Origin of the sequence: Candidatus Chlorohelix sp., from assembly GCF_037138995.1 — a bacterium.
Classification (GTDB): domain Bacteria; phylum Chloroflexota; class Chloroflexia; order Chloroheliales; family Chloroheliaceae; genus Chlorohelix.
In genome coordinates, this window is sequence record NZ_JBAXHI010000003.1 from 1 (window position 1) to 57,671 (window position 57,671).

Sequence of the window (57,671 nt, forward strand, 5' to 3'; positions counted from 1 at the left end):
GGCTTCAACAGGCTTAGGCGGCGCGACAGTCTCAACGACAGTGGGCTTGGCTTCAACAGGCTTAGGCGGCGCGACAGTCTCAACGACAGTGGGCTTGGCTTCAGCAGGCTTAGGCGGTGCGACAGTCTCGACGACAGTGGGCTTAGCTTCAACAGGCTTAGGCGGCGCGACAGTCTCTTTTGCTACAATTTTTTGCTCAATATTGGCTGTTTTTGGTTCAGCCGCAAACGGTAAAGGCAGCGCAAATGTGGAAGTTGTTTCCTGACGAGCGGGTGTTTCAACCGCTTTAGCATGTATTTCCTCATCAGACATAGGCACTACCGCTTTAGCTCCTTCAAAAAGGCGAGTTTTGAAGCTATGGTGGTCATATACAACCGGTCCGGCAGCAGGCGCAATCCCTAATTTAGTAGTTTTGAATATAACCTGCCCTTCTTCGTTTTCTTCTCGCAAGAAAACGGCAGCATTAGCAGATAAGGCTTTGTCAATTATTGGGGCTAACGCATCAATGTTGTCAAACCCTTTATATTTTTGTTCGGCAAAGAACTGAGCCAGATTCTCTAGAGACTGGCGAATATTGGCGCGGGCGGACATAGTCACACCTTGCATTCGCATCAGCGCAAAAACTTCCTGAGCAAGGCTCTGTTCTTCGGGAGTACCTGCGAGATCCAATTTGGGCGGCTGATATAGCTGTGCCATTTCTTAAAAACACCTCTCCTTAATCTGCGCTATTTTACGCCAGCGGATTCCTTTAAAAGCTCGATATACCGCCTAGTCAGAGATTTCAAACTTTGTGGTCTGTTAGATTTACGCAACCATTCTACTAGGCGTTCGAGTTGAGCAGCATCAATTTTGTAATTTGTTTCTACTTTTGAAAGATTATTTTGCATTATTTTCTCTTTGGCTTATTTCTTAGAAAGGCACACCAAACCTAATACCCCTCGTTGGGAGTTTATGAGGGTATCATACACCATGTTGCCGTAATATTCAATTCTGGATGTTATTCGTTGAATCCTAGACCTTTTTCGCGCATGCTTATAAAACGCTGATGTCCAATAACAAGATGGTCTAACAATTCTATATCCATTAATTTACCGGCTTTCTGCACGTCTCCTGTAACACGCACATCATCCGCGCTAGGGGTTGGGTCGCCGCTTGGATGGTTATGAGCCAAAATAATCGAGGTAGCGTTTTGCCTTATAGCTTCACGAAAAAGCTCTGCTACTCGCACATTACTGCTCATTAGTGTACCACGATATACCTCGCTTATGCGAATTATCTGGTTCTTGGTGTTCAGTAATACTACTTTCAGCACTTCTTGTTCAAGCTGGTTCATCTCCAACATCAGCATACCAACTACGTCATTAGGGGTACGAACTGTGGAGCGGGTTTCAGGGTTTGCCACCAGCAAGCGTCGCCCCATCTCTAACGCTGCTTTTAATTGGCTGGCTTTAGCTTCACCCAACCCGCGCACTTGGCACAATTCATCAAAGGGGATTCGACTCAAGCCTGTAAGCCCACCATAATCATGCAACAAACGCCGACTTAATTCTAGCACGCTTTCACCGGATACGCCTACTCGAAGCAAGATAGCCAATAATTCGTCATCGGCTAAATTCATTACACCTTTTTGTTGCAATTTCTCACGGGGCGGTAATTGGTCGGGATAATCCCTTTTGAAGCGGTGCTGCGGGGATTTAGGTTCAGGACTTTGTGCGGAGTCAATCATAAATGCCACCTCTTAAAGTACATATCCCTTTTGCTGGTTGGTACAACATTACTTCGATTGGTATAGCTCCAGAATAGCATCGAGAATACTTTGCGGGTCAGGGGGAGAACCTGCCAGATAAGCATCAATTTTCCTGCCTGTCGGTAACTTTAAGTCTGTATCCTTAACCGATTCTGAGGGTTGGATTGGACCTGCAACTCCATAGCATCCGGCAAATGGCGCACCGCTAATGGTATCAGAACCCAATACCACCAATTTTATATCAGGCGAGAGACTTTCCACTAACCGCATCGCGTGTTCAGCTATTTTTACTGTGCCTGTTCCGGTAATAACAATTAGGTCGCACTGTTTGGGGCTGGAAGTTAAATAAATACCGAAATGTCCGGCATTGTAGGGCGGCACAAAAATAGACTCAAACTCCAGCTTTGTGGCGTTGGAACCTCCAATATTAAGCGGGAAAACCGCAACGGATAGCCTGTTTTTTTTCATGCTGCCTTCAACGCGCTTCCCAACCAATCCAACGGTAGCGATGACCAAATACCAAAAAATATCATTACTCCAATCAGCAGCAAGATTATTGCACTTGTACCAATAGGCTCGGCTTTTGTTTTTAATCCGGGTACATCTCGTCCCATAAACTGATTATGGAAGAACCGCAAGTAAGCAAGTAACCACATAGTGATGGCAAGTCCACCGAGTAAAGCCCAGCCGATTCCCTCTTGTGCGGCGCTTTGCAGGATTAGATATTTGCCTGGAAACCCGCTGATTAGGGGTACCCCTGCCAACGCCAGCATCCCGAAGCTCAATCCTACAGTTGCAACCGGCATGCGCCTTCCCAACCCGCTAAGCCCTGTCACCACTCGTTCGTAATTGCAATAGTATATTACTGCTAACGAGGTGAAAATGAGCAATTGCGCTAAAGCAAAATTTGCCGCTTCAAAGACCGCTCCGTGTAATCCGGTAGTGTGGGGCGTTGCCAGTCCAAATAGTAGCAAGCTCAAGTTTCCGCTGCCTGTATAAGCTAGCATTTTACCGAAACTGCTTTGCGCCATCCCAAATAGCCCTGATAAAACTGCTCCTGCCATGCCAAGTGCCATGACCGGCAAAGTTTGGCTAGTATTATTTAGCAAAAGGGTTGGGTTTTGTTGCAAAAAATCTACTAAGAATATAACTGCTGCGCCGTTTATAAGTCCTAGCACCAGCCAACTTGCCAGCGCGGGAGCATCTTCAAGTATCTGTGGTAGCCAAAGGTTAAAGGGGAAAACGCCAAAACGTAAGGCGAAACCTGTAATCGCGAGCGCAACAATTACTTTAATCAGCCCGATTTGCTGTGGGTCTAGGCGTACTCGTTCTAGAAAAACCTGTGCCACAAACAAGAGCAAGCCGAATAGCACCGTGACTATCAGGTAGCGTACTGCGCTTTTAACCACCCGTACAAAGCGTTCTTCGTCTTCTGCGCCTACATCCACAACCGAGATAATGCTAAAAAATTCGGCGGCTACAAAGCAGAGGGTTACTACAAATACGTTATTAATATAAAGCGCAGCATTAATTGTGCCGCAAACGGTGAGTGTTACCGGAGCATAACGTCCACTTTTCAAGTTATCGGTAAAAAATGCTACCACTAAACTGATGCTTGCTAGGATAAAAAGGAATGTTAAAAATAGCTGGGCTAGGGGAGTGAAGAAGAAAGCGGTATCGGCGTTAGTCGGGTTTTCAACCCACACCATTATAATACTTGCCGCCAATCCGACTACCGCTATAGTTACTGCTACTTTATAGCTCCAACGATATTTTGCAGCCGGAAATAATGCTTCTATCAGCACAAGAAACAGCGTAGCTGCAAAAGGTAGTACGATAACCGTAAAAGGCACTTATTTGACCGCCTTTCTACCGGCTGTGAAAGCATCACTCAAGTTCAGAGTTTTAAGCTTATTGTAGAAAAGTATGGCAAGATATGAAATCAGGAGCGCCAGAAAAATGGTGATTGCTGCGCTAAAGCCTAAGACCAACGGATTATCACCGCTACGTAATAGTGAATAGAGTAGGTCTGCACCGTTTAAGGCGGTTAACAAGCCAATACCCAATTTGAGAATGTCGCTGCCCACTACCATAATGGTAACGCCAATCGAGAATGTCCAGTAAAAGGCGAAATCTCCTAGAAAGTTGCCAGAGAAAGGCAACAGCGTTGCAAACGCATAGGTAGCAACTGCTGCAATAATGCTTGTACCTATTGGCAGCATATAATCAATATAGCGGAAACGAGTGAGTTGCTCTTTCTCTTGGCGGCGAAAAAAGCGTCGCAACCCGCCGGTACCTGCTGCTTCTTCTTCAGCTTCTTGTTGTTTCAACCTGCGCCGCTCAAATATAATTGCATAACCGGTTAGAAATATTATAAGCGCGGCAATAACTCCAGACATAGTTTTGAGAAAAACTGCTAGTGGAATTGAGCCGAGCATTACCCGCTGGGCAGTTCCATTCTGGTCGTTAGCTACTACCGCTACCACAAAGTATTGAAAGACCAGCGCGGGGGTTAAAATCAGCCAGTCTTTGTACACTGCCAACGCTACACAGGCTGCTACCAGCAGCCCTATATAGAAACTATAATTATCGGCGGTTAATGTCAGAAAATCCACGAAATCACCTTGTCAGCAGGAAGATAAAAAATATTACTGCCAAAGCCGCCAGCGCCGCGTAAAATTTTTCAGTCATCCATTCCAGCAACCACACAATAAAACCCAAAATTTTAAGACCGATTCCACCGAACCAACCTCCCAAAAAGCCGGTATCGAATATGCGTATTATATAGCGGGCAGTATGCTGGAAAGAGCTAAAATAATCATTAATGCTTAGGCGAAGTGGGATTTCACCACGCGGGGCGGTAGGTTTGATGGCTTCCGTGCCGATTTTGAAAAAGTCGTCATCAAAACCAGCGGGAATACTTTCTTTGTAAATTTTCAGGCTCTTTTTCTTGCTCTCGCGCCTACGTTGCGCTTCTTCTTCTTCCGCTCCAAAAAGCAAGCCACCTTGATAGGCAGGTGAGGCATTTACACTGCCAAACTTGAGGTAAATTCCAAATAATACCAGTGCGCCTATTACTACTACTAGCCCCAACCACCCGGTTGAAATAAAATTAGCGTTTGCTGTGGCTGTTGTTTCTGCGCTCATCTTGGTTGGAAGTTGCTCTACCCAACCAGAAGCTAGAGATGGGGAAAAACCGCTTATTATAGCGCAGAGTCCGAGAACGCCCGCCATTCCCGGTGGTATCCATGCTATGAGATTGCGCCCATCCACCGTCTGTCTTTCTACGGTCAAGAAGGTTATTAGCCCATTTGAAAGCCCAATTGCTAATATCATCAAACCAACCAGCGCAACTACTAAGTAAAAGCCATAGCCTTGTGTTGCTAGATTTTCCAGAGTGGTATAGCGCGAAATATAAGCAGGGGTGAGCGGTAAACCCACCGCCACTGCCATTCCAAGCAAATAAAGTGCTATCAACGCGCCTCGATAATGGGGTGAACGTTCTAACGGTTTGGGAGTTTCTCGTCCTTTCTTCAATAGTGGCGTATTTTCAATTTGAAGCAAATCTCCGCATAAAAACAGGATTGGAACCGATAAGCTAAGGGCGAAAAATTGCCATGCCGCGGCGTTAAACTGTTTTAGACCTAGCGCAATTATTACAAAACCAAACTGAGCGGAAGCGGCATAAGTTGCCTTGCCTATTAGGTCAGCTTCTTTGGCTACCATCCATCCGCAAGCCAATACAGAAATAGCTCCTACGGGTAATAATAACGGTGAGGCTGCTTTAAATAAGTCTAATCTGTCACCGGCAATGCTATTCAACCGTGTTGGTAAATAGAGTGCGACAGGCAATATGCCACCCGCCATTAATAGCGCAAATGCGCCCCCCGGCAAGTTTTTAAGGGAGCCAGACCAAGCATGGAAGGGGAATTGCGCGGTTTTAATCATCGCTCCGACCCATATCAGCACAAAGAAAAGCGTTTCGATGGAGGAAGGCGAGATTGCAGCATATTGGGTTATGCCGCCGTTGCGTGAAACTATCACCAATAAAGGGGCAAGAATGATGAACCCCCCCGCTACACTAACAACATAGGCATAGAAACTGGAACGCGATGCGCTTGCTCCTCGCAAACCGGGACCTGCCAGCAAATAAAGCCATAAACCTAAAGCTTCTATCCAACCGTATAACCAAATGAGGTCAGCCGAATAGAAAGCTGCTAAGGCTGAACCTTCTACCAGAAACAGGAGACCATATAGCCTGCCGCCCGTTATTGCATCGCCTTCTTCGGCAGAAGGTTGCCTTGCTACCAAATAGATGATAACCAAGAAGCTTAATATTGCCAGTGGAAGGGTGAAGAAGTAGGAAAGTGTATCGGCTCGAAAGGCAACTTGTACATTTGCTTCCGGTAAGGGAGACCAACTAAACAAGGTTGCGGAGGTATTGCCGGAAGCGACTCCAAATCCAAGCACTATTTGCCCTGCCAGCGTAACAATGCTAACCAATACCGCGAGAGAGGCAAGCGCGGCTTGTTCTGTTTCAAAAAGCCAGCCGAAGAAGAAAAAAGCAACGCCTACTATGAGCGGCAAAATAATGCTTATAGGTAACAAAATGTCAAAAGGATTCAAGTGTTACCTTTCTCCACATGCCATGCAATAGTCTAGCGATACAAGTAATGCTCCCGCGTCCTCAACGTCCTGTCCGAGCAACGAGAAGGGCAAAGCAGGCAGATTACACATTGTAGGGGGGCGCAACTTTAGCCTTGCTATGCAACCTTTCTCATCCGAAGCAACATAACAAAAAAGCGCCCCTCTCGGTGATTCTACCAGAGAATATACTTCTTTGTCGGGCGGAAAAGCTGAGGGTAGAAGCTGTTCATCTTTCAGCTTGCCTTCAGGCATTTTGAGAAGAGCTTGTCCTGCTAGGTTAAGACTCTCCAGCGCTTCTAACAAGCGTACTACCAACCGCGCATAAAGACTACCACTATTCTGAGTTACTACCCGGAAATCAAGCTCCCCGTAAGCGGCGTAAGGTTCTGAGCGACGGATGTCATCGGGAATATCGCTGGCACGTGCTACAGTTCCCACCAACCCGTATTCGTCAGCGAGTTCCGCCGATATTACCCCGATATGTTCGGTGCGGTGTTCTAGTTGGCGGTTGTCCAGCAATTGGCTAACCGATTCATAAACATTCTTACGCAAACGCTCCACGGCTACCTGAAATTCCATCGGTAAAGCAAGGGTACGCATAATTCCGCCCGGAATACTGAAAGTATCGTGTATTCGGTTGCCAGAAGCCGCCAATAACTGGCGTACCCCTTCGGCTTCTTCCTCAAGACGGCTGGCAATCAGGCGTTTTCCAAGCATTCGGAGGGTGCGTGCAGAGTTGGCAAGATGACTGGCGGCGCGTTCGAGTTCTGCCATTACGGTGCGGATATAATTGGCGCGAAGTGGCGGGTTAAGACCGGAGAGTTTTTCAAGGGCTAATGTTACTGCCAACGTATTGGCATAAGAGCATTTTCCGCAAATTTGAGCAACCACGCCGGGCAATTGATGTGGCAAAAGTTGAGTCAATAAACCCTCAACCCCACGATGGTTAAAGCCAAGCTCAATTTCGACCTTTTCTATTTTAGTTCCGTGTATTTCCAGCTTGTAACAAACAGGTTCATCTAGCGCCGGATGCCACGGACCAATAGGTAACAGGTAGGGCATGGGTTATTCCTCAAGTCGCAATAGTAGCAGCTTGAAATTACCCCGTCAAGTTAATATAAATTCAACTGTATCAATCCTGATACGGGCGTAAATAAAAGGCTCGCCCTCTAAAAAGGCGAGCCTTATTTTGTATCAGCAAAGAAAGGAACCTCGTGATTTTAAAAAGAAAAGGACTTTTAGTTATTTATTACAAAGCCAATTGTATGAAATTTGTATAAACAAGTAAAGGTACATTAGAACCGAATAAGAATGGAATTAATTTAGGCATATTGCACAAAGACTTGACTTATTGCACAAAACCGCTTTATCAGAGATAGCTTTTCGGCTCATTCAAGATTCCTTTGGTAAAGTGATAAAGGTTAAAAAATTAGTTTTGACACTTGCCGATTTTGATATTACACTAAATCTATAGAAACCTAATGTCACTAAAAAAATGATGTGATTGGTCATTGGAAAGGAGCGATTTGAGCTATGAGCCAGCCTCAACAACCCCCTCAACCGCAACAACAACCTTCGGTACCCGGAATGCCCCCGCGTACAGCCCCTGTTCAGCCACCGCCGGGTATGTATCAAGCGAGGCAGCCTCGCAAAATGATAACGAACGAAGCAGAAAAACGAGAGCAAGCCCGTACTCTGATTTATAGCCTTGTTTTTATTGTGGTGGTATTAATAGTTGGTTTTGTTGCCGGTGTAATTGATCAGGCTTTACAATCCGTCCCCTCCGACCCCACCCAAAGTAAGCAGAATTATTTTTTGCTAAATGCAAAAGATATTTTACTGATAATTGCCAGTATGGCTCCTTGGGCAGTTCTATTCTTCCTGATTTGCGTGGCGTGGACTTATATTACTAACCGCTTGTTTACAAAGTGGAATAGCGCGTTGGCAGATGATGAGAATGACGAAGCTTATGGCAAGGGGCTTGTTTACGAGATAGTCCATGATAATAATGCTGCTGCCGCATTAGTGTTAATTATGCCTATGTTAGTAATCGCGGTTGCTCTTATCTTTATTGTGATTCTTATAAAACCGTGACACTTTCAGACAATTTGGCAGATTTGGAGAAGCGGCTTGGGTTGGAATTCAGCAACAAAGCCCTTCTTCAATTAGCTTTAGTGCATCGCTCTTACTTGAATGAGAAGGGTGGTACGCTTGAGTCTAATGAGCGTCTGGAGTTTTTGGGGGACGCAATACTGGGCGCAATAGTTGCCGAGCATCTTTATCTGACTTTCCCGGAACAATCGGAGGGTGGTCTGACAGATTTGCGTAGTGCGTTAGTTCGCCGCGAAACCCTTGCGAAATGGGCTGCCAGTTTTGAAATTGGCGAGTTTTTGTTGCTTGGCAAAGGTGAAGCCAATACGGGGGGGCGTAGCAGACCGGCTATTCTCTCGGCAACCTTTGAAACGATTTTGGGGGCAATGTATCTTGATAAAGGAATTAATTATGTAACAGCTTGGTTGTTGCCGTTGGTAAGCGCAGAATTGCAAGTGATTTTGCAGGAAAACCGTCATCTGAACTATAAAACCCGCTTGCAAGTAGAGATGCAGCGCCTACATCATATTGCCCCGGTTTATGAGTTACTCGAGACCAGTGGACCAGAACATCAACCCAATTTTGTGATTGAAGTAAAGATAGGGGAGCAGGTTTTAGGGCGAGGGAGCGGTACTACCAAGCAACAAGCTCAGCAGGAAGCCGCACGCACCGCCCTTGAGTTTTTGGGGAAAGCCTAGTCCACTGTTCGCAATTCGCGCTTCAGGATTTTCCCTGTGGCGTTCTTGGGTAATTGTTCACGCCGGACTTCAATATAGCGCGGGTACTTATAAGCGGCAATCCGCTCTCTGCAATATTCGCGCAATTCATCTTCTGAAGCTGAAAAATTATCTTTTAGCACCACTACCGCTTTAATTTCTTCCCCATGTACTAAATCCGGGACACCGACAACCGCACATTCCGCAACCGCCGGGTGCGAGTATAGCAATTCCTCGATTTCACGCGGGTACACGTTAAAGCCGCCCCTTATTATCATGTCTTTCACACGGTCAACGATAAAGAAATAGCCATCTTCGTCCACTTTGCCGATGTCTCCGGTGTAGAACCAGCCATTGCCGCGAATACTTTCGGCGGTAGCTTCCGGTTTGCGGTAGTAGCCTTTCATTAAGTTATGCCCACGAATGGCGATTTCGCCGATTTCTCCGGGGAGGAGTTTTTCGCCCTTCTCGTTCATGATTGCCATTTCTACGCCCCAGATTGGAATGCCTACCGACCCGGCTTTAGGCTCTTTGAAGGTTACGTTAAAGGAGGCTACCGGAGAAGTTTCGGATAAGCCATAACCTTCGAGTATATCAAAACCGAACTCTCGTTTCCAGAGGCTCAAGATCTCAACGGGGATTGCCGCGCCACCGCTAGAACACATTGTGAGGCTGGAGAGGTCGTGGTTTTTGCGGTCTGGATGATTGAGCAGGTAGAAATACATTGTAGGAACGCCTGCAAATTTTGTGACGTGGTCGCGCTCGATAATCTCATAGGCTTTCACCGGGTCGAAGCGAGCCATTAAACTCAGTGTGCCTCCTACACTAATTATCGCATTCATCATGCAGGTCTGTCCGAAGGAGTGAAAGAGCGGCAAGGCTGCCAGTCCTATATCTTCATTTGACCATGTGACTCCCAGTTCGCGAGTTATCGAACGCACGTTCATGAAGATATTAAAGTGGGATAATTCAGCGCCTTTTGGTTTGCCAGTAGTACCACTGGTATAGAGAATAACCGCAGTATCATCGGAGTTGGTCTGCACAATATCGAAAGCAGGAGAAGCCCCCGCCATCAGTTCGTTGAAACTATAGATAGCGGTTTCTTCCGGTTTAGCGTTACTGCCCGGCGCGTTGATTACCACCAGTTTATGACAGGTTTCCGCCTGACGGAATCCGGACAAGGCTTCAGCCAAAAAGCTTTCCCACACAAATAGAACTACTGATTCGCTATCTTCAAGGTGATAGGCAACTTCGTTTGTTTTGAATAGAACGTTCAAAGGTACAACTACACCCCCGGCTTTGAGTATTCCGTAGTAGCAGATAAGAAATTGTGGGATGTTGGGCAACATTAACGCCACCTTTTGCCCTTGCTCCAAGCCCATGTCGGTGAGTATATTGGCAATCTTGTTAGAAGCGCCATGCAATTCGGCATAACTCATTTTAAAGGCATCAAACAGGATTGCATTTCGCGTGGCGTTGTTTCGCACGCTCTCAGTTAGCAGCATTGCCATATTGAGACTCATCGTAGTTTACTCCTCTCATTCTCTCAAAATTTTCGTATAATTTTTGAATATAAAAACTTGGTTACTGCTCTATGGAATTTGGTTGGGATATTGTACCTTATTTATGAGGGTTAGCAAATTCTAATACACTGTTGATTTTTTACACAAACTGAAGAAAAGCATGGGAAACCGAACTAAATGAGCAAAGCTATAATTTAGTCGCTGAAGACGCGGGAAACGGGTAGGGTAGTGGGAGTAGTAACGCTGCTTGGCAAAGTTACAATAAAGCTGCTGCCTTTTCCCAATTCGCTTTCGACACTAATAGATCCGAGCATCATCCGTATCAGTTTCAGGCAGATGGTCAAACCCATACCAGCGCCGCCAAAAGTGCGGGTAGTGCTACCGTCCACCTGACGGAAACTCTCAAAGATACTTTCGTAATCTTCGCTTGAAATTCCGATGCCAGTATCGGTGATTTTGATACTATAGCCGGGACCGCCACTCGGCGCAATTGCGGGTGCAACTTCGACTGTGATTCTGCCGTTATGAGTAAATTTAATGGCATTGGCGAGCAGATTAGTCAAAATCTGCACCAATCTTTTCTGGTCATTTTCGACAATTTTGGGGCAATCTTTTTCAACAATGCATTTGAATTCTAGCCCCTTACCCTGTGCTTGCTCATTGAAAGGCTCGCAATTGAAGCGTATTACTTCTTCTAGCCAAAATTGTTCTACCATTAAAGTTTCGCGCCCTGCTTCCAGTTTTGCGAGGTCAAGCATGTCGTTAATCATACTGTGTAAGCGGCGGCTATTACGTACAACTCGTTCGAGCGGGTCATTGAAAGTGCTGGGGACTTCTCCATAGAATTGCGACTGTATCATGTCAATGTAGCCCATGATTGAATTCAGGGGTGTACGCAATTCATGGCTGACGTTTGCCAGTAACTCATTTTTCAAACGGTTGGCTTCTTCGAGGGCTTTATTTGCTCTTGCGAGTTCTTCTTTTTGCTGTTTTATATCTTCAAATCGAATGGCATTTGAAAGGGCAATAGTGATTTGGTCTGCTAACGTTTTCAGCAAGATAACCTCATCATCATCGAAGGCATAAACACGGTCGCTTTGTACTTCCAGAACTCCCAAAATATTGGTGGTTTCTCGTAAAGGAATAACAATTTCGGCGCAGGTATCAGGCGTAAGCTCGGATTCCTTGTAGCGTTCATCTTGGGTAACATCTTGAACTAAAACCAATTCTCCATGCCTATAGGCGTAAGTGATAAGGCAATCTTTGCTCAAGGCTACTTCAAAATCATATTTTATCGGTAAAGGGTTTTCACCTACTCCAACGGTGAAAAACAAGGAATTTTCTTTTACTAAACCGAGGTTCACACTGTAATAACCTAGCTTTTTGCGAACTGTGCCGGTGATATGGGTGCAAATATCAGCCACGTCCAGCATAGAAACTAATTCGCGACCGATTTTATTTAGAGCGGCAAGTTGGTCTGCGCGTCTGAGTTCGCTAAGATAAAGGCGATTTTGTTCAATTGCTAAAGTTAAATGATCGGCGGCGGCTTGGCAAAGTCGTAGATCATGTTCGTCAAGTGGTACTCCGGTTGATTCAACACAAAGAACACCTACAATCTCGTTACCTGTGCGAATAAGCGGCACAACGATTTGATAGTGGTTATCCAACTTTGCATCACGGTTATCCGACTCAGAGGTTGTTTCAGTTAATAGTGTGGCAGTGCCGGATTTAAGCACCTGTCCAAAAACACTGTCAGCAATATTGATTTCAGGCTTTAGATTTTGGTAGCCTTGCTGTGCTGCCAATTGCAGGGTGTTTTGCTCAAGCAAATAGAGGCAAATCATGGAGTAGCCAAATGTGGTGGCTACTGTATCAACTATGTAGTGAAGGGCGTTTTCTGAGTCAAAATTGGAAATCAAGGCACTACGAATTTGATGGAGTAGCTCAAGCTCACGTGCCTGTCTTTGCACCAATTCGCTATTATTTAGGTGAGCAACATCAATAGCCCTAGAAGGGTTACTGTCAGAATTTATTTCAGATTCAACATTTACCTGCAAGTTAGTACCTTCAGGTGTTGGTTCAGAACCGGATTCCAGCATATGAAGCTCATTATCGCTAGAAGCAATATCCGCTATAGTTAAATCCTAATCCACGTTACATGCACTTTGTTATACTAAATCAAGCTCAAACGTATATTACCCTATTAATATATATTAAGTATAACATCAGAACATAACAAAATTGATTACGAAATTTTCAGGATGTTTTTAATATATCCTCGTAAATAGTCATAATTCTATTCAGTAGCATTTCTGCGCTAAATTCTACCAATGCTCTTTCTCTACCTTGCGCCCCTAATCTTTGACGAAGAATCGGATTAGTTAGCAAATAGTTACAAGCTCCTGCCAGTGCGGTTGCATCAGCGGGAGGAACTACTAGCCCGGTAATACCATCCTGATTTACATAACTCGTGCCAGTACCAAGTTCAGCGCTAATTACCGCTTTACCGGATGCCATTGCCTCTACCAGCACCAGCCCAAAAGCTTCGCTTCTTTCAGCAGATGGTAAAACGAAAATATCACATGCATTATAATAAGCGGGTAAATCGGCATCGGATATATCCGGCAGGAATGTAACCCGCGAATCCAACCCTAAATCGCGGCATTGCGTGTGTAACGCATTTTCTACGCCATCTCGCCCAATAATGAGTAGATGCGCTGGAGGAGGCACTTCCAGCATGCTTTGTATCAGGTAATTTAAGCCCTTGTAATAACGCAAACGCCCTACAAACAATATTAATGGGGTATTATAACGCGCTTTTATCTGCGCTACTTGCGCGGGGTCGGAATGATGATAAGGTTCGTTGTAAATTCCCAATGGTATAACCCGGCATTTAGGCTCAAATGGTTTGAGAAATGCTGATGTCTGTATATAGTTCGGACTGGTGGCAATGATTACATCCGCGCTCTTTAATACCCGGCGCATTATTGGGGCGTAAAAGCGCATAATGTTCTTTTGCTTTACCACATCGCTTTGATAGGTGATTACACAGCGGGTTTTGGATTTAAAAATAGAAGCGACAAGCCAACTAACTTCACTTAGCGGGTAGGGCATTTGCAAATGAATTATATCTGGGGGTGAGGAAAGCAAGCGCCGGTACAGGTGTAAGGGATAAAGAGGAGTTAAGGGGGTGGATGCGAAATGCGCCCAACGCCCGATTTTAGTAACTTTAACGCCATTCAGCATTTGCTGTTGGGATTTAAAGCTTGAGTTTGTAACCAGTATTTCAACCTCATGTCCTCTTGCAACTTGCCCTTCTGCCAGCAATCGCACATGGTTTTCGATTCCGCCGATTACAGGGTAGTAATCCTTATAAAGGTGCAGTATCTTCATAATTACTAAAATTACACTTCGTTGTAAATTTTGAGAGTCGCTTCTGCTGCTTTTTTCAAGCTAAATTCGGCAATTCGAGCTAATCCAAGCTCACGCATTTGCAACATTAACACGGTGTCATTTAGCATTAGTTCAATTTTATTTACAATGTCAAGCGGGTTATAAGGGTCAAATAATGGTACATGTTCTCCGGCGGCTTCCGCTAGGCTACCACGATTTGAGCATATTACCGGCAGACCGCAAGCCTGCGCTTCAAGTATCGGTAGCCCGAAACCCTCGTATAAGGAAGGCTGGATATAGAGTGTAGCGCAATTATACAGTGTGACCAATTGTGTGTCAGATATGTTTCCCATAAAAACCACGCGCCCTGTTAGACCTAATTTTCCAACTTTAGCCCTGATTTCGGGCGAATAGCGGGGGTCTTCCCGTCCTGCCAGCACAAGTTGGATTGACGACTCTGGGTGGCGCTGCAAATATAGCGTAAAAGCTTCTAGGAGGCGATTCAGGTTCTTGTGGGGCTTGTTAGTACCGATGAACAGTACATACTGCTCTGGTAACTGCATTTGATGTCTCAGACGTGCTGCTTCGTTTTTATTTAGCGGCTGAAATTTCGGCTCAATACCGGGCGCAATTACTCTGAGTTTTTCAGGGTTAACTTTGTAAAGTCTGGTTATATCCTCGGCGGCTGAGTGCGACAGGGTGATTATTCGTTGCGAACTACGGAAGGCAAGGCGCGTGGTGAGTTCAAAGGCTAGTCGCGCTTTTTTTCCGGGTAACGCTCCCTGCACTATTTTTCCGATTAGGTCATAAGCGGTGAGAATAACCGGGCAAGGCATTAGATAGGGGCGGATATAGTAAGGTGCATGCCAGAGGGTAAAGCGGTGGCGTTTTGCCAGCAGCGGTAACTGCCATTGTTCTGTCGGGGAAAACGGCTTTATCTTTGTAGATATAATCTCGATGTGCTTTCCAGAGGATGCCACTAACTTGGCAAAGTCGTAAGAGGTATTGCTGGCGTTATAAATGAGGCTCAGCTGAAATGAGGGTTCGGTTAGTTCTGTAAATCCTGCTGCAAGGTTATAGACATAGCGACCAATGCCGGGAAAGTGTGATTGGGCATAGCGACAATCAAGCGCTATGTGAATTTGCTTCCTGTCCGGCATTTCGTGGCTTTAGCGCGGAACTATCTGGTGGCGGCGGCAACGGGCTTCGTAGTTTTCGGTTGCTCCTACCAGAATAATCGGGTCATTGTAACTGGCGGGTTGCCCATTGATGAGGCGTTGGGTGCGGCTGGCGGGTGCGCCACATACTAGGCAAATGGCGTGCAACTTATCAACCTGTTCCGCTTCTGCCATGAGGTATGGCATAGGTCCGAATGGTTCACCTCTGAAATCGAGGTCAAGCCCGGCTACTATAACGCGCTTTCCGGCGTTTGCCACTTCGCGGCAAAAGGCTACGAGGTCACTATCGAAGAATTGAGCTTCATCAACGCCGATTACATCTGCTTCAAGATTGAGGAGTTGTCGCATTTGGGCAACATTGCTAACCGGAATGGCATTGAAAAATGACCCAGCATGCGATGCTACTTGTTCTTGAGAGTAACGATTATCCAGCGCTGGTTTGAAGACTTGTACTTGCTGGCGGGCGATGGTGGCACGTTTGATACGGCGAATTAACTCTTCAGTTTTGCCGCTGAACATGCTACCGCAAATAACTTCTATCCACCCGCCACTTTCCTGACGTTGGACATGGAGGCGCTGCAAATTTGGATTATCTCCGTACAATGGCTGCAATCTCCTTGTGTAGTTAAGACAAAAAAAGGGCTGCCGCTTTATATACACGTCAACCCTTCGTTTTCACATGACCCGCTGGGTCAGAGAATGGCTTTATTTCTTCGCCTTGGTATCCTGCCGTTGTTGGCTAAGGCGCTTCATAAAGCGATCAACTTGACCGGCGGTATCAACAATACGTTGCTCACCAGTATAGAACGGATGGCAATGAGCGCAAAGTTCAACTTTCAATATTCCCTGCCGAGTGCTGCGAGTTTGCCACTGAGTGTTACATGTGATACATGTGATGGTGGTTTCCTCATAGCGGGGATGGATGCTCTTTTTCACGTGCTACCCCTTTTCCTATATTGATTATTTACTACTGGGCAGCGACTTCAAGCGGATAAACGCTTACGCGCTTGCGATCCTTGCTGTCCCACTCAAATTTGACTTGCCCTTGCACGGTAGCAAAAATGGTGTGGTCTCGACCAAGTCCAGTATTCAATCCGGCTTTAATACGGGTACCACGTTGGCGAACTATAATGTTGCCACTTAGTACCACTTCGCCATCAAATTTCTTTACGCCCAGATATTTAGGTTTGCTGTCGCGCCCGTTTCTAGAGCTACCTACACCCTTTTTATGAGCCATCTAAAAGATCCTTCCTGTATAACGGCGAGACAATTAATTGCCCGTCACAATTTCTTCTATTTTTAGAGTGGTCAGGGAGGAGCGGAACCCGGTTTTACGGCGATAACGCTTCTTGGATTTATACTTGAAGATGTATAACTTTTCGCCTTTATCATGGCTAACTATAGTAGCACGCACCGCTGCACCTGTAATTACAGGCGTTCCAACGGTTACTCCCCCATCAGCAGAGATAAGTAGAACTTTCTCTAACTGGACTTCCGCGTTTTCATCGCCTAGCAAGCGGTCAACTTGGATAGTTTGACCTGCTTCGACTTTGTACTGTTTGCTTCCCGATTCAACAACCGCGAACACGGCATTTCCTCCTACCGCCACAAAACGCCGATATAGCGCGAGCGGATCGTCTTTTTAGCTTCTTAAAAATGGGGCGAACTTGTTCGTTCCCCTAATTCAGGCAGACAATTTCATCCTAGTTTTTGGCTGCGAGTGAGTATTATAAGCATTTGACCCCTCTCTGTCAAGTCATTTTGATTCTCACATGTCTTTGCACATTCTTCACCCAAAGTATTGTGTTCAAACCTATGGGGCTATTATAATAACACTCGATGATTTGTATAAGTTGCCAAAAAGAAATACCCGAACAATCCCGTTTTTGTAATTTTTGCGGTTTCGATCAAACATCTCTTGTGTCTGAAGTAACGCCGGATGGTCACAAACCCAAGTTGCCTAAATTTAAGGAATTTGATTGGTTAGAACGAGAGGCAGCATTAGACCCTACACTGGATTTTGAAGCACAGCGACAATTTGGCGGCGCTACTGGGGTGGCTTTTACTTGTTTGGGTTATATCGGTATCTTTTTTGTAGGGCTGCTGGGGCTTATTCCGGGAGTACCTATTATGGCAATCGCCGGAATACCTTTTGCATTGTTATTGGGTATCCTGACCTACTTTAATTATGCTCACTTGCAAGAGAAGTGGCGTAAAATCCCCCTTATAAAAAATTTGCCCGGTCTAAACGGGGCAAAATTGTTGCAGTCTTTCCTTGTAACATTCTATCTGGTGATATTATCTCTACTATGTCTTGGCTTGATGGTAGTTACGCAGCGACGCTAGAAGCTCTATCCGATAGTTTCTAGCGCGGCGACCAATTTATCAGGGTAATTGGTGATTATAATATCCACCCCTAGTTTTGCCAGACGTGTCATATCTTCCGGGTCATTAACAGTCCATGTGTTGACCTTTAACCCCAAACTGCGGGCGCGTCCCATATAAGCCTCGTCAATGACCTTATAATGCGGATGTAGCGCGATTGCCCCGGTTATTTCGGCGAGTTGAAAAAAATCAAAAGTAGGCGGATACTCTTCCGCTTTGCTGGTATAGAGCGCACCGAGCGGTATTGTGGGATTATAGGCGTGTAAACGTGCAAGTCTGGTTGGATCAAAGCTACTGACAATAACTCGATTCACCAGATTGTGTTGTACTATCGCATCTGCTACCATTTTCTCAATACCGTTGTCTGCTTCAAAATTGGGCTTGCTCTTAATTTCTATGTTAAGCTCCAATTTTTGCCCGAATTCTTCTAGCAACTCATCTAAAGTAGGGATACGTTCTCCGGCAAATTCTGAGCCGAACCATTCGCCGGCATCGAGTTCTTTCAATTCCGAAAGGGCAAGTTCGGTTGGACGGCGTGCGCCTCCCTTATCGCTGGTTCGCGCAAGTGTATCATCATGCAGAATTATGGGTACGCCCTCTGCGCTCAATTGCACATCGAATTCAACCCATTCCGCGCCCTGTTCAAGCGCCTTGTGAAAGGCAGCAAAGGTGTTTTCTGGGGCATAACCACACGCGCCCCGATGTCCACATACTTTTGATTTAAATAATCCTGTACTCATCTTCATTCTTTCTAAAAATATTTGGAAGAAAAACTCGAATCTGATTATAGCCGAACTATAATTTCGTGAGCAAACTGCGTAAAGGGCTTTACCACACTTGAAATACTAGGCTATAATATGGGGAATTCATTATTTCTTAAGGCAATATAATTAAAAGCGGTGAACTTAGCATGAATGGGTTTGCAGATAGCAAGCCAGGAAATCCGGTTTTATTGGATGGCACTTCCCTGGCAGATAAAATCCGTGAAGAAATGCAGTATGAAGTTCAGGAATTTGAGAGCGAATTCGGGCGGCCTCCCGGATTGGCAATGCTGGTATTGGGCGCAGACCGCCGGGCTATTGAATATGCCGATCGGGCAAAAAATGAGGCTTATAAAATAGGTATGCAGTTTGGCGCATATCTGTGGCCTTCCGATACAGGTGATCGCGAATTGCAGTTCCTGATTCGAGAATTAAATAGCCATATCCAGTATGATGGAATCTCAGTTCAATCTCCACTTCCTCCCCATCTAAACTTTGAAGAGATGGTGGTTATGATTGACCCGGCTAAGGATGTGGAAGGGCAGCATCCTCTTAACGTGGGTAGGTTATTCTCGAATTTAGATGCGATGGTCCCGCCTCCTGCCGCAGGAGGTTTGGAGTTGTTGCTGCGCTATAATGTGCCACTGACCGGAAAGCATGCGGTTGTGGTAGGTAGAAGTCGCATAATCGGTAAGCCAATTGCAGATTTGCTGACGCTGGCAGATGCTACCGTGACAGTTTGCCATAGCCAAACTCAAGATTTAAAGCATTATCTTCAGGATGCTGATATCGTAATCGCCTGTGCAGGTGTACCCGGTTTGATTCAGGGTGATATGCTTAAACCCGGCGCGGCAGTGCTGGATTTTGGCTTGAATCAAGATGATGAAAATAGGATGGTAGGTGATGTGGATTGGGTCACCGCCTATCCACTCGTACGCGCAATTTCACCTACACCCGGCGGTACAGACCCAATGACAATTATGGCGCTTCTTGCCAATACTATAAAAGCGGCGCGTCGCTTGAATCTTAATTAAAGCTTTAGATTCTGATTTTTCTCCCTCGACATTCTTTCTAACTCCGCTTTATAATCCAACATTTTCTGGAGTAGTAGCGGGTCACTGGTAGCTAGTATTTGCACCGCCAGTAGCCCTGCGTTTTTTCCTGCGCCGATTGCGACGGTTGCCACAGGAACACCGGGAGGCATCTGTACTATGGATAGCAGCGAATCGAAGCCTCGTAATGTCTCGCTGAGAACCGGAACACCGATAACCGGTACAGGCGTATGCGCCGCTACCATGCCCGGTAAATGGGCTGCGCCACCTGCACCAGCAATAATTACTTTAATGCCACGCTGGTGGGCGGTCAGGGCATATTCTGCCATATCTAGCGGGGTGCGGTGCGCCGATACCACCCGAATTTCATATGCTACCCCGAATTGGGCGCAAATTTCGGCGGCGGGTTTAAGGGTAGGTAAATCGCTATCGCTGCCCATTATTATTCCAACGAGAGTCTTAGAGTCCATAAAAATATCCTTAATATGCTGATTATAAATCTGTTATTGAGTTAGCTTATTCTACCAACGTTGGTAGCAAAGGTAAAATATGCGGGACGTAGAGAAAATGAAACAAAAAAGGAGCGTACCAAGTACGCCCCCTTATTTTTTGCCCTAGATAAAAAATCCTAGTTCAAATTAATCTGTGGGACTGAACCGCCTACCGAAAGATTAAATTTTTTCTTATCGGTCACGATTGAAGCCATTTGGCGGTCTTTTTCTTCAACTTCGTCCCAATGACCACGCAGTTTCTGCCCGAACTCTTCGAGGTGCTTGTTGGCGAAGCGGAAGAAGTTGAACTGGGGCAGGTGAGCAAGCCGCTTGTCAATGTAATCAGGTCCATAGACTTTCTCATGGATGTGGAGGAAGCCCTGTTTCAAATCATCGTTGGACATGCCCTTCATGTTAATAACCAGATTATGCGCATCATAACGCGCCCAATTCCGGTTAAAGATACGCCCCTGACTGTTCAGGTGATTGTAGAAACTGGTGCCGGGATAGGGCGTTAGAATAAAGAATACCGGCATCTCGATATGGTTTTCGATAATGAAGTCGGCGGTTTTGTCGAAGCCGTCCGGTTTATCATGGTCAAACCCGAACATGAAATAGCCCTGAATCCCGATATTGTGATCGTGAATCATTTGGATAGTTTCGGCGAATTGGTCAACTTGGTTAATTTTCTTGTTAACTTCAAGTAGGCTCTCTTGGTTGATGCTTTCAAGACCAATACCGAATAACTGGCAGCCACTTTCTTTAGCCAATGATAGAAATTCAGGGTCACGCAATGAAACTATCGAAGCCTGTGCGCTCCACTCAACATCTAGTTTGGTAAGAGCTTCTAGCATTTCACGGGTATGTTTACGTTTGGGCCAAATATTATCGTCCACAAAGGAGATGTGCAACTTGCGTTTGGGTGCGCCGGGCATATCTGGGACTTCGTTGAACCACATCTCTTTGAACATGGAGATTTCTTCTAGCAGTTGGCTTACCGAGCGTTCACGATAACTCTTGCCGTACAGGTCAGGTACGCTGCAATAGCTACAGGTATGAGGGCAACCGCGGGATGATTCGATTTGAATCATGGCGGAGTAGTTCTTGCCTTTTACTAAATCGTAACGAGGTATAGGGTGATTACCCAGAGCCGGTAAGCCATCCGATTTGTAATAGCGTTTTAGTTGTCCGGCTTCAAAATCTTTGATAACTTCTGCCCAAACCGGTTCAGCCTCACCTATTACAATTGCATCGGCTTTCATTGAGGCTTCGCTTGGCAATACCGAAACGTGGGGACCACCCATCACCACTTTTACACCGCGTTTGCGATATTCCGCCGCAATCTGATAAGCGCGAGGGGCTAACAAAGTGCGAACCGCGATACCAACTAAATCTACTTGTTCATCGAAATCGATTTTTTCCCCAATACGCTCATCAATTATTTTTATATCCCAATTATCGGGAGTTAAAGCAGCTAATAATGTTAAGCTTACCGGATAGGTTGTAAGGTTGCGAGGCTGTAACTGCCACACCAGCGACTCGGATTCAGGCCATATAAGATTTAGCCGCATATCGATTTCCTCTCCCGGCGGGAAGCCCGCCCCCTGATGCTAACTTTTAAATTACTATTTATTTCCCATCAGGTATAATCAAGAATTATTGTCAGGCAGCTCTACAATCCGATAAATCGCTGTAATCGAAATGTGCATAGGAAAACAGAGTTAACGGATTTATGCCTGATAGCGTTAATTCAAATTATTGCGGAAAGGGGGGAAATAGCAGTAGTTTCAACTACAGAATACGACTTAAGAATACTTCTATCTCGTTTAGTTCTTCGAGACTTATCTGGTGGTAGCCGGGAAACTCGAAATAGGTCACCGGTACTCCGGCATGCTTCAAGGTAGCTTCGCTGGCACGCCCGGCTTGCACCGGTATTACCTGATCATAAGTGCCATGCGCTATCAGAATCGGCATTTCCGATTGTGCCACTTCTGCGATTACCTTTTCTAGTTCCGGCAAGCTTTGAGGGTCATCCGCCGGAAGAAGGCTACTAAGCGCAATTAGTCCGGCTAAACGCTCATTGTTGTGCCGGTAGCGCAAACCACCTTCAAAGGTGAGCATGCCACCTTGCGAAAAGCCGCCAAGCACAACTTTGGAAGCAGGCAAATTGTAACGCTCTAGCAATTCGTTCAGCAGGTTATTGAGCAAAGGTCGCGCTTTTGAGGCACGTTTGGCAAAATCGCGGAAGTTTAAATCAAGGTCGAACCAGCCAAAAAGCGCGCCGGGAACCGGAACCGTTCCAGTTGGAAATACAAAGCGATAGCGTTCTTCCTGACCGATTACTTCACCGATGTCGAGGTAACTTTCACCCCAATCTCCCCAACCGTGTAGAATTACCACTAGAGGGTAATCACCGGGTTTAGAAGGCTCTAGAGCCACGCATTTTAGACCAGCCGCATCAAACCTGACAGTTTTCATTAGCTCCTCAGTATCAATTTTCGTATCCGGCTAAAACTCAAAATTTGGCGGTAGATTAGCATTCCCAGAATAATGAGAATGCCGCCCAGAAGTTGCCAAATCACTATCTGTTCACTTAACACCAGCGCTGCCGCCATTACGCCCAGAAATGGTTGCAGGTAGGAATAAAAGGCGGTACGTGGACCACCCAGACGCTTCACTCCAAAATACCATAAAATATTGGTTAGAACTACTGCCCCTAGCGTAGAGTATATCAATTCCACCCAAGTAATTGCGGGGAGATTAGTTATTGCTTCTATACTAATCTGAGGTAAGCCAAATGGCAAGAGCATAACCAAACCTATAAGCGTTATGTATGCGCTCAGTTTGGTAATAGAATAGTGCCGCATTAGAGGGCGCAAAATGACCGTATAAGCTGCCCAAGAGAAAGCAGTAAGAATAGCTAAGAAATCTCCAAACCACCCCCCAGAAAGATGCGCGCCGGGCGCTGTCAGCACAATCAGCACTACCCCCGCTAATGAAATCGGCAAACTTTTCCAGTAACTAGCGGTAGTTTTTTCCTGACGAGCTATCCAAGCAACCAATACTGCAAAGGTAGGAGTAGTAGCCATCAATAACGAAACTTCCGAGGCGCTGGTATTGGATAAAGCATATACGAAAACCACTTGGTTTAGCGTGATACCACAAAGCGCACAGAGAAACATCAGAGGGAGATGCTTGAGTTGAATTTGTAATGAACGTTCTCTATACCAGAGCATGCCAAACAATATAAGCCCGGCGACTCCAAAGCGGAGGATTGAGACTGCCAATGGATTTAAATATTGCAGAATTGACTTTATTAGCGGTACATTTAAAGCCCAAATACTGACACAGATGAGTAATAAAAAATCTGCGAAAGTGAAGCCTTGCACTGATGTTTGTGAGATGCCAAGTTTTTTTGCTGAGACATCGGTAGTTGAGGCAGAAGTAGCCAAAGAAAATAGCCTTCCTGTGAAATAAAGTTGTTCTTAAATAGTACCTTGCTTGCTAATAGATATTTTTGAGGCTAAATTTCCAATTCAAAACTACCAATTTTAAGTGAAAATGAGCTTACTGAGAAATTGCTAACAATCAAGGTAATAGTGTATTATAGTAAAGGTTAAACGATATTTGTTAAATATTAGCATGGTTAGATTTGGATTCGTCTAGGCTACATGGCTGATTTTTAGGGTATTGTGATAGGCTTCTGGCAGGGTTTGAGGTGTAGTAAATGCTACAGACTAGCCATACCCTGCGTGTTACGATTAATTCAACCTAAAGACCAACCATAGGTGGTAGGTCTATATGCGCCACCTTCTTACCAAATACAAAGCATTTTAGCAGTATGTAGGTAGGCTGGCATTTCTGTTGTTGCTCACTCAATTTAGCTTTTAGGAAGAGATATAAACAGATGCGGATTATCATCTTTACTGGCAAGGGCGGAGTAGGCAAAACTAGCGTAGCAGCTTCTACTGCTGTCAAGGCAGCTTCACAAGGTTATAAGACTCTTGTGATGAGTACAGACCCTGCTCATAGTCTTGCGGATAGCTTTGACATTGACGAATTTCTTGGACCTGAACCGCGAGAAATTGCACCCAATCTATTTGGACTTGAAGTAGATATTTATGACGACCTGCGGGATAACTGGGAAGTAGTTCGCCAGCACTTTGCCACTTTGATGAGTTCTCAGGGCGTTAGCGGGTTGCTTGCGGATGAAATTGCTATTTTACCGGGTATGGATGAATTATTCAGCCTCGTCCGGATTAAAAAATATTTTAAGAGTCGTGAATACGATGTGTTGGTAGTGGACTGTGCTCCCACCGGTGAAACACTGCGTATGCTCAGTTTGCCTGAGACCTTGAAATGGGCTATTAAAGCACTGAGAAATACCGAGAAGTACCTTGTAAAACCGGTGCTGCGCCCTCTCTCAAAGGTTTCGCCTCTTAGCAAAGTGGTTGCGCCGGAAGAAGTATTTACAACCATTGATAACATGTTCTCAGAACTGGAAGGGTTAACCGGAATTCTATCCGATACCAAAGTAACCAGCGTTCGTTTGGTGATGAACCCTGAAAAAATGGTAATTAAAGAATCACAACGTGCTTTAACCTACTTGGGCATGTATGGTTTGATGGTTGACAATGTGATTGTAAACCGTATTTTGCCGGCTGACAAAGACAGCGGTTACATGAATCGTTGGAAGACTATTCAGCAGAAGCATCTTGTGGAAATTCATGACAGCTTCGTACCGCTACCGATTCGGCATGTACCGATGTATCAGCAGGAAGTGGTAGGTCTTGAGTTCCTGACCCAGATGGGGAACGACATCTACGGTAATGAAGATGCTACTAGCTTTATGTACACCGAACGCCCTTACGAGATTTACAAGAAGGGTGCTGGTTACGAGTTAAAGATGTATTTGCCCTTTGCTAACGAAGAAGCACTGGATTTGTGGCATAAAGGCGATGAGCTTATCGTGCAATTAGGTAATCAACGCCGTATCGCGACTTTGCCGGTAGCAGTAGCCGGGATGGAAGCTGGGGCGGCTGAGTTTGAAGGGCAATACCTGATTGTATCCTTTACTCCTGCTACTAACCTGAGCAAAGCAGAGCCAGCTACTTCGGGTGTATAAGTAACAGGGAATTATTTGAACAAATCCGCCGCAAGGCACTTTTATATAGCTACACGTACACGGCTTGATAATTCTTAGGCAGGTAAAGTGGCTAGAAGTAGTCTCTAGCTTGTCTAACCCGTAACAATCTCACTTTTGAAGGGAGGTGAATTTGGATGGCAGGTATGGTTGCAAGAGTTGCGTCTGACGCAGCTGAGTTCTTCGAGGTTCAGACCGATGGTTGGTGGATGTGGGTCTCGGGTGTGCTGCGCACTACCGGAGATGCAATAGAACGCATCTGCTCTAACACTTGGGGTGTATCCAGCGGCGGTCGGGTTCCCCAGGTTGAAAGAACTGTTGTTGCTTCCCCTGGTCGTTTCCGGGAGAAACAAATCGAGTCGCGCTTTACCAAGCTCGGCTAGAACGATGACGAGTAACGAGATAAACATGAGAAGTCAGGGTTGTTTAGCCAAAAGCCAGACGATTCTTACCTAAAATGCTCGTTACTCGTTATTTGTCTTTTACTTACTAGAATCCTCACTTCTCACTAACTGTAGTTCTGCCTTGCTTACGGCAGTTGAAAAGGATAAGTCCGATGAGTAATGATTTGCTTCCCCGGTCGATTTCGGGCGATATTCTGGTAGGCACAAATAGTAAATGGCACCATATCCAACAAGCATACCAACTGGGCATTATTGACCCCGATGATATTGTGCTAGGCTTTTTCGATGGCGTAGTTTTCGATGAAGCTGGCAAACGTGTAGGTGGGTTGGCGCTTAGCGATTTTATGCTAATAACCAATACGCGCGTTACCCTTTGGATGCGCGATCAGATAAAAGATTATGTTGACCATTTTCCCCTTTCACATGTATTTGTAGCTGAAAAATCTCAAAAAGACTTGCTACATGGGACTTTACGTCTTACTCTTTTGTTACCAGATGTTGATTTAATTAATAAGACAAAAGAACCTTCCAAAGTAATTTTATCCTTTGATTTTATTCCCCTTCCCGATTTGTCGCTTATTGCTGATATGCTGGATGTACTCGGTAGCGCGATGCGTGATATGGTCGAGGGTGGTGCCGGTCTAACTGATCGTGTTCAGGCTATTCTTATTTTGTTCCAGAAGGTTTTTGTTAGTAAATTCCAGCAACTGGATTCTGCTCAAAACGCTGGTTTAAGAACTACAAACGGTTTTGCAAATACTTCTGCAAGCAATACAACCCAATTTGGCAATTTTGCGGCGGATGGCGCAACGGGCGATGGGTTCAATGCTGGTATGACTCCATTACGACGGTTGGATGGCTTTGATGCGCCTGACAGCCAAATGGGTAATCAACCCCCTGCGCCTCCTAAATCAACAAATGGTTACGGATATAGTAATCCAAATGAAGCGCGGCTTTTCCAAACTGGTGAAACACCAGCATATTCCCCTTACAACCAAGAATCTCCCTATGCAAAAAATCCCAATCCTCCTAATGAAATGAACTGGGCAAATGGGCAACAGTCTGCATCGCCTCGTTTTGGTGGGGGTGGTCGCCAGCGTCGCGGCGCTGGGGATGCCGGGCAGGGCGATTACCAATCTCAAACTCCACAAGGTGACATACCACCGGAGAGTATTTATATGATGGGTAGGGTAGCGCGAACTGCTTGGGATGGTTTAAGCAAAATGCGACAAGAAGCTGAATCAAGGGCGGCGCCTGCTCTTCAATCATTGCGTAACAGCGGGTTTAATCTCAAGGAGATGACCGAGTTTCTGACTGCTGCTAACGGTTTGATGGAAACGGTTAGCAAAAACCCGGCAGCGCGTGAATTAGCCATGGCTTTTATAAATAAATCTACAGGTGGGTTGCAATTCGGGAATAGCAACAAAAGTAGTGAAGAACAACGCACATCAAAAAATGAAAATGACGATGCCAATAAAGCGCCCTCATTACGGTCAGTTCCTGTAGCAGGAAAAGCATTGAAGGTGGAGCGGCGAACATCCGGTAAACCTTCCAACATTACATCAGTACACTTGTCAGATAAGGAATTAAAGCCTATTTCTGTTGAGACCCCGGAAACTTCTACTTCTGAAATAGCGAACTTATCTGTAGAGCAATTGCCCGATTCCGTTAAAGTCAGCGCAAATGCTACCGATGAGTCAAATCCTGAAACCAAGAAAGTTAAAAGACTTCCAATACGAAGGAAGGGCATTTCAACTGCTGAAGATTTTATGCCGGAAACTAACGCAGAGTGCAACACTTCAGTAGGGGTGAAGACAGATTTGTCTATTTTTATGACAAATAATACTCAATATGATAAGCAGGAAAACCAGACCACTCTTGCAGTATCCGATGGTCCGGCTCTTAATTGATTTAATCTTCAAGGAGAGTTCCATATGACGCAGGATGTAAAAAATCTGGGCGATGCCGGGTTGCAGGGTATTCAACTACCCGCCAGTATTTATGTAGGAAAAAATGTAGTTCGAAGGCATGTGCTGGAGTTTTACAAACTTGCGGCAACCCATAAACTTCTCACACAAGATGCTCAAGTTCTGGCAGTATTTGACTGTGTGGTACTGGAACAGCATGGTGGTCGTCTTGGTTCTTTTACCTTGCATGATTACGCGGTACTTACCACAACTAACCTCATTACATGGGGCAGGGGTCAGAACCGAGATTTAGTTGATACGTTTGAGTGGTCAGAGGTAGTTCTTGAAAAATTCGGGAGACGCAGCCCTATTGAGGGGATGATTAAAGTTTCAAATCAAACTCGTTCGGCAGTTTCAAAACGAAGGATAGCAATTCGCACCAAAAACGAGAACGCTAACGAACCTGTTGCTCAGGCTGAGGAAAATGGCAAACAAAACGGAATAGCCCTTTACTTGGACTTAATGCCGTTTGAGGATGTAAGAACCTGTGCCAACATGATTTATTTCCTGAACAATAAAGGTGGTGAAACACCGGGTATTGATGCCTTTAATGCAAAATTCAAGGTGGAATTGGCAGAATCTACCGAGCGTTTGACTACTATTGCCAATGCAATGAAGTCATTTTATGTCCAACAAGCTAACGGCGTTTGGATTGAAAAAGGTTACACCGAAGAAGCGGAAATGCTCGAAAAAGTATCCGCAAGAGCTGGACGTAAGGAAGAGTCTAACAAAAATAAGGATTCCAAATTACGAAGAGGCTATACTTCTCCTTATAAACTGGGGAAAGGTAGCGTTGCTGCACAAGCACCTAAGCCGGTATCTACTCCAAAGGTGGCAGCTTCACCCAAAACTACAACGGGTAGTAAATCTACCAGTAGTGCAGATGAGAGTTGGTTTTATTCAGATTTCAGCAAGCTTGATAGAACAGAGAATAAAAAACCTGTAGCCCAAGCTAAAAACACTAAAGCACCTGCCCCAAAACCCGCCCCAACCCCAAGGGCTGCTGCTCCGGTTCGCTCTCCTAAGCCAGTTGTGAAGCCAACTCCTGCGCCTAAAGTTGCTAAGGCAATTGAAGAAAAATCTGCATCTTCAGAGAATGAAAGAACTGTTGCAATACCGTTTGGAGCATCACTGGGTGCGCTTAACCTTTTCACATGCAGCCGAATCCTTCGAGGTCTATGGCTTGACCCACGTACTTTAGGGTTACGCATCTCCAGCATTAGCAATAATTCTGCCTTGCTTATGGATTTATTTGGTACTGTTGCCACCGATGCGGAGGCTCGTCAAAAAGCAATTAATCGTCTGCGTGTTAATATTGATAATGGACCAATCGCAAAGAATGCAATCTTGCATTATACGATTTATCCATTCTTGAAGCCGGTGTTGGACGCGGTTGCTTCTCCGGAAATAGATCGGGTTATTCATAAGATTAAGGTGCGGGCTACTGAAAAAGTTGTTGCCCCTGAGACTTCGGTTAAAAAGCCTGTAGAAAGCAAGCCGATTGTAACAACTGCCAAAGCTCCGGTAGAGCCACCGAAGCCAGCGGCACCTGCTCCTACAGTGGAAGCACCAAAACCAGCGGCACCCGCTCCTACAGTGGCTGTATCAAAGCCAGTGGAAGCACCAAAACCAGCGGCACCCGCTCCTACAGTGGCTGTATCAAAGCCAGTGGAAGCACCAAAACCAGCGGCACCTGCTCCGGTGGTAGCTGCATCAAAACCAGTAGAAGCTCCGAAGCCAGCGGCACCTGCTCCGGTGGTAGAAGCGGCAAAAAAAGCAATGGAAACTAAATCGCCTGAAGCGGTTGCTAAACCGACAGAAAAGCCTAAAGTTGAGGATAAGTTGCCAGTACAGCAGCCTCCAAAGCCAATTGCTGCTACCCCTATTGAAGGGACAGACGCAACCACAAAAATAAATATTTCCGCCCCTAAAGTAACTGACCCAACTGCTTCGCTTGGTAAAGAAGACGAGAAGCCGCCTGAACCAAGTAAGTTGGATAAAATATAGTTCCTCTGCCCTTTCCTGAAATTGAATAGGAAGGGGCTTTTTTTATCCTTGATTCCAAAATCTAGCTGAAATCAATACAAATAAATACCATGCCTTTTATACCCCTGTTTCTTGTTTGGGGTATAATAATATCCCGGATTAGTAACGTACATGATTTAGGAGTATTTAGTAAAACTCTGTGAAAGAAAAACGTGCCAGAAGTACCCGATTCACTTTAAGCGGAGTTGCTTTGTTGATGTTTCTCAATCTTTTGCTGATAGCTTGCGGACTTGATTCCAACACTTCAGCTACTCCGGTAAATATTCCTACCCCACTTCCCGGTTTCAAGGGAAATATTCAAATCGGCGCTATGTTCGACCTGACAACCGCTCCTATATATGAAGCGCGAGAATATGCGGCAGGGGTGATAGGTTACATCACTTATCTAAATTCTACAGGTGGGGCAGGAGGTTATTGGATAGATATGCGAGTGGTAGATTATGCTGGGAAAGCTCCTGTAGCGATTGAGCAATATCAGAAATTGGTAAATGAAGGAGTGTTAGCATTTATCAGTTGGAATCACTCCGATACACTGGCTCTTAGTTCTCAAATTAACGATGGCAAAACCCCTCTTTTTTCTGCCAGTTACCGCGATGAACTGACACGCGATACCAAGAAAAGCCCTTATAACTTCATGATTACCCCAAGCTATTCTGACCAAATGCAAATGACAGTGGAATTTACCCGTATTTATCACCCTGAATCCATCCGCAGATTGGGGATTGCTAATTTGCTGGTAGATAATGAATTTGGTCGGTATCCCCTTCAGGCTGGTAGGAATTATGCTGCCGCTAACAACATCTTCTGGTATCATGAGGGTCTCTTGAATCCTGTAATTGACCTACGCAATATAGATTATGAGGTGACTCGGCTGAAGTCGGCTAAACCTGACTGGACGATAATCCAAGCCGAAGTGCCATTGGCAGCAACAGCTATATCGGCTATACGAAGAGTAGGAGTGGTCGGTAAGTTTATCGGCATGCCTACCGCAGGGGGACCGGATTTTCTAGCTGCTATTAGTAGTAATGCTGCTGAGAATTATTATGTGGGCGTAACTTTACCCTACCCAACCGATGAATCTAACGGTATGACTGTGCTAAAGAAGTGGTGGCGTGAACACCAAACTAATGTTAGCAATTCGCGTTTGCCGGAATATACTCCTTCCACCCAACCGGATATGCGCTATATTCAGGGTTGGGCTACCGCAATGGTATTGCTGGAAGGTACGCGCCGTGCGTTAGTAGCTAATCCTGCCAAAGGACAGGGAATAAATGGAGACGATATTAAGGCAGGGCTTGAAACCTTGAACAATTATGATGCGGAGCAATTGCTTCCACCTTTGACCTTTACTGCTGGGAACCATAAAGGCTCTCAAATGCGCTTTTATAAAGTTGAAGGCGGTAAATGGCGTGTTGTCGAAAGGAACATTTCTTTGGCTGAAATGGCGAAACGGGGTTACGCTATTACGCCTACACCTGTTCCTGTTACACTCACTCCGCGACCTCGCTGATTAATATAAATTCAGTTTTAGGAGATAATAATATTTATGTTAAAAGCTCTGGCTAACTCTTTCAATCTTTATAATTCTTATTCACAAACAAAAGAACCATTTAGTTCGGTAGAACCCGGTTCTAATTTGGCGAGGATTTATGTATGCGGTGTTACGCCCTATGATACCAGCCATATAGGGCATGCGCTTACCGCTTTGACCTTCGATATACTCCATCGCTATCTTGAATTTTTGGGTTATCAAGTTAAGCACGTGCAGAACTTGACGGATATTGATGACGATATAATCAAACGGGCAAATCGCGATGGGGTTAATTGGAAAGACCTTGCCAGCCAATGGGATGAGATTTACCGCAATAGCCTTGCCGCTATTAATTGCCTGCCTTTTGACAAGTATGTACCTGCTACCACCAAAATCCCTGAAATTATCGAAATAGTAAAGGGCTTGGTTGTACGCGGGGTGGCTTATCAAGCTAAGGATGGAAACCTATATTTTCGGGCTGCTTCTTTCAAAGATTATGGAGCATTAAGCCATTTGAATCCGGAAGAACTGTTAGATAAAGCTCGCGCTGCTGCTGCTGATAGCCTTGTAGATTCCCCTGAAAATGCTGCTAAAGAAAGTGTGATGGATTTTGTGCTATGGCAAGCGGCACGTCCGGGCGAACCTAGCTGGGATTCTCCATGGGGAGAGGGTCGTCCCGGTTGGCATATTGAGTGTAGCGCGATTGGATTTGACCAATTCGGGGCGCAGTTTGAAATTCATGGTGGCGGCGCCGACTTATTATTTCCGCATCATAGTTCTGAAATAGCGCAGAGTGAGAGTTACACTGGACAGCATCCCTTTGTCAAATATTGGGTACATATTGGGATGGTACATCTCGGTGGCGATAAGATGAGCAAATCGTTGGGAAATCTGGTGCTAGTTCGTGACGTGCTAAAAAATTACCGTCCTGATGCGCTCCGCTTATATCTATTGAGTATCCATTATCGCGAGCCATTGCATTACGAAGAAAATGGCGTAGTAATTGCGGAAGGTTGGTTGGCTCAGTTAGAAAAGGCTCTGGTAGTGCAAAATGAAACCATTACTGAGCAGTTAGACCCTTCAGCATGGCAACAGCGTTTTTTTGAGGCAATGAATGATGACCTTCATACACCGTTAGCGGTTGCGACAATACTCGACCTTGCCCAAACTATTCTGGTGAGTGCGAATACAGTTGGTTTAGCTAAGGCGCATGTCGCGCTCAAAGAAATGCTTTCAATCTTAGGGTTATTTCTGGCAGAGGCATAAAAAGAGCGAAAATTGCCAACCTTTTATTAGAATTATTTACGAACTGAGGCTGTACTCTTTGAAGGTTTGCCTGATATTTCACATATTACCCTTGACACGTAATAGTTCGTTAGAGTAGTATGTTAAACACACAAAGCTGTGTGTTTTGTAACAAATATACCCGTGAAAACCCCCTAAAATTAAAACCCGCGCCTTAAAAGCACGGGAGAGAAAGCGATAGAGTGATGCTTGAAGGGTATGTACCCATACTAATTCTGTTAATTTTTGCTGTGTTAGCTTCTTTTCTATTCACTGGAATAGCATTGCTGCAAAACTCAAAAAATCCTAGTGAAGCCAAAACCTCGACTTATGAGGGAGGTGTGCCGCTGCTACAGCAAGTGCCGAATCGTTTCCCCGTTAAATTTCTGGAAGTGGCGATGCTATTCCTTATTTTTGACATTGAAACGGTGGCTTTCTTTCCGTGGGCGGTACTGCTAAACCAACTTAAGGTATTTGGTTTGGTTGAGATGGGCTTATTTTTACTGGTATTAGGCGTAGGTTATATCTATTTGCTCAAAAAGGGTGCGTTCAAATGGGATTAAAAAATGGGTAATGAGCTTTATCGTATTGAAGATTTTTTCACTATAAATGCAACTCGTCCCGGTGATGCTCAATCAATTATGAGCGCGTCTCCGGTAGGAGGTGTGATTACTACCACCATTGATAACTTGGCAAATTGGGGGCGAAAATCCTCATTATGGCCCGCACTATTTGGGTTAGCCTGTTGCGCTATCGAAATGATGGCGACAGGGGGCGCTAGGTTTGATATGGCACGGTTTGGTTCGGAAGTATTCCGAGCTTCTCCTCGACAAGCTGACTTAATGATTGTGGCGGGGCGTGTTTCTGCTAAGATGGCTCCTGCCGTTCGCCAAATTTACGAACAGATGCCCGGTCCTAAATGGGTAATTGCGATGGGAGCATGTGCCAGTTGTGGTGGCGTATTCAACAATTATGCTATTGTGCAGGGCGTAGATATGATAGTGCCGGTGGATGTTTATGTGGCAGGTTGCCCACCCAATCCCGAAGCTCTATTGGAAGGCATTCAAATTTTACAGAAAAAAATCATGGCAGGTGTGCCAAATCCGCCTGACCCCATGAATTATGCACCGGAGGTAGTGCGTGACCCCAACTTCGGACGAACCCGCTAACCCGGTTCAAAATCAGGAAAGCGCTCTCGAAGCAGAGCGTTTTCCAAACGTAACGCGCAGCGAAATGCGAGCGGCAGATGGCACACCCACTTTTATTGTGCCAGCCGATGAGTTGCTAAACGTATTGCAACATCTTCGTGATGAAGCCCGCTTTACTATGCTGGAAGATGTCACGGCGGTAGATTGGAAAAAAGAGCCGCGCTTCCAACTTGTCTATAATTTATTGTCGCTGGAACGCGCTTCCGTTATTCGGATAAAGGTGACTTTACCGGGAGAAAATCCAACAATTGCCAGCGTCACTGCTTTATTTCCGGGAGCTAACTGGTATGAGCGCGAGGTTTTTGACCTGTTCGGTATTACTTTTACCGGGCATCCTGACTTGCGGCGTATAGAAATGCCGGATGATTGGCAAGGTCACCCACTTCGCAAAGATTATCCCATTACGGGAACACGCCGTCCGGTTATGCCTGCTAATCAGTTTAGACCGGTGGGCAGAAGTAATTCATAAGAGAAGAGGTCGTTAGGTTTGGAAGATCTGGCTTTAAAGGATAGCTGGTTACAGGAAGATGGCGATAAAGAGGACGAGAATAACATTCTCGACCCTGAAATAGTTGACCAAGCAGAGTCTCCTGATAAAGAGTTGATGACCATAAATATGGGGCCTCAACATCCCTCGACTCATGGAGTTTTGCGGTTAGTAGTTACGCTGAGTGGCGAATCGGTGGTAAAGTGCATACCGGACATCGGCTATCTGCATACCGGCATTGAAAAAACCGCCGAGAACAAAACCTATAATCAAGCGCTTACTTTGACTGACCGCACCGATTATCTTAACCCGCTTATTAATAACTTAGGCTTTTCGCTGGCAGTCGAAAGATTGCTGGGAATCGAGAAGCAAGTACCGCAGAAGGCGCAAGTTGCGCGGGTTATTCTGACCGAATTACAGCGTATTAGCAGCCATTTAGTATGGCTTGGTACGCACGCAATGGATTTGGGAGCGTTAAGTACCTTTCTTTACGGGATGCGTGAGCGCGAAATTATTCTTGATATTTTCGAGAAGTGCGCCGGTGTGCGGATGATGACCAGTTATATTATGCCTGGTGGCTTGTATGCTGATTTACCGTCCGGCTTTGACACCGATGTGCGTAATTTTCTGGCTATTTTCAAGAAGAAATGGCCCGAATACCATACTCTCCTGACTAATAGTGAACTATGGTTCGAACGCACCAAAGGTATCGGCGCATTAACCGCGCAGGAGGCGATTTCTTATGGTGTAACCGGTCCGATTTTGCGGGCTTGTGGCGTGAAATACGATATACGCAAAATGTTCCCCTATATTGGTTACGAAACCTATGATTTTGAAGTGCCTCTTGGCAAAACCGGAGATGTTTATGATCGCTTTATGGTGCGTATGCTCGAAGTGCCACAGAGTATCCGAATTATAGAGCAAGCTTTGGATAAGTTGCCCGAAGGGGATTGGATGATTAACGATCCCAAAATTGCCCCCCCCAAGAAATGGCAAATCGCCACCAATATGGAATCGCTGATACACCATTTCAAGTTGTTTACGGAAGGCTACAAACCACCGGCGGGCGAAGTTTACAGTCGGGTGGAGTCGGCTCGAGGCGAATTGGCGTATTATATGGTTAGCGATGGCAGCAATAAGCCCTATCGAATGCACATTCGCGCCCCTAGCTTTGCCAATCTGCAAAGTATGCCTTTAATGTTGGAAGGCAGGTCAAACTTTGCCGATATTGTATCGGCTATCGGCTCAATTGATATTATCTTGGGTGAAGTGGACAGATGAATAATGGAACAACCGCTTCGGAGCATAAACTGAGTGAGGAAGCGCGGCAGCGTATTTATGCGCTAAGAAATAATTACCCGGAGGGCAGGTCTGCAAGTGCAGTGATACCTGCTTTGCATATTGTGCAAGCTGAGATTGGTTTTATATCAACTGAAGCGGTAGGCGAAGTAGCCGGGTTGCTTGATATGCTGGTGAGCGAGGTTGAGCAGGTCGTAACCTTCTACCGAATGTTTTTTACCAAACCGGTAGGTAAGTATGTTATTAAGGTGTGCGATAGCATTTCATGCTATCTGCGCGGTAGCGATGAGCTTCTGGAAAAGGGCAAGGAAAAACTTTCTCTGAAGCTGGGCGAGACTACCCCTGATGGCAGAATAACTCTGATGAAAATTGAATGCCTTGCCGCTTGTTCTGCTGCTCCTTGCGCTCAAGTCAACGATGAGTATGTCTATAATCTAAACCCGGAATTGTTTGTAGCAATGCTGGAAGAATTGAAGACAGCGGAAGAAAACCCTTATTACTTACCCTAGAGAGAATTTAGCCAATGAGCAAAGGTTTGATGCTATATCCTGAGCCAAAAGCGGCTACCCCTGAAGGTAAGCCGCCGTTTCCATATATACTGCTTAAACATCGTGAAATCGCAGATATTTACAGGCTCGAAGTTTATCGCGCTAATAGTGGCTATGAAGCCCTCGCTAAAACCTTAAAGGAATATAAGCCTGATCAGGTGATAGATTTGGTTAAAGCAAGCGGATTACGTGGGCGCGGGGGCGCAGGTTTTTCTACCGGTATGAAGTGGAGCTTTATCCCGAAGGACGAAAGCATTGTTAAGTATGTAGCCTGTAATTCGGACGAAAGCGAACCCGGCACATGCAGTAATCACGAGATTATTGTAGGCAATCCCCATCAGCTAATAGAGGGAATCCTAATAGCTTGCTATGCAACCGGCTCAAAAATAGGCTTTATCTATATACGAGGTGAATTTGCCAGAGGAGCGCGGATTCTGGAAAGAGCGGTGGAAGAAGCGCGTGCTGCCGGGTTAGTGGGGGGAAATATTCTGGGCAGCGATTTTAGCTGTGAAATAGTGGTGCATCGCGGAGCAGGGGCGTATATTTGCGGCGAAGAAACCGCTTTGCTGGAATCTCTGGAAGGCAAGCGTGGCTTTCCAAAGCTGAAACCACCCTTTCCAGCTAATGTTGGCGGTGGTGTGTATGGTGCGCCTACTGTTATTAACAACTCGCTAACCCTTGCCACTGTACCGCATATAATGCTCAACGGGGCGGAGTGGTTCACCCAATGGGGTACTGAAAAGAGCAAAGGGATTGCCATCTACAGCCTGAGTGGGCATGTAGAACGTCCCGGTAACTACGAGTTGCCGATGAATACCACCTTTCGTACTCTGATAAATGAGCTTGGCGGTGGTGTATGGAAGGGGCGAAAGCTGAAATGTATTATCCCCGGCGGTTCCTCGATGCCCATCTTGCCCGGTACTGATGAAGTGCTGGATACCACGATGGATTTTGAAGGGGTCGTAGCACGCGGTTCTATGCTTGGCTCTGCTGGAATAATAGTTTTTGATGACCAAACCTGTATCGTGGGAGCAGTGTTGCGGTTGGTGGAATTTTACAAGGACGAATCCTGCGGTAAATGTACCCCTTGTCGTGAAGGTACGCAATGGTTGGTACAAATTCTGCACCGACTTGAACATGGGCATGGACGACCCGAAGACCTTGATTTATTGCTCAGTGTGGGTGGCAACATACAGGGAAAAGCATTCTGCTTGTTGGGCGATTCTGCTCCAATCCCGATTACCAGCGCTATGAAGCTGTTTCGAGCAGAATTTGAGTATCACATCAAAGAAGGACGTTGTATGGTGGGTTCGGGGTCAAACCGTTCTCCTAAACATGAAGTTGCGGTTGCTCAATAAAAATCCCAGAGATGAGGCGACGAGTGATTGTCGCCTCGTATTTCCTCCATTTCCATTTTTAATATTTGCCTCCCTAAAATTTAGGTTCAAACCAAGTTTTTCATAGCATGAATCAGATTCATACTGGATTTGTTACTATGTGCAGTTTTACGCATCAGGCAATGCAATGATGTATAATTCCACAGTAATCAGACTGCTAAACTGCTTCCGCTAACGGAGGCTAATCGTGGAGGGGTTCATTTATTGTGACTACCGAAAAAGATTTGCATAGACCAAAACCCGTGGTTTTAGTGGTAATGGATGGTTGGGGTTATCGCGAAGAACGGGAAGGCAACGCCGTACTTGGGCATACTCCTCATCTTGAGAGCTATTGGGAAAACTATCCACGCACTTTTTTGCATACCAGTGGTGAAGCGGTAGGCTTGCCGGATGGTCAGATGGGAAATAGCGAAGTTGGGCATATGAATCTGGGCGCGGGTTTCATTGTCTATCAGCAACTTGTCAGAATTAATAAGGATATTCGCAACGGCGCCTTTTACAAAATCCCCGCTTTGGTAGGCGCGGTTGAACACGCCCAAAAGAATAATTCCAGTTTGCACTTAATGGGCTTGATAGGTACCGGTGGCGTGCATGCCTACAGCGAACACCTTTTTGCCTTGCTCAAACTTGCTAAAGAAGGCGGTTTACCTGCTGATAGGGTTTTTGTGCATTGCTTTATGGATGGACGTGATACCGCCCCTACCAGTGGTCGAGGTTTTGTAGCAGAGGTTGAAAATCAATTAAAAGAATATGGCGGACGTATCGCTACCGTTTCCGGGCGTTACTACGCAATGGATCGCGATAACCGCTGGGAGCGGGTGAAACGTGCTTATCTTGCTCTAACCAAAGGCGAAGGCAATTTTGCTAATAGTGCGGATGAAGCGTTGGCTAGAAGCTACGATGCTACTATCACCGATGAATTTGTTGAACCAACTGTTATTCTTACCAATGGTAAGCCAACCGCTATGGTGCAGGATAATGACGCAGTGATTTTCTTCAATTTTAGGTCTGACCGCGCTCGCGAATTAACTAAAGCTTTTGCACATGATGATGACCATTTCGGCATGCACTTGCATACTGATGATGCCAAGCCTTTAGGCTTTGCCCGCGAACGTTATTTGCAAAACCTCTATTTCGCTACTATGACCGAATATCAAGAAGGACTGCCCGTACAGGTGGCTTACGACCCGTTGGATGTACAATTGCCTGTTGCGGCGGTAGTCAGCAAAGCAGGGTTAAAACAATTACACACCGCCGAAACCGAAAAATATGCTCATGTAACGTTCTTTTTCAACGGCGGACGTGAAGAACCTTTCCCTAACGAAGAGCGCATACTTATTGCTTCTCCTAAAGTAGCTACTTATGACCTGAAGCCGGAGATGAGCGCCTACGAGGTTACTGATTCCCTACTCAAACAATTGGAACAAGACCTATACGATTTTATCATCGTAAACTTTGCGAATTTTGATATGGTGGGGCATACTGGTAGATTCGAAGCAGCAGTGAAGGCAGCAGAAGCGGTGGATGCTTGCGTAAGTAAGGTAGTGGCGAGTGTTTTGGCTAAGGGTGGCGTATTATTGCTTACCGCCGATCATGGCAATGCTGAAAAGATGATAGACCCTGTTACCAAAGCCCCATTTACCGAGCATACCACTACCCCGGTGCAATGTATTCTGGTATCGCCGGAAGGCTCACCCTATAGAAGCGTCAAGTTGCGGGAAAATGGGATAATGGCGGATGTTGCTCCTACTCTTTTGCAATTGCTCAATCTCGCAAAACCGTCCGAAATGACGCAAGAAAGTCTGATTGCTAAGTAACAAAATAGAGCAAACTACGAGGAGCGAAATGAGCGAAGTAATTCTGGTGGAAGTGAAGATTGAGGGAGTAGCCTTCCATCATATAAGAACTTTTGCCGATAATCGAGGATTCTTCCGTGAAGTAGCGCGTATGGATTTACCGCTGTTCGAGGAGGGCTTTGACCGTAAGTTTCATGCCTCTCTCGAACCGGATAAAGCCCCGCTATGGATGCGCCATCCTACCGAAACTGCTTGGTTCTATGTTCCGACAGGTTCGGTAAGTTTGCAACTGCGCGATTTACGGGAAAAGTCCTCCACTTTCGGGGTTCAGGTTCACTATGAATTATCAGGCGTGGGGCAATCCAGCGTAATTAAAATACCTGCGGGTGTGGCATATTCGTTTGAAGCCATGAACGCATCTCGCGCTGAAATAATCCAACTGGTAGGTTCAGGCTATACCCATAAAAATTTGGAATATTTTCCGCTTGAGAAATCCCACTAGGATTAAAGCGGCTAATATTTTTGAGTCTAGCGGTGGAAGCGTATAAAATATGAGTGGAGAAGAGATGTATCGCTGGTTTGAGGCAGAATTGAAGCGGGAAATACCCACTGCTGCACAAAAACTAGCCTTCTCCTTTGTACCCACAGTTACTGCTGGAGTATATCTGGCAACAATTGCAAAGGTGGGAGGCAGTGGCAGACCCCTTCTCAAAGCCGAAGTACGACCAGAAGGAGTACGTCTGAGTTTCCCGGTGGCGTGGCAACAAGTTCTTAGCGATTGGCTGGGTTCACCACCATCTCAACAATATAGGCTTAAATCAAACTGGGTAAATCAACCCAGTATTGGCGTAGCAGTAGCGGATTATGCCCCTTATTTTACCAGCCTTGCTGGGAAAACCATAGAACTACTTATTAAGGAAATTGAGACCGGCAATTAATGTTTAACCGGATAATCCCAGTATTTCTTTGTGCCTTAGCTGACTTGTGGGATAACTTGTTGGCGCTGGTACTGGCAAATATTCTGTGGGCAATTAGCATAATACCTGCGGTTTTGCTATTAAATCTGCCTGTTCCAGCACCCTATGTTTATTTTATAGCTATCTTGCCCCTTATTATTTTAGGAGGACCTGCTACTATCGGTCTATTCGCGCTTACCGCCAATGTAACCCGCTTGGAACGGCTTGAGTTAGGGGAGTTCTTCAAGGGTATTCGCACTTACTACGGGCGCGGTATTATACTGGCAATACTTAACTTGATTTTCGCCTCGATTGCTTATATAAATTTGGCATTTTATGCGTCAATAAATGTTGCGGGAGGGGTAGTTTCAATAATCTGGCTTTGGCTTATTTTCTTCTGGCTAGTATTGCAAGTTAGTTTATGGCCTATGGCGCTACGTATCGAGAACAGGTTCAGCCTGCGGTTACTTTTCCGAAACAGTTTGCTGGCTACTTTCAAATACCTTTTCTTTACACTAATTATAGGATTAGTATTGGGAATTATTCTTTTCGGCTCATATTATTTATTGTTTCTACCCACCGTTCTATTCGGTATGTCCTACCACACATTGGTTAGTAATAATGCTCTTCAAGCTATTCTAGATAAAGAAAAGCTTATAATCGAATCAAAATCATCCGGCAAGGATAATCAGAAAGGTGAATCTGACTCAAAAACATGGACGAAATAATTAAAGCAACTATACTTGGTATTGTCGAAGGTCTTACCGAGTTTATCCCGGTCTCTTCTACCGGACACCTTATTATTGCCAATCATTTGGTGGGATTTACCGGTGATAGGGCTAATACTTTCGATGTATTTATACAATTGGGGGCTATTCTCGCAGTTGTTATTTTATACTGGCGGCGTTTTGTGGGTTTGTTTGATTTCAGCAATGGAATGAAAGAAACACGGTTTGTCGGATTGAATGGCTTGTTATTGCTGTTAATAACCAGCATACCCGCTTTTATACTAGGTTTTTTGGGTCGCGATTTTATTAAAGATAAGCTATTTAATCCGGTCACGGTAGTTATAGGTTTGTTTGTAGGTGGTATCGCCCTGATATTGGTAGAGAGATTTTTGCCGCCCGTTAAAGAGCAGGGACTGGACTCGTTGACGTGGAAGGATGCGCTGGTAGTTGGTTTGTTTCAATGTTTGGCATTATGGCCCGGTACTTCTCGTTCTGCTGCTACTATAGTAGGGGCAATGCTTTGGGGCGTTCAACGCAAAACTGCGGCGGAATATTCGTTTTTCGCGGCGGTTCCTATTTTGTTTTTTGCTACTATATATGACATGATTAAGAGCCTGAAATATCTATCCACTTCTGATATTCCTGTATTTGCGGTAGGGTTTCTGGTGTCTTTCATCGCAGCGTGGTTCGCAGTTAAATTCTTTATCAACTTGGTAGGCAAAATCACAATGGTTCCGTTTGGCTGGTATCGAATAGCAGTAGCTTTATTGGTGATTCTGCTACTGGTTACTTCAGTTATGTCAATGGAAGTAAAAGGCTAAACAAGGCCCCAGACAACGTTGTCGAGGCTTTTTAATTACCACATAGCAGTTTCTTTCAAACGACGCGCCACATTTTTTATTGCGCGTCGAAAGTAATAGGTTCTACCAGTGGTGTTGCGTAAGGAATAGGTCATCGTCCAGCCGTCAGCTCGAAGCTTTTCCAACTCTTTGGAAAGAGGGCTGCCATAGTTAAGGCTTTGAACCTGTGTATGGGTAGCGCACAGCACTAACCTCTCCCATCCACCCTGTACATACTTCTCGCTTTTTAATGGTTCCGCTGTAACACGCCCTTCCCTAGAAGGGCTCTTGGATTTTTCCATATTAACGTTTCTCCTTAGGGTAGGTACTCTCAAACAGCAGTAACCCGTATGGTGGTATATTAGCAATAACTTCTGGAAATTTCTCTCAAATTAGGAAACTCGTACAAATAGTAGGCATTGTTTACACACTATTTATACAAATCTAATTTTAAAGATAATAGCAAAGAAGGAGTGAAAATTGAATTAAGATAGCATTAACATATGAATCGAGGTGGTTATATAAATGTCTAACACAACTCTAACGCCTTCGGGCGTTACTTTATATAGCCTATGAGCGTAACTTATGTTAGCATATTTGAAATTAGAGTCCTAAATTATGCGTAATTAATAAATTGATTTGGAGGAAGCAAACAGAAATGGGCAAAATACTGGGAATAGACCTTGGTACAACCAACTCCGTGATGGCAATCATGGAAGGTGGAGAACCGGTAGTAATACCCAATGCAGAAGGTAATCGTACTACTCCTAGCGTAGTAGCGGTAAATAAACAGGGTGAACGTCTGGTTGGTCAGGTTGCCAAACGTCAGTCAGTTACCAATCCTGAAAATACAATATTTTCAATTAAACGTTTTATGGGGCGCAAATTTGATGACCCAATTGTGCAGCGCGACTTAAAGCTTGTCCCTTATAAAATGTCTAAACGTTCCAATGGTGATGTGGAAGTGATAATGGGCGGTAAAGGTTATAGCCCACCCGAAGTCAGCGCGATGATATTGCAAAAGCTCAAAACTGATGCCGAAGCTTATCTGGGTGAAAAAATTACCGATGTGGTTATTACCGTACCGGCTTACTTCAATGACAGCCAGCGGCAAGCTACCAAGGATGCCGGAGAAATTGCCGGTCTCAAAGTTTTACGCATAATAAACGAGCCTACTGCTGCGGCGCTTGCTTACGGTATTGATAAAAAGCATGAAGAAAATATAGCAGTTTATGACCTTGGTGGAGGCACTTACGACATATCAATTTTGAATCTCGCGGAGGGTGTGTTTGAAGTAAAAAGTACCAACGGTGATACCCATCTCGGCGGTGACGACTTTGACCAACGCCTTATTGATTGGTTGGCAGATGGGTTCAAAACTGAACACGGGATTGATTTGCGCCAAGATAGAATGGCTTTGCAGCGTTTGAAAGAAGCGGGCGAGAAAGGCAAAATCGAGCTTTCTAGCGCCCCGAGTACCGATATTAACCTGCCCTTTATCAGCGCAGATGCAACCGGTCCTAAGCATTTGAACGTAACCTTGACCCGCTCCAAGCTCGAGCAATTGGTGGGAGATTTGATTGAAAAAACCGTACCGCCAATGAAAAATGCTCTGAGTGATGCCGGTATGAGTACAGGCAATGTGGATGAAGTGCTGTTGGTTGGCGGTATGACTCGTATGCCTTCAGTAGCAGAGAAGGTTAAGAGCGCTTTTGGCAAGGAACCTAATCGCGGGTTAAACCCCGATGAAGTAGTAGCTATCGGAGCAGCGGTACAAGCAGGTGTGTTGGGTGGTGATGTCAAGGACATCCTGTTGCTTGACGTAACTCCTTTGACTTTGAGCGTTGAAACACTCGGTGGGGTGGCGACTGGTCTGATTGAGCGCAATACCACTATTCCTACCCGCAAAAGTGAAATTTTTAGCACCGCTGCCGATGGGCAAAGTAGCGTAGAAATCCATGTGGTACAGGGCGAGCGCCCGATGGCAAATGAGAACAAGAGTCTTGGTCGTTTTATACTCGATGGAATACCTCCTTCGCCTCGTGGTGTGCCGAAGATTGAAGTAACCTTCGATATTGACGCGAACGGTATTTTGAATGTTGCTGCCAAGGACCAAGCATCCGGGCGTGAGCAAAAGATTACCATCACCGCTTCCGGCGGTCTTTCCAAGGATGAAATCGAGCGCATGAAGAAAGAGGCGGAATTACATGCTTCCGACGACCAGCGCAAGCGCGAACTGGTAGAAGCCCGCAATCGGGGTGACAGCGCAGCTTATACTGCCGAAAAAACCCTCAAGGACTTCGATGAGAAAGTTCCACAAGAACTCAAGGATGAAATCAACGGCAAGGTTGCGGCAGTGCGTTCCGCTCTACAAGCTGAAGATGTGTCGCGTATTACTTCTACTACCGATGAATTGATGGCAGCAGTCCAGAAGGTCGGTGCGGCTATCTACGGGCAACAGCAAGCGGATGGCGGCACTTCCGGTGGCGAACAACAACCCGGTGGTGGTGGTACTCGCCCGGACGGCACAGTGGACGGCGAATACCGCGAGATGTAATTAGTCTGGCAGAGTTTGACCAAAAATCAAAACTGCATGTATAAAAAGAGAAGCGAACAAAGGCGTTCGCTTTTTTTTATTTCTAAAGAGTTAGGCTGCTACTTCTTTTTGCTCAAATGAACGGGTATGGTCGTGGCGCAAGTCGTTAAGACCGCGATAAGGTTCTACCAAACCTTCAAGCTGTTCAAGGGTAATAATTCTCTTGACCTGCTCGCGTAGCGCTACAGCGCCGGGAAAACCGCTGAAGTACCAAGCAAGATGTTTACGCATCTCAATTAGCCCGTGTGCGCCTTTTAACTCTAGGGCGAGTCGAGCATGCGCCAACGCTGTTTCTATTACTTCGCTGATGGAGGGTGGAAGCACGCGCTCCTTTTCAAAAATCCATGGGTTGCCCATCGAGCCACGCGCTACCCATGCAAATTTTGCTCCAGTTTCGGCTCGCATTCGGGCAATTGCTTCATGGCTGTTTATGTCACCGCTACCACCGACAGGTATATTAACAGCTTCTACAATCTGACGAGTTACACTCCAATCGGCGCGTCCGTGATAGCCTTGCTCTTTGGTGCGTGGGTGAATTGCCAAGGCTTTTGCGCCAGCCTCTTCCATACGCTTGCTAAAAAAGGGTTGTACGATTTGCGAGTCGAGAAAGCCTGAGCGCATTTTTACCGAAACCGGAATATTCACTGCTTGCGCCATTGCTTCCACAATTCGGGCGGCAGTATCGGCATCTTTGAGCAGGGATGAGCCGCAAGCGTTACCCACAATTTTTTTTTCGGGACAGCCCATATTGACATCTACGCCATCATACCCCATATCTTGTACCACACGGGCTGCTTCTGCCATAATTCTGAAATCGCCGCCCATTAATTGGCAAACGATAGGGCGTTCTATCTCATTGTAGCGCAAAAATGCGGCACTACGGGCAGGCGCTGCTAACATCATACTGGCGCTTGCCATCTCGGTGAAAACAACATCTGCGCCGTGTTGCTTGCAAATCTGGCGAAAGGCGCTATCTGTTACTCCTGCCATCGGTGATAAGCACACGTAACCTTCTGGCAAGTTTTCCCACGAAAATTTATTCAATGGAGTTGTTTCTTTAGCAACCATTTTTTAAAAATAATTCCTTAACCTGATATAATTGTCCGGCGATAATATTAACATAACCTAGCGGATAACTCTAGCATGAACCTAAGAACACCCTTTGACCAACAACTTTTCCTGCGTAACCTTTCTGTACAAGGTTATCGTTTCAGCTATTTTCCAAGTATTGATTCTACCAATCTGGAAGCACGCCGTTATCTAAATAGTACCACAAACCCCCAGCCCGGAATTTTAGTAGCAGATTTGCAACTTGCCGGTAGAGGACGACAGGGCAGAAGTTGGCAAGCGCCACCTGCCAGCGGCTTGTTGTGTACTGTTGCTATTCCAATTGAAACCCCTCTGGAGAGAGCTTTCCTTTACACAGCTTCGATGGGCTTGGTGATTAAGAACGTAACCGCGCGACTTACCGGCACACAACTTCAGCTTAAATGGCCTAATGATTTGTTACGGGAAGGCTTGAAAGTGGGCGGTATTTTGGCTGAATTAGAGATAATTAAGGGCGAACCTTGGTTGGCCTTGGGCTTTGGGTTGAATATTTCGTTAGATGAAGACGATTTGCTGGAAGCTGGTATAGCCGGTAAAGCTGGAAACCTTGTCCCATATCAGGTTGTTATGCGTGAGGAATTGCTGGCGAAGGTTATTGAGGAATTTACCGATTATCGCCATGCTTTGCTTATCAGTATGGAACATATACGTCAGGAATGGGCGGCAGCTTTGGTTACGTTAGGATACCGGGTACAAGTTTTTCAGGGGGATGTATTGACCCTCGAAGGGTTGGCGCGGGGAGTTGATGAAAACGGCACATTGGTAATCGAAGATGATGCGGGCAAGCAGCATCGGATACAAGCGGGAGATGTTTCGGTACGGTTGCCCGGAGGGCGTTACTCGGCTTAGTAACGCTCTCTAAGGGCGCGTTGGATTTCGAGATTGGCATCGCGTTCTGCCAAGGCATCGCGCTTGTCATATAATTTCTTGCCCCGCGCTAACCCGATTTCGATTTTTGCCCGACCTTTTTTAAGATACATACGCAGGGGGACTAGGGTATATCCTTGCGCTTGTGTTTTCATTGCAAGGCGTATGATTTCGGATTTATGCAAAAGAAGCCTACGTTTGCGTATAGGGTCATGTTGGAAGAATTTTCCGGCGTGGGTGTAGGCGGAAATATGAATGTTCCACAACCAAGCTTCCCCTTGTTCAATCCTAACGTAGCCATCCTTGAGTGTAACGCGCCCGTCCCGCACTGATTTTATTTCAGTGCCTTGTAATTCAATACCGGCTTCGTATTTTTCTTCGACGAAGTAATCATGATAAGCCTTGCGGTTGCCCGCAACTTCTTTGACGCGGACATCTTCTTCTTTTGTTTTGGTAGCTCCCCCGCTGCCTGCCATGTACTTGTTCCTCTAGCTTAAAATATAGACCCCAATTTGAGCGTGCTTCTGATTATACTCTCAACTTTAGTTGTCCGCAAGAGGAAAATATAATATAACCAACAAAGCAAATGAAGCCAAACTCTTATACAAGAACTTGACTTCCGCATATATGGAATGACTTTAAATCCGGCAGCTATGTTGGCTAACTGTTGTTATTCGAGTTGCCATCTCCATTGTTGCCGTCACCTTCTTTAGGCTTTTTAGTTTTTTTAGGGTCAGGTGTCTCAGTAGGTTCAGGCGTTGCGGTTGTTTTGGGATTAAAGAAAAAAGTTGAAGTAGTGGGCGCTGTGGTAACAACAGTTGTAGTTGTAGGCACTACAGTAGTGGCTGTAGTTGTCGGGATTGTGGTGGTAGTAACCGTTGTAGTTGTGGCGGCAATAGTAGTGCTGGTAGCCGCTTTAGGGTTTTTGAGGTTACTATTAATCGAACTGAAAACGTTTCCAGCCGAAGGTCCTACCATAGATAGTACAATAATTACTGCGATTACCACTAATCCGAGAATCAAAGCATATTCTACTAGCCCTTGTCCCCTCGTAGTGCTACAAATCTTTGACTTTGTTGAAATTTTTGTTTTTATTTTCGCCATTTGATTTTCGCACCTCATTTAAATATTGCAAGAGGTTATCCCTACTAAAAATTTTATCTCAACCCTTTATTGAAATTATAATACCTAAACAGGACTAAAGATACACTAAAATAAAGATTTAGATTACAGTTATAATTTTCTCATAAATTATTAATAATAGATTTTGTAGGGTAAATGTTGGTAGCGCCCACATATATATGAGGAAAATTGCACAAAAAGAAAAAGGTCAAAACCATATTGGGGTTTGACCTAAAAAATGCGTATAAGAACTAGCGCTAGAAATTTTTTTAACCCTCATGTCCATTCTCGCCATCATGTTCATTTCCATTGCCGTGCTGAGGTGTTGGGGTTAGTATGGGGTTAAAGAAAAATGTAGCCGTGGTAATAGCTGTTGTTGCCACGGTTGTAGGAGCGCTAGGTGTAGTTACACGAACGGCAGTGGTAGTTGTGACTGCTCTGGTGGTAGTAACCACAGGACTTGCCTGCTGAACAACCCTATTTCCGGGGGATTGAAGCCCACTATTAACAGAACTGAAAACATTACCAACTGCTGGACCTAAAAAGCTAAGAACTAGAATAACAACTATAGCCAGTAACCCCAGAATCATAGCGTACTCGACTAATCCTTGTCCATTGGTGGCGGAAAATTTTTTTCTTCTAGAGCGGGTTACAGAACGTAAATTGTGATGCTGCATAATCTAATCCTCCTAAAATAATGACCCAGAAAGGAATCCTGTTTTTACTGCTACAATCCCTTTAGTCTCTTTAGATTGAATCTTAGTATATAAAGGTAAATATTTATATTACAAATGAAGATAAATCATATTTAACCTTATTAATGTAGTAATGTTGTCAAATATGTTTGATAAGTTGTCAGTGCTACCCTTATATTGCATTTAAATAAATTTATCGATTTAATATCGTGAAATTAGCTATGCTGAAATTAAGTTAAGTAAAGACTGTGGATTTAAAATTATTGGAAAGGATTTGCCTGAAAAAACCACTTTAATTTGGCTTGAATTACAAAGGTTTGACCTTAGAATAGGTGCAGAATATAATGGTTGTTGCGTTGGATATAGTGGGCTTAATCTCAACCAAACAACGTATCCTCTCAAAATTTTTATTAAGAACCGGGGAGACGAAAGTAGCTGTCAAGGCTGCTGTAAATGAATGAAAGCTGGAAGGGAACTTAAAAACCCTAGAAAAAGGCAATAACCGGAATTGCAAAATGCCAAAATGCGCTGAATGTTGCTAGGAAATTTATGAAGATTACACTTTGTAAGCAATATAATTGTGTAAAGCTGCGTAATATACTAAAAAGACAGTTTTAAAACCATGTTCTGAACTAATCGTAATCAATAACAAAGGAGAACTGCTTAAATGACAAATGATGTAGCGCGTTCTGCTCGTACTCGCTACGCGCCTAGCCCTACAGGATACCCGCATATCGGTAATCTTCGCACTGCTGTATTTGCTTTTTTACAAGCGCGTAAGACCGGAGGTCAATTTATCCTGCGGATAGAAGATACCGACCAGAAACGTAAAGTAGAGGGTTCTTTGGAAGCGATTCGCGATTCGCTTAATTGGCTTGGAATTGATTATGATGAAGGACCTGACAAGGGTGGCCCACATGCTCCTTATTTTCAGAGCGAGCGGTTGCCCTTTTACCAGAATTATGCCAAGCAATTGATTGAACAAGGAGATGCTTATTATTGCTATTGCAGCCCGGAACGGCTTGAAGCAGTTAATAAGGCACGCCAATCCCAAAAGGTTCCGCCCGGTTATGACCGACATTGTCGCAATATTCTCCCGGAAGAACGACAAGCCGCCATTGATGCTGGTATTAAACCGGTAGTGCGCTTTAGAGTGCCTCTGGAGGGTAAAACTAGCTACGATGATTATTTGAGGGGAACAATCACTTTTGAAAATGCGACTATAAATGATCAGGTCATTCTTAAATCCGATGGGTTTCCGACATATCATTTAGCGTATATGGTGGATGATTACCTAATGGGTGTAACCCATGTGATGCGCGGGCAGGAATGGATTCCGAGTGTGCCGTTGCATATCCTGCTTTATAAAGCTCTGAAGTTCCCGATTCCGGTTTTGGTACATGTGCCGCTCATTCTTAATCCACCCGGAGAAAAAGGTAAATTGAGCAAGCGCAACAGTGCAGTTTCAGTTGTGGAATATCGAAAAGCTGGATACGTGGCGGAAGCTTTATTAAATTATCTGGTGCTGCTCGGCTGGAGTTATGACGACAAAACTGAAATATTTACATTGCCAGAGCTTATAGAAAAATTCGACATTAGTCGCATTCAGACAACCGATGCCCGCTTTTCACCCGAAAAACTAGAATGGATTAATGCTTATTACATTAATCATATACTTACCGAAGAAGATTTTGCCCGTCGTTGTTTGCCTTTCCTAGTAGAGGCGGGTTTGCTTACTCAGGAAGAGGCTGTTAGCGTTGACTCTGACCGCTGGCGTTATATAGTTGAAACTTGCCGCTTGGCGAAGGATAAGGCTAAAACCTTTCTTGATGTAGCTCCTGAAGTGGATTTCGCATTTAAAAGTGCCGAAACCCTTGAGTATCCAGCCGAAGACCTAATCGGTAAAAATGATGGCAAAGAGGGGGCGATACGTGTTTTGGAAGGAATAATTGCTAAAATAAAAGCAATTCCTGTTTCAGCTTATAATGACAGGGGATTGTTGCTAGCTGCGTTGGATGAAGTAGCCGCAGAACTTGAACTCAAGCGAGGTCAGGTTCTATGGTGTCCACGTGTGGCGTTATCCGGCAAAACTCACTCACCGGGCTGTCCTGAAATGTTCATCTTATTGGGAGTCGAAGAATCTGTTCGGCGTATGGAATTAGCTATCAAGAAATTGCAGAGCTAAAAAATGCGTCTGGTCTGATTTATTACAAAGCTTGTAATTATTAAGAGGTTTGCCGATTCAGGTAAGCCTCTTATATAACAGGTAAATGGGGATTATATTAACCCGAAATTGTAGTCCAAATCACAGCTAACAGTCTATTAGAAAGCTAAACTGTGAAAATAGAGATTAGAGGTGGAAACCTTCCCGCTCACATTTTGTCTTCTTTATGCAACACTCTTTAGATTAGTCAGTTATATTTTTCCTGAAAGGAAAAGTCTTTCATATGTCACAAAGAGAATTCCAGAAAGACATAGAGCAACTATCTAGTGGGCTTATCACCAATCTGGTGTCTCGTGTGGCAGCACAATCTAAGAATAATTGGCTGGCAAATATTGACGAACGTGAGGTAGGCGAAGCTGGGAAAAGTGTAAATGACTTAACCCCTTCTTTGACCAATTACCATTTTAAACTATGGAATATGCTTGGACATGCGCTTGCCACCGGAAGCTTCAGCGAAGTTGCCCACTTGGTTGAAGAAGAAGGACGCGCTTTGGCTAACCGGAGAGTGCCTTTGCAGGCGGTTATGGATAATACCTCAGCCTGTTTGAGTCATTGGGTAAGCATGATTCTTAATGAGGCTGAGACTGATGGGGCAAATATAGCACAACCTCGCGCTTTCCAATCGCTAGTACGCCGCTTAAACCAATTGCAAAGTCGCTTGCTTATTGCAACGGTAAGTGGGTTCAATGAACAGGTAGAAAGCGGGGAAATTTGGCATCATCGCCCGTCAGAACACCGTTCTATCAAAGAACTCTTACCCTCTCACCAAAATCTGCCAGATAATTTTTCCGACCAATTGGCTTCGATTACAGGAGAATACTCGATTAGTCGTTATCGCGCCGGAGTGCCAATATTCAGCGATAACCACGATGTGCAGCGAAGTCGTTTTTATTTTATCCGTTTTGGTACGGTGCAAATTCAGGAATATTTACCCGATGGGCGTGCCTTGACTTTGACTATTTTAGGTAAAGGGGACGTATTCGCCCGTTTTGCCGGAGGCACAAGTTCCACTCAGGCTAATTACTTTAAGGATTTTCAAGCCGAGACAATGCGTGAATCGGAACTGGTATGGGTGGATGAAACTGCCCTTTTACGCGCTATGGAGCGTTCTCCCGTAGTAGCTGCCGGTATTATCAAGAGCTTTTCTACTCAACTCGCCAGTGTTCAGCAACTTATTCAAGGGTTATTAGGGCGCGATGTTTCAGTTAGGTTGGCACACTTATTGCTAAAACTAGCGGATGAGTTTGGAGTACAAAAACAAGCGGGAAGTATTTATATTGATTACCCGCTAAGTCATCAGCGCCTAGCCGATATGATGGGTAGCAACCGAGTCACTGTGACCCGGCAACTTAGCGAATTACAAAAACAGGGTATCCTTGAAATTCAACGCCGCTCGATTACGCTCTATAACCGCAAGCAACTTGAGTCTTTCGGACCATGGGGCGCTAACAGTCAATCTGCTAGATAGCCTTTACTAACACTCGACTCTCGCCCGACCAGCCCTAACATTACAAGCTGGTTGGGTTTTGTGGTATCAACTTCAAACCGCGCCCGCTCGAACCATTGAATCAGCTTTGAACCGTCCTGATATGCTTCAGCGATAGGATAACCAAATTGCATTAAACCTCCACCATTGATCCATGCTTTTACAAATGCGCCTGAGACCCAATGCCCGGTTTCGGTGTAATATTGAGCCTGAGTATCGGGTGCGTTTGCACTATCAACGGCGGGTTCTGCTTCTCCTGACTCCCTACCTAACGCTCGAAGCAACACATTGTACTCAATAGGATTCTCAGGATGATATTCAAGCACCCCTCGCTCGAAGTATTGCACTGTCATGCCATTTTCTTGGAATTCTTCACTAATGGGATAGCCTAGATTGAGTACACTGCCATGCTGCCGCCAGTAAGAAAGAAAACCAAACCCTACGTAATGTTGAGTAATTGGAAAGTACCACACATCACTGCTATTATAGTTACTGGTTTGAGGGGCGCTTTGTGGCGCAAAGGGTCCGCTGGCAGGCAAACCGTTAGTTGGAATCGAAATCACAGGCGCAACCGGTAATGGGTTAGTAGCAGCAGAAGGGTTTGAGAGTGTCGCAGCTATCTGGAATTCTTTGTTATAATAATTATTCTCATCTGCCCAATTCAAAAAAATGGACTGTTGCAAAAAAGGGCGATCTACGTTAGTTGGTGCAACCGTAAAGATTGTGGCTTGCCCTTTATAGCCAACTTTGCCTACACCAATAGCCAAGTGAACCTGATTATCTTTTCTGGATATTGTCCACCCGCTACCGCTAGGGTCAAACCCGGTTAATTGCTGATCGCCCAACATCAGTAGCACTACTTCTAGGTTATAGGCATCAAGTGGTCCCTGCACCGATACTTTTACGGTATAGGATAACGGTTTCCCTGCTACCACCGGGTTGGGCGCAAGCATGGTATTTACACCATCAATGCTGGCATTGGCAGAAGGTGTCACAGGTTTTGGGTTGCGAGGGGCAGCGAGGCTAAACGGCACACCAAAAACACATATCCCTAAGAGGCATAATAGCGCGATTGTGCCGAATTTGATTAGAAAAGAGGAGTTATTTTTGTGCATTATTCCACAATTTTTTGATAAAAAAGCCCTGAAACCGCATATTTGCATTTAATATTAGTAACTATTCCGCCTTTACCTTTACGAAAAGGGGTAATAGGGTGTTCCCTATACTCCTTCCCTCCCTTTTCTCCTTTGAGAGAGTTAGGGGTGAATAGTTACTAATATTTTACAGGTCAAAAATCTTAAATGGGTCAAATATATGTAAGAAAGTTGCAAAGTTTCAAAAAAAAATAAAAGGCAACCATTCAGGTTGCCGCAGGAAAAATTCATTGCCCTTAAATCAATCGAAATTTATTCGTCAGCTTCTAGTATCGCTTCCGCTTCTTCTCTGGCTTCCGATTGGGTAGTGAAGGGACCAATAGCGTCTTCTTCATAATTAGCCCCATTGATTCTGCCAAAAGGAACTACATAGAAACCGGTTGGGCGTTCTACTACGCGGGCACAATTTGCATCTAGAACCTTGAACCAATCCATCAGGTAGTAATCAAACTCACCCACGAGTTCTACTACATACTCCCCTTGTTCAATCTCGTGTTTATTTGGTGATAGCACTGCTGACATGGTGGTTCTCCTTTCAGAGTTTTCGGGATGTATTCCCGAATGACTTAAAACAAAGTGTTATATAATTCACAATAGTATTATAATATAAACACTCCGTTTTGAACAGGGGGTTTCGTTATAAAAATCACAACAAAGGATAGGAATTTATTGAAAAATAGTAAAAAACCATCCTTTATCTCTCAAAAAAGGAATAGGGGCAACCTATTACCTTAATAGGGATAATTTATAGCTTTTGAGAGTGACTAGAACCTTACAACCGGGATACTTTAGCTGCTTCTAGCAATTCCATGCTTATTTCAACTACAGTGTGGCGGTCAATAGAATCCATACAACTACCTGAGTTAAGCGCTAAGCAATGGTCGTCTTCGTATTTGAAGCTTTTCCAACAATTTCGGCAACCTTCTCCGCGTGTGTGAGTTGAAACCACCCCACGTCCCATTGCGCGGTTATAAGGTCCGGTCACTTCGGGGTTAGTAGGACCAAATAGACCAACCCAGGGCGTACCAATTGCCGAAGCAATGTGCAATAAACCAGTATCAACCCCTACACATAGGCTGCAATGCTTTAGCAGGGCAGTTACATTATCGAGAGAGGTGGATATATATAGTGGTTTATAGCGCGTTAGATTGAAAATTTCTTTGATTAATTCACTATCAGGAGGCGCAAAGAATAGAGTCGGATGCCCTTTTTCTTGCATGGTATCGCTCAGGTAAGCCCATTCTGCTGCTTTCCATTTCTTGATTTTCATATTGCTTTCGGCTACCAATGCGACAGGTTGGCGTTCGGTGAGGTTATTCTCGGCAATAAAATTTGTAGCCCATTCACTTGCACTGGGTGTAATCCATAAATTGGGATAACGTTTTTCCTGCGGAATTTCTATATCAAGTTCTTCTTCCAATAATTGCGCCAGACAATCAAGGGTATGCCTTGCACCGGGTCGCGGTGGATTCTGGGGAGTCCAATAACGTGGAAAATCCATGTTACGTTCCCAGAGATAGAAAGTATTGATAATAAGGTCAATATTTCCCCCCAACTCGCGTTTCAATACGGGACCGGCGAACCAAGCCAGCACTTTCTGCGAAATTAAGTGGCGTAAACGCTGCGCCATGGGACCCGGTTCTTTTTCAAACCAGCTTGGGGTTACAATCTTTACGTTTAGGTCAGGAGTAATCAAGTAGTTGGCATAGGCGGAAGCCGCTACACTTATATCCGCTTTGGGGAATTTTTGGGCGATGGCACGAAGGATTGGTTGCATATTTACAAAATCACCGATGCCGTCTGCAAAGGGTATTACAAGAATAGTTCCCGGGGCTGCTGCGAAGCCTAATTTTTGTTCCGACACATCTTCTCCTGTTAGAGCAGAGCACAATCCTGCAAGCTTTTGATGGAAGCTTGAAAATTATAACAAATGCGTTAAAGGGCTTCAACTTGCTTGACGCTTTTTAGCGAAATTAGAATTTGAAGGTTGCTATGATATACTCATTTTAGCATTACTATGTCGATAAATTTGGAAAAGGCGGATAATTGACTATGAATTTCAGATTAGACGGAAAAGTAGCTATTATTACCGGTTCAAGTCGTGGTATTGGCGCTGCTTTAGCTACGGGCTATGCAGAGGCAGGGGCAAGTTTGCTTTTGGTGAGCCGTAGTGCGCCTTCTGAGGAAATGTTGGCTCGAATCGCGGCTACAGGTCAGCCCTATTATTGCTTGAGCGCCGACCTGAGCAAGCTTGAAAATATTAAACCAGTAGTACAAACTGCGCTCGAAAAATTCGGTCAAATTGATATTCTTGTAAATAATGCTGGTATTGTTCGCCGCGCTTCGGTATTAGAATATACTGAGGAAGATTGGGATTCAGTTTTAGATACAAATTTGAAAGTGCCATTTTTTCTGGCGCAAGCGGTAGCCCAGTATATGGTAGAACGGGGACAAGGTGGTAAAATTGTCAATATTTGTTCACTTTTGAGTTTTCAAGGCGGAATTTTGGTACCGGGTTATACCGCAGCAAAGCATGGGTTGGCGGGTATAACCAAAGCAATGGGTAATGAACTGGCTACGCATGGTATAAACGTTAACGGGATTGCGCCCGGATATATACGAACAAATAACACCGCCCCCTTAATAGCCGATGAAGCACGTTATAACGCGATTTTAGAGCGTATTCCACAAGGGCGTTGGGGTGAAGGCTCGGATCTGGTAGGAGCGGCGGTTTTTCTGGCAGGCTCCGGTTCAAATTGGATGCAAGGTCATATATTGGCGGTTGACGGTGGGTGGTTGGGTAGGTAAGTAACGTCTTCTTTGTCGATAGGTTAGATAGCAACCGTTGGAATTACCGATGGCTATGTCTGTAATTGACAAGAATGAGGCTTCTTCTTTAGTTGGTCAGTTAGAGGCGAAAAAATTAAAGCTGTGTCGTTAGTCTGTATAAATAAAGAAACCCCTGTAACCATTCCGGCTAGGGGTTTCTTGCTTTTATCCAACTAGAGGGCTGTTAGCGACGGTAACGAAGTTTGCCCTCATTACGATCTTTATTTAGCTTACGGTTCAGGTGCAAGCCTTCAAGTACAAATTCTACTGCCGTAGCGACTGTTACCGGGCTACCCTGTGCCTGTAGTTTAGCAACAGCCCGTTTTAGTTCGGGGCTTTCGGCAGCTTGATGTACATATTCCATAGAGGGCATCAATTCGGAAATTTCCATATTCAAGCCGCTATCGAAGCCTCGAATAATCTGCTCAAAATCGCTGACTCCAAAATTGCGGTTGAAAGTGTTAAGAATAGCGCCTTGCACCAACTTTTCAATAACGCGCTCTTCTTTGTTATCGCCCATAGTTTCCAATTCCACCTTTCCGGCGGTACTGCTTATCAGGGCATGCAAATCGCTAATGCGAGGCGCAGCCGCCTTTTCCCCTAATACTATAGCGCGTCTTAGAGCGTTGCTTACTAGGTTTTCGTAGTTACTTACCGATACACGCACGCTAACACCGCTACGCTGGCTAATATCAGGGCTACGCCGCGCTAGATGTGTTACTTCAGCTACTATTTCCTTCATAAAGCGCGGTACTATCACTTCAACGTTTTCAGTTTTGAATTTTGCGGCTTCTTGCTCGATAATATTAATTTCATGGTCGATTGTACGCGGATAATGGGTTCGGATTTCGCTACCAAAGCGGTCTTTTAGCGGTGTAACTATACGCCCGCGATTGGTGTAATCTTCGGGGTTGGCGCTGGCAACTACAAAGAGATCGAGGTCAAGACGAATTTTATAACCTCGAATCTGCACATCGCGCTCTTCCATAATATTTAAAAGACCCACCTGAATACGTTCCGCTAGGTCGGGTAGTTCGTTTATTGCAAAGATGCCACGATTTGTGCGAGGGATGAGTCCGTAATGGATGGTCATTTCATCGGAAAGATAGCGCCCTTCTGCTACTTTGATAGGGTCAACTTCACCGATCAGGTCAGAAATAGTTATATCAGGGGTAGCAAGCTTTTCGCCATAACGACGATTGCGGGGAATCCACTCGATAGGGGCGCTATCCCTAAGCTCAGCAACAAGGCTTTTGCCTACCGCCGAAATCGGATTAAGCGGGTCATCGTTTAAGTCCGCTCCTTTGATAGCAGGCATTTCTTCATCTAACAGGTTAATCAAACTGCGTGCAATACGGGTTTTAGCTTGCCCACGTTCGCCCAGAAAAACAATATCCTGCCCACTGAGAATAGCGTTTTCAATCTGTGGTATAACTGTTTCTTCATATCCGACAATACCGGGAAATATATCTTCACCTTTGCGTAGTTTATTTATTAGGTTCTGACGCATCTCCTCTTTTACAGACCGGGATTGATACCCGCTAGTCCGCAATTCGCCGAGAGTCCGTGCTTTATTTTGGGTCATTGAAAAAACTCCTTTTGATGCCGGTCTGCCGGATTGAAAGGGAATAAAGATGGGCAGGCAGGCTTTTGCCTATGGTTCCAAGTTTTAGGTAGGAGTAATCCTACTCTTTTTTATCTAAAAGTCAATAGAAATCGAACTCTACGCTGGAGATGTAGGCGTTGCCAAAGCGGAAAATGGGCAATCATACTAATCCGAATCAGGTTTAATGCTGCTGTGATTTTAGCCATTCTGTTAAGCTATAAGCAAAGAGGTCAGGTTAATCCTGACCCCTCTGAATTTCAAACTGTCAAAAAAGCTTAACTAGCTTTCTTATCTGACCAGACAGTTTTGGGATTTGGTTGGTTGTTTCGGGCAAGTGCAGCACAACGCCTTGAGCAGAACTTGTTCCC

Annotated in this window: 57 protein-coding genes (1 of these 57 running past the window's edge); 26 read left to right on the forward strand and 31 right to left on the reverse strand. The window is 45.0% G+C overall.

Features of this window, described 5'->3' with window-relative positions; translation table 11 throughout:
* The 8 genes from WCK19_RS02195 to WCK19_RS02230 all read right to left on the reverse strand — a co-directional run.
* A partial coding sequence (locus WCK19_RS02195; RefSeq protein WP_342395715.1) for a hypothetical protein occupies positions 1–696 on the reverse strand: 696 nt, incomplete at its 3' end.
* A gap of 29 nt (positions 697–725) precedes the next feature.
* Positions 726–887, reverse strand: coding sequence for a hypothetical protein (locus WCK19_RS02200; protein ID WP_342395716.1), 162 nt, complete (start codon positions 885–887; stop codon positions 726–728).
* 110 nt (positions 888–997) lie between these two features.
* A complete protein-coding gene (radC, locus tag WCK19_RS02205; protein ID WP_342395717.1) occupies positions 998–1,726 on the reverse strand; it encodes a DNA repair protein RadC in 729 nt (242 codons plus the stop codon).
* Positions 1,727–1,774: 48 nt separating this feature from the next.
* A complete protein-coding gene (locus WCK19_RS02210) occupies positions 1,775–2,215 on the reverse strand; it encodes a hypothetical protein (protein ID WP_342395718.1) in 441 nt (146 codons plus the stop codon).
* The gene (locus WCK19_RS02215) at positions 2,212–3,600 is read right to left on the reverse strand and encodes a proton-conducting transporter membrane subunit (protein ID WP_342395719.1); all 1,389 of its coding nucleotides are present in this window, start codon (positions 3,598–3,600) and stop codon (positions 2,212–2,214) included. Before WCK19_RS02215 ends, WCK19_RS02210 begins: the two co-directional genes overlap by 4 nt.
* Positions 3,601–4,362 (reverse strand): hypothetical protein, encoded by a 762-nt coding sequence (locus WCK19_RS02220; RefSeq protein ID WP_342395720.1) that lies wholly within the window; start codon positions 4,360–4,362, stop codon positions 3,601–3,603.
* 4 nt (positions 4,363–4,366) lie between these two features.
* Positions 4,367–6,373: a proton-conducting transporter membrane subunit gene (locus tag WCK19_RS02225; RefSeq protein ID WP_342395721.1), complete on the reverse strand. Its 2,007-nt coding sequence runs from the start codon at positions 6,371–6,373 to the stop codon at positions 4,367–4,369.
* A 3-nt stretch (positions 6,374–6,376) separates the two neighbouring features.
* Complete coding sequence (locus WCK19_RS02230) at positions 6,377–7,456, reverse strand: hypothetical protein (protein ID WP_342395722.1); 1,080 nt, start codon at positions 7,454–7,456, stop codon at positions 6,377–6,379.
* 471 nt (positions 7,457–7,927) lie between these two features.
* Between WCK19_RS02230 and WCK19_RS02235 the strand changes: the two genes are divergently transcribed.
* Complete coding sequence (locus tag WCK19_RS02235; RefSeq protein ID WP_342395723.1) at positions 7,928–8,488, forward strand: hypothetical protein; 561 nt, start codon at positions 7,928–7,930, stop codon at positions 8,486–8,488.
* The gene (gene rnc / locus WCK19_RS02240) at positions 8,485–9,183 is read left to right on the forward strand and encodes a ribonuclease III (protein ID WP_342395724.1); all 699 of its coding nucleotides are present in this window, start codon (positions 8,485–8,487) and stop codon (positions 9,181–9,183) included. Before WCK19_RS02235 ends, rnc begins: the two co-directional genes overlap by 4 nt.
* On the opposite strand, the gene WCK19_RS02245 is transcribed toward rnc, so the two are convergent.
* The 8 genes from WCK19_RS02245 to rplU form a co-directional block, all read right to left on the reverse strand.
* A complete protein-coding gene (locus tag WCK19_RS02245; protein WP_342395725.1) occupies positions 9,180–10,724 on the reverse strand; it encodes a long-chain fatty acid--CoA ligase in 1,545 nt (514 codons plus the stop codon). The genes rnc and WCK19_RS02245 overlap by 4 nt on opposite strands.
* A 194-nt stretch (positions 10,725–10,918) precedes the next feature.
* The gene (locus WCK19_RS02250) at positions 10,919–12,823 is read right to left on the reverse strand and encodes a GAF domain-containing protein (RefSeq protein WP_342395726.1); all 1,905 of its coding nucleotides are present in this window, start codon (positions 12,821–12,823) and stop codon (positions 10,919–10,921) included.
* 157 nt (positions 12,824–12,980) lie between these two features.
* The gene (locus tag WCK19_RS02255; protein WP_342395727.1) at positions 12,981–14,117 is read right to left on the reverse strand and encodes a glycosyltransferase; all 1,137 of its coding nucleotides are present in this window, start codon (positions 14,115–14,117) and stop codon (positions 12,981–12,983) included.
* An 11-nt stretch (positions 14,118–14,128) separates the two neighbouring features.
* Complete coding sequence (locus WCK19_RS02260) at positions 14,129–15,277, reverse strand: glycosyltransferase family 1 protein (RefSeq protein WP_342395728.1); 1,149 nt, start codon at positions 15,275–15,277, stop codon at positions 14,129–14,131.
* A gap of 9 nt (positions 15,278–15,286) precedes the next feature.
* Complete coding sequence (locus WCK19_RS02265) at positions 15,287–15,898, reverse strand: thymidine kinase (RefSeq protein WP_342395729.1); 612 nt, start codon at positions 15,896–15,898, stop codon at positions 15,287–15,289.
* Between the two features lie 102 nt (positions 15,899–16,000).
* Positions 16,001–16,231, reverse strand: coding sequence for a 50S ribosomal protein L31 (gene rpmE / locus WCK19_RS02270; protein WP_342395730.1), 231 nt, complete (start codon positions 16,229–16,231; stop codon positions 16,001–16,003).
* A gap of 31 nt (positions 16,232–16,262) precedes the next feature.
* The gene (gene rpmA / locus WCK19_RS02275; RefSeq protein ID WP_341468966.1) at positions 16,263–16,532 is read right to left on the reverse strand and encodes a 50S ribosomal protein L27; all 270 of its coding nucleotides are present in this window, start codon (positions 16,530–16,532) and stop codon (positions 16,263–16,265) included.
* A gap of 33 nt (positions 16,533–16,565) precedes the next feature.
* Complete coding sequence (gene rplU / locus WCK19_RS02280) at positions 16,566–16,883, reverse strand: 50S ribosomal protein L21 (RefSeq protein WP_342395731.1); 318 nt, start codon at positions 16,881–16,883, stop codon at positions 16,566–16,568.
* Positions 16,884–17,215: 332 nt separating this feature from the next.
* On the opposite strand from rplU, the gene WCK19_RS02285 reads away from it, so the two are divergent.
* A complete protein-coding gene (locus tag WCK19_RS02285; protein ID WP_342395732.1) occupies positions 17,216–17,641 on the forward strand; it encodes a hypothetical protein in 426 nt (141 codons plus the stop codon).
* Positions 17,642–17,646: 5 nt separating this feature from the next.
* On the opposite strand, the gene WCK19_RS02290 is transcribed toward WCK19_RS02285, so the two are convergent.
* Entirely contained in the window at positions 17,647–18,420 is a 774-nt protein-coding gene (locus WCK19_RS02290) for a glycerophosphodiester phosphodiesterase family protein (RefSeq protein ID WP_342395733.1), read from the reverse strand.
* Positions 18,421–18,632: 212 nt separating this feature from the next.
* On the opposite strand from WCK19_RS02290, the gene WCK19_RS02295 reads away from it, so the two are divergent.
* On the forward strand, positions 18,633–19,475 hold the full coding sequence (locus WCK19_RS02295) for a bifunctional 5,10-methylenetetrahydrofolate dehydrogenase/5,10-methenyltetrahydrofolate cyclohydrolase (protein ID WP_342395734.1): 843 nt from the start codon (positions 18,633–18,635) through the stop codon (positions 19,473–19,475).
* Here WCK19_RS02295 and purE read toward each other — a convergent pair.
* From purE to WCK19_RS02315, 4 genes are all read right to left on the reverse strand, one after another.
* A complete protein-coding gene (gene purE / locus WCK19_RS02300) occupies positions 19,472–19,963 on the reverse strand; it encodes a 5-(carboxyamino)imidazole ribonucleotide mutase (protein ID WP_342395735.1) in 492 nt (163 codons plus the stop codon). The two genes, WCK19_RS02295 and purE, sit on opposite strands and share 4 nt — an antisense overlap.
* Before the next feature lie 158 nt (positions 19,964–20,121).
* Positions 20,122–21,555, reverse strand: a complete 1,434-nt coding sequence (locus tag WCK19_RS02305; protein ID WP_342395736.1) for a radical SAM protein — start codon at positions 21,553–21,555, stop codon at positions 20,122–20,124.
* A 220-nt stretch (positions 21,556–21,775) separates the two neighbouring features.
* The gene (locus WCK19_RS02310; RefSeq protein ID WP_342395737.1) at positions 21,776–22,462 is read right to left on the reverse strand and encodes a hypothetical protein; all 687 of its coding nucleotides are present in this window, start codon (positions 22,460–22,462) and stop codon (positions 21,776–21,778) included.
* Positions 22,462–23,436 carry a DMT family transporter gene (locus WCK19_RS02315; RefSeq protein ID WP_342395738.1) on the reverse strand — a complete coding sequence of 325 codons (975 nt, stop codon included), beginning with the start codon at positions 23,434–23,436 and terminating at the stop codon, positions 22,462–22,464. Before WCK19_RS02315 ends, WCK19_RS02310 begins: the two co-directional genes overlap by 1 nt.
* A 455-nt stretch (positions 23,437–23,891) precedes the next feature.
* Between WCK19_RS02315 and WCK19_RS02320 the strand changes: the two genes are divergently transcribed.
* From WCK19_RS02320 to WCK19_RS02400, 17 genes are all read left to right on the forward strand, one after another.
* Positions 23,892–25,109, forward strand: a complete 1,218-nt coding sequence (locus WCK19_RS02320; RefSeq protein WP_342395739.1) for an ArsA family ATPase — start codon at positions 23,892–23,894, stop codon at positions 25,107–25,109.
* Positions 25,110–25,264: 155 nt separating this feature from the next.
* Positions 25,265–25,510, forward strand: coding sequence for a bacteriochlorophyll c-binding family protein (locus tag WCK19_RS02325; protein ID WP_342395740.1), 246 nt, complete (start codon positions 25,265–25,267; stop codon positions 25,508–25,510).
* Positions 25,511–25,683: 173 nt separating this feature from the next.
* On the forward strand, positions 25,684–27,441 hold the full coding sequence (locus WCK19_RS02330) for a hypothetical protein (RefSeq protein WP_342395741.1): 1,758 nt from the start codon (positions 25,684–25,686) through the stop codon (positions 27,439–27,441).
* 24 nt (positions 27,442–27,465) lie between these two features.
* Positions 27,466–29,505 carry a hypothetical protein gene (locus WCK19_RS02335; protein ID WP_342395742.1) on the forward strand — a complete coding sequence of 680 codons (2,040 nt, stop codon included), beginning with the start codon at positions 27,466–27,468 and terminating at the stop codon, positions 29,503–29,505.
* A 235-nt stretch (positions 29,506–29,740) separates the two neighbouring features.
* Complete coding sequence (locus WCK19_RS02340; RefSeq protein ID WP_342395743.1) at positions 29,741–31,054, forward strand: ABC transporter substrate-binding protein; 1,314 nt, start codon at positions 29,741–29,743, stop codon at positions 31,052–31,054.
* Between the two features lie 36 nt (positions 31,055–31,090).
* The gene (gene cysS / locus WCK19_RS02345; RefSeq protein WP_342395744.1) at positions 31,091–32,341 is read left to right on the forward strand and encodes a cysteine--tRNA ligase; all 1,251 of its coding nucleotides are present in this window, start codon (positions 31,091–31,093) and stop codon (positions 32,339–32,341) included.
* A 224-nt stretch (positions 32,342–32,565) separates the two neighbouring features.
* Positions 32,566–32,922: an NADH-quinone oxidoreductase subunit A gene (locus tag WCK19_RS02350; protein WP_342395868.1), complete on the forward strand. Its 357-nt coding sequence runs from the start codon at positions 32,566–32,568 to the stop codon at positions 32,920–32,922.
* A gap of 3 nt (positions 32,923–32,925) precedes the next feature.
* The gene (locus tag WCK19_RS02355) at positions 32,926–33,528 is read left to right on the forward strand and encodes an NADH-quinone oxidoreductase subunit B family protein (RefSeq protein ID WP_342395745.1); all 603 of its coding nucleotides are present in this window, start codon (positions 32,926–32,928) and stop codon (positions 33,526–33,528) included.
* On the forward strand, positions 33,500–34,036 hold the full coding sequence (locus tag WCK19_RS02360) for an NADH-quinone oxidoreductase subunit C (protein ID WP_342395746.1): 537 nt from the start codon (positions 33,500–33,502) through the stop codon (positions 34,034–34,036). The genes WCK19_RS02355 and WCK19_RS02360 overlap by 29 nt, the downstream gene beginning before the upstream one ends.
* An 18-nt stretch (positions 34,037–34,054) precedes the next feature.
* A complete protein-coding gene (nuoD, locus tag WCK19_RS02365) occupies positions 34,055–35,335 on the forward strand; it encodes an NADH dehydrogenase (quinone) subunit D (RefSeq protein ID WP_342395747.1) in 1,281 nt (426 codons plus the stop codon).
* Positions 35,332–35,862: an NADH-quinone oxidoreductase subunit NuoE gene (gene nuoE / locus WCK19_RS02370; RefSeq protein ID WP_342395748.1), complete on the forward strand. Its 531-nt coding sequence runs from the start codon at positions 35,332–35,334 to the stop codon at positions 35,860–35,862. Before nuoD ends, nuoE begins: the two co-directional genes overlap by 4 nt.
* 14 nt (positions 35,863–35,876) lie before the next feature.
* Positions 35,877–37,259 (forward strand): NADH-quinone oxidoreductase subunit NuoF, encoded by a 1,383-nt coding sequence (gene nuoF, locus WCK19_RS02375; protein ID WP_342395749.1) that lies wholly within the window; start codon positions 35,877–35,879, stop codon positions 37,257–37,259.
* A gap of 245 nt (positions 37,260–37,504) precedes the next feature.
* The gene (gene gpmI, locus WCK19_RS02380) at positions 37,505–39,115 is read left to right on the forward strand and encodes a 2,3-bisphosphoglycerate-independent phosphoglycerate mutase (RefSeq protein ID WP_342395750.1); all 1,611 of its coding nucleotides are present in this window, start codon (positions 37,505–37,507) and stop codon (positions 39,113–39,115) included.
* A gap of 28 nt (positions 39,116–39,143) precedes the next feature.
* Entirely contained in the window at positions 39,144–39,596 is a 453-nt protein-coding gene (locus WCK19_RS02385) for a dTDP-4-dehydrorhamnose 3,5-epimerase family protein (protein ID WP_342395751.1), read from the forward strand.
* Positions 39,597–39,645: 49 nt separating this feature from the next.
* Complete coding sequence (locus WCK19_RS02390) at positions 39,646–40,032, forward strand: hypothetical protein (RefSeq protein ID WP_342395752.1); 387 nt, start codon at positions 39,646–39,648, stop codon at positions 40,030–40,032.
* Entirely contained in the window at positions 40,032–40,778 is a 747-nt protein-coding gene (locus tag WCK19_RS02395; RefSeq protein WP_342395753.1) for a hypothetical protein, read from the forward strand. The genes WCK19_RS02390 and WCK19_RS02395 overlap by 1 nt, the downstream gene beginning before the upstream one ends.
* A complete protein-coding gene (locus WCK19_RS02400) occupies positions 40,766–41,599 on the forward strand; it encodes an undecaprenyl-diphosphate phosphatase (RefSeq protein WP_342395754.1) in 834 nt (277 codons plus the stop codon). The genes WCK19_RS02395 and WCK19_RS02400 overlap by 13 nt, the downstream gene beginning before the upstream one ends.
* Before the next feature lie 35 nt (positions 41,600–41,634).
* On the opposite strand, the gene WCK19_RS02405 is transcribed toward WCK19_RS02400, so the two are convergent.
* Complete coding sequence (locus WCK19_RS02405) at positions 41,635–41,919, reverse strand: hypothetical protein (protein WP_342395755.1); 285 nt, start codon at positions 41,917–41,919, stop codon at positions 41,635–41,637.
* Positions 41,920–42,275: 356 nt separating this feature from the next.
* Here WCK19_RS02405 and dnaK point away from each other — a divergent pair, with 356 nt between their 5' ends.
* Positions 42,276–44,174: a molecular chaperone DnaK gene (dnaK, locus tag WCK19_RS02410; protein ID WP_342395756.1), complete on the forward strand. Its 1,899-nt coding sequence runs from the start codon at positions 42,276–42,278 to the stop codon at positions 44,172–44,174.
* 90 nt (positions 44,175–44,264) lie between these two features.
* Here the strand turns inward: dnaK and WCK19_RS02415 are convergent, their stop codons facing one another.
* Positions 44,265–45,281, reverse strand: coding sequence for a tRNA-dihydrouridine synthase (locus tag WCK19_RS02415; protein WP_342395757.1), 1,017 nt, complete (start codon positions 45,279–45,281; stop codon positions 44,265–44,267).
* Between the two features lie 75 nt (positions 45,282–45,356).
* Here WCK19_RS02415 and WCK19_RS02420 point away from each other — a divergent pair, with 75 nt between their 5' ends.
* Positions 45,357–46,169, forward strand: coding sequence for a biotin--[acetyl-CoA-carboxylase] ligase (locus WCK19_RS02420; RefSeq protein ID WP_342395758.1), 813 nt, complete (start codon positions 45,357–45,359; stop codon positions 46,167–46,169).
* Here the strand turns inward: WCK19_RS02420 and smpB are convergent.
* The 3 genes from smpB to WCK19_RS02435 form a co-directional block, all read right to left on the reverse strand.
* Entirely contained in the window at positions 46,166–46,663 is a 498-nt protein-coding gene (gene smpB, locus WCK19_RS02425; protein ID WP_342395759.1) for an SsrA-binding protein SmpB, read from the reverse strand. The genes WCK19_RS02420 and smpB overlap by 4 nt on opposite strands.
* 184 nt (positions 46,664–46,847) lie before the next feature.
* The gene (locus WCK19_RS02430; protein WP_342395760.1) at positions 46,848–47,291 is read right to left on the reverse strand and encodes a hypothetical protein; all 444 of its coding nucleotides are present in this window, start codon (positions 47,289–47,291) and stop codon (positions 46,848–46,850) included.
* A gap of 287 nt (positions 47,292–47,578) precedes the next feature.
* Entirely contained in the window at positions 47,579–47,986 is a 408-nt protein-coding gene (locus WCK19_RS02435) for a hypothetical protein (protein ID WP_342395761.1), read from the reverse strand.
* A 685-nt stretch (positions 47,987–48,671) separates the two neighbouring features.
* Here WCK19_RS02435 and gltX point away from each other — a divergent pair.
* Both gltX and WCK19_RS02445 read left to right on the forward strand, forming a co-directional pair.
* The gene (gene gltX, locus WCK19_RS02440; RefSeq protein WP_342395762.1) at positions 48,672–50,189 is read left to right on the forward strand and encodes a glutamate--tRNA ligase; all 1,518 of its coding nucleotides are present in this window, start codon (positions 48,672–48,674) and stop codon (positions 50,187–50,189) included.
* Between the two features lie 262 nt (positions 50,190–50,451).
* The gene (locus tag WCK19_RS02445) at positions 50,452–51,696 is read left to right on the forward strand and encodes a Crp/Fnr family transcriptional regulator (RefSeq protein ID WP_342395763.1); all 1,245 of its coding nucleotides are present in this window, start codon (positions 50,452–50,454) and stop codon (positions 51,694–51,696) included.
* Here WCK19_RS02445 and WCK19_RS02450 read toward each other — a convergent pair.
* The 3 genes from WCK19_RS02450 to WCK19_RS02460 all read right to left on the reverse strand — a co-directional run bounded on the left by WCK19_RS02450 (position 51,681) and on the right by WCK19_RS02460 (position 54,732).
* Entirely contained in the window at positions 51,681–52,829 is a 1,149-nt protein-coding gene (locus WCK19_RS02450) for a hypothetical protein (RefSeq protein ID WP_342395764.1), read from the reverse strand. The genes WCK19_RS02445 and WCK19_RS02450 overlap by 16 nt on opposite strands.
* 291 nt (positions 52,830–53,120) lie before the next feature.
* Positions 53,121–53,390 carry a hypothetical protein gene (locus tag WCK19_RS02455; RefSeq protein WP_342395765.1) on the reverse strand — a complete coding sequence of 90 codons (270 nt, stop codon included), beginning with the start codon at positions 53,388–53,390 and terminating at the stop codon, positions 53,121–53,123.
* A gap of 250 nt (positions 53,391–53,640) precedes the next feature.
* Positions 53,641–54,732 (reverse strand): glycosyltransferase family 9 protein, encoded by a 1,092-nt coding sequence (locus tag WCK19_RS02460; protein ID WP_342395766.1) that lies wholly within the window; start codon positions 54,730–54,732, stop codon positions 53,641–53,643.
* Between the two features lie 188 nt (positions 54,733–54,920).
* On the opposite strand from WCK19_RS02460, the gene kduD reads away from it, so the two are divergent.
* On the forward strand, positions 54,921–55,676 hold the full coding sequence (kduD, locus tag WCK19_RS02465; RefSeq protein ID WP_342395767.1) for a 2-dehydro-3-deoxy-D-gluconate 5-dehydrogenase KduD: 756 nt from the start codon (positions 54,921–54,923) through the stop codon (positions 55,674–55,676).
* A 205-nt stretch (positions 55,677–55,881) separates the two neighbouring features.
* On the opposite strand, the gene WCK19_RS02470 is transcribed toward kduD, so the two are convergent.
* Entirely contained in the window at positions 55,882–57,282 is a 1,401-nt protein-coding gene (locus WCK19_RS02470; protein ID WP_342395768.1) for a hypothetical protein, read from the reverse strand.
* Positions 57,283–57,578: 296 nt separating this feature from the next.
* On the reverse strand, positions 57,579–57,671 hold the end of the coding sequence (locus tag WCK19_RS02475; RefSeq protein WP_342395769.1) for a hypothetical protein. It continues 279 nt past the right edge of the window; the window shows 93 of its 372 coding nt (coding positions 280–372); its start codon lies beyond the right edge, outside the window; the stop codon is at positions 57,579–57,581.

Coding starts and splice junctions, on each gene's coding strand:
- WCK19_RS02200 (WP_342395716.1), bottom strand. CDS start 887: ATGCAAAATAATCTTTCAAAAGTAGAAACAAATTACAAAATTGATGCT.
- radC (WP_342395717.1), bottom strand. CDS start 1,726: ATGATTGACTCCGCACAAAGTCCTGAACCTAAATCCCCGCAGCACCGC.
- WCK19_RS02210 (WP_342395718.1), bottom strand. CDS start 2,215: ATGAAAAAAAACAGGCTATCCGTTGCGGTTTTCCCGCTTAATATTGGA.
- WCK19_RS02230 (WP_342395722.1), bottom strand. CDS start 7,456: ATGCCCTACCTGTTACCTATTGGTCCGTGGCATCCGGCGCTAGATGAA.
- WCK19_RS02235 (WP_342395723.1), top strand. CDS start 7,928: ATGAGCCAGCCTCAACAACCCCCTCAACCGCAACAACAACCTTCGGTA.
- WCK19_RS02245 (WP_342395725.1), bottom strand. CDS start 10,724: ATGAGTCTCAATATGGCAATGCTGCTAACTGAGAGCGTGCGAAACAAC.
- WCK19_RS02250 (WP_342395726.1), bottom strand. CDS start 12,823: ATGCTGGAATCCGGTTCTGAACCAACACCTGAAGGTACTAACTTGCAG.
- WCK19_RS02255 (WP_342395727.1), bottom strand. CDS start 14,117: ATGAAGATACTGCACCTTTATAAGGATTACTACCCTGTAATCGGCGGA.
- WCK19_RS02260 (WP_342395728.1), bottom strand. CDS start 15,277: ATGCCGGACAGGAAGCAAATTCACATAGCGCTTGATTGTCGCTATGCC.
- rpmA (WP_341468966.1), bottom strand. CDS start 16,532: ATGGCTCATAAAAAGGGTGTAGGTAGCTCTAGAAACGGGCGCGACAGC.
- WCK19_RS02290 (WP_342395733.1), bottom strand. CDS start 18,420: ATGAGTACAGGATTATTTAAATCAAAAGTATGTGGACATCGGGGCGCG.
- purE (WP_342395735.1), bottom strand. CDS start 19,963: ATGGACTCTAAGACTCTCGTTGGAATAATAATGGGCAGCGATAGCGAT.
- WCK19_RS02305 (WP_342395736.1), bottom strand. CDS start 21,555: ATGCGGCTAAATCTTATATGGCCTGAATCCGAGTCGCTGGTGTGGCAG.
- WCK19_RS02310 (WP_342395737.1), bottom strand. CDS start 22,462: ATGAAAACTGTCAGGTTTGATGCGGCTGGTCTAAAATGCGTGGCTCTA.
- WCK19_RS02320 (WP_342395739.1), top strand. CDS start 23,892: ATGCGGATTATCATCTTTACTGGCAAGGGCGGAGTAGGCAAAACTAGC.
- WCK19_RS02325 (WP_342395740.1), top strand. CDS start 25,265: ATGGCAGGTATGGTTGCAAGAGTTGCGTCTGACGCAGCTGAGTTCTTC.
- WCK19_RS02330 (WP_342395741.1), top strand. CDS start 25,684: ATGAGTAATGATTTGCTTCCCCGGTCGATTTCGGGCGATATTCTGGTA.
- WCK19_RS02335 (WP_342395742.1), top strand. CDS start 27,466: ATGACGCAGGATGTAAAAAATCTGGGCGATGCCGGGTTGCAGGGTATT.
- WCK19_RS02340 (WP_342395743.1), top strand. CDS start 29,741: ATGTTTCTCAATCTTTTGCTGATAGCTTGCGGACTTGATTCCAACACT.
- cysS (WP_342395744.1), top strand. CDS start 31,091: ATGTTAAAAGCTCTGGCTAACTCTTTCAATCTTTATAATTCTTATTCA.
- WCK19_RS02350 (WP_342395868.1), top strand. CDS start 32,566: ATGCTTGAAGGGTATGTACCCATACTAATTCTGTTAATTTTTGCTGTG.
- WCK19_RS02355 (WP_342395745.1), top strand. CDS start 32,926: ATGGGTAATGAGCTTTATCGTATTGAAGATTTTTTCACTATAAATGCA.
- nuoE (WP_342395748.1), top strand. CDS start 35,332: ATGAATAATGGAACAACCGCTTCGGAGCATAAACTGAGTGAGGAAGCG.
- nuoF (WP_342395749.1), top strand. CDS start 35,877: ATGAGCAAAGGTTTGATGCTATATCCTGAGCCAAAAGCGGCTACCCCT.
- WCK19_RS02385 (WP_342395751.1), top strand. CDS start 39,144: ATGAGCGAAGTAATTCTGGTGGAAGTGAAGATTGAGGGAGTAGCCTTC.
- WCK19_RS02390 (WP_342395752.1), top strand. CDS start 39,646: ATGAGTGGAGAAGAGATGTATCGCTGGTTTGAGGCAGAATTGAAGCGG.
- WCK19_RS02395 (WP_342395753.1), top strand. CDS start 40,032: ATGTTTAACCGGATAATCCCAGTATTTCTTTGTGCCTTAGCTGACTTG.
- WCK19_RS02400 (WP_342395754.1), top strand. CDS start 40,766: ATGGACGAAATAATTAAAGCAACTATACTTGGTATTGTCGAAGGTCTT.
- WCK19_RS02405 (WP_342395755.1), bottom strand. CDS start 41,919: ATGGAAAAATCCAAGAGCCCTTCTAGGGAAGGGCGTGTTACAGCGGAA.
- dnaK (WP_342395756.1), top strand. CDS start 42,276: ATGGGCAAAATACTGGGAATAGACCTTGGTACAACCAACTCCGTGATG.
- WCK19_RS02415 (WP_342395757.1), bottom strand. CDS start 45,281: ATGGTTGCTAAAGAAACAACTCCATTGAATAAATTTTCGTGGGAAAAC.
- WCK19_RS02420 (WP_342395758.1), top strand. CDS start 45,357: ATGAACCTAAGAACACCCTTTGACCAACAACTTTTCCTGCGTAACCTT.
- smpB (WP_342395759.1), bottom strand. CDS start 46,663: ATGGCAGGCAGCGGGGGAGCTACCAAAACAAAAGAAGAAGATGTCCGC.
- WCK19_RS02430 (WP_342395760.1), bottom strand. CDS start 47,291: ATGGCGAAAATAAAAACAAAAATTTCAACAAAGTCAAAGATTTGTAGC.
- WCK19_RS02435 (WP_342395761.1), bottom strand. CDS start 47,986: ATGCAGCATCACAATTTACGTTCTGTAACCCGCTCTAGAAGAAAAAAA.
- gltX (WP_342395762.1), top strand. CDS start 48,672: ATGACAAATGATGTAGCGCGTTCTGCTCGTACTCGCTACGCGCCTAGC.
- WCK19_RS02445 (WP_342395763.1), top strand. CDS start 50,452: ATGTCACAAAGAGAATTCCAGAAAGACATAGAGCAACTATCTAGTGGG.
- WCK19_RS02450 (WP_342395764.1), bottom strand. CDS start 52,829: ATGCACAAAAATAACTCCTCTTTTCTAATCAAATTCGGCACAATCGCG.
- WCK19_RS02455 (WP_342395765.1), bottom strand. CDS start 53,390: ATGTCAGCAGTGCTATCACCAAATAAACACGAGATTGAACAAGGGGAG.
- kduD (WP_342395767.1), top strand. CDS start 54,921: ATGAATTTCAGATTAGACGGAAAAGTAGCTATTATTACCGGTTCAAGT.
- WCK19_RS02470 (WP_342395768.1), bottom strand. CDS start 57,282: ATGACCCAAAATAAAGCACGGACTCTCGGCGAATTGCGGACTAGCGGG.